The sequence below is a fragment of the Flavobacterium panici genome (genome assembly GCF_903819335.1).
In the GTDB taxonomy this organism is placed as follows: Bacteria; Bacteroidota; Bacteroidia; order Flavobacteriales; family Flavobacteriaceae; genus Flavobacterium; species Flavobacterium panici.
The window spans coordinates 1-57,671 of sequence record NZ_CAIJDE010000034.1; the positions used below are offsets into that span (position 1 = coordinate 1).

Genomic DNA, 57,671 nt, shown 5'->3' on the forward strand with positions numbered 1-57,671 from the left:
AGCCACTTTTAATTTAAAATATTTATAAAAATTTTAATTCTAATAAAAAATATAAATAATAAAAAAAGCGCTTATAAAAAGCGCTTTCAATAGATTCTAATTATTTTTATTTTTTTACCATTTCAGATAAAATTTCAATTTCTCGCTCCGATGCATTTTTTGGAGGATTTGAATATAATTTTAAAATTTCATCATCAAATTGATTTTTGAAACTTTCACTTTCAATATCTCTTAAATTTAAAAGTGCTTTTGATCGAACATAAGTTGACTCACTTTTTAAAGACATTGAATATAATTTCTTAACATCTTCTTCTTCAAAATCTGTAGATTTCCAAGTTGAATATTTCAAAATAAATTGAGAAAACAACAGCGAAGCTTTATTATTGTTGATATTCTTTTTTAATGAATTTTGTAAAAGTGAAAAACTAGAAACATTTTTGATGTTCTCCCCTATTGCACTTTCAATTGCAATACGTTCTGGTTTAGTTTCAACTTTAAAATATTTGTTGATTTCTTTTAAAGAATTGTTGATGCTGTTCTCTTCTTTTTTACCTTTTTCTTCCCAGGCATCTTTCAATCCAACAGTTTTGTTAAATACTAATTTTGAAGTAGTTGAGTCTTTATCAACAGTAAAATAACCTAAACGTTGAAACTGAAATTTATCTTCATTTTGAACTGTTGCTAAACTTGGTTCAACAAATCCGGTTACAATTTCTAATGAATTTGGATTCACAAAATCTAAGAAATTTTTGTCTTTATAACTGTCCGGAGCTTCATCTGTAAACAAACGATCGTACAAACGAACTTCTGCTTCAAGAGCATGCTGAATTGAAACCCAATGTAAAGTTCCAGATACTTTTCTTTGGCTTGCTTCAGTGCCGCTTCCGCTTAAAGAATCGGTGTCATATGTTACATGAATTTCTGTAATATTTCCTTCAGCATCTTTTATAACAGATTCACCTTTAATAATATATGCATTTTTAAGACGAACTTCTTTTCCTAAAGTCAAACGGAAAAATTTAGCTGGAGCTTCTTCTAAAAAATCTTCTCTTTCTATGTATAATTCACGAGAAAAAGGCACTTTTCTGAAACCTGCATTTTCATCTTCCTGATTATTTTCGGCTTCAAGCCACTCTTCTTTTCCCTCTGGATAATTTGTAATTACCAATTTTACCGGATCCAAAACAGCCATTACACGAGGTGCAATTTTGTTCAAATCTTCACGAATACAAAATTCTAAAACCGATACATTTATTAAATTATCACGCTTTGCAATACCAATTGTATTAGCAAAATTACGCAAAGATGCAGCTGTATATCCTCTTCTTCTTAACCCGGAAATTGTTGACATTCTAGGATCATCCCAACCGTTAACATGCTTTTCTTTAACTAGTTGCTGTAATTTTCTTTTACTAACAACGGTATGTGATAAGTTACGTCTTGCAAATTCTCTTTGCTTTGGACGCAGTTTATTTTCATCTAAAATTTGATCTAAAAACCAATCGTATAATTCACGGTGAGGCAAGAATTCAAGTGTACAAAATGAGTGTGAGATTTCTTCTAAATAATCACTTTGTCCGTGTGCCCAATCGTACATTGGATAAATTTTCCAGCTGTCTCCCGTTCTATGGTGATATTTGTGTAAAATTCTGTACATGATAGGATCACGCATTAACATGTTTGTTGATTTCATGTCAATTTTAGCACGAAGAATATGTGTACCAGCCTCAAATTCACCGTTTTTCATTCTTTCGAATAAATCTAAATTTTCTTCAACAGAACGATTTCTAAATGGAGAATCTGTTCCAGTTGTTGATGGAGTTCCTTTTTGAATAGCCATATCTTCAGAAGATTGGCTATCAACATAAGCTTTATCTTTCTTAATTAATAAAACTGCCCAATCATACAATTGCTGAAAATAATCAGAAGCATAACGTTCTTCTGCCCAGGTATAACCCAGCCATTCTACATCTTTTTTAATAGCATCAACAAATTCCTGCTCTTCTTTTTCTGGGTTTGTATCATCAAAACGTAAGTTTACAGGTGATTGATAATCAATACCTAAACCAAAATTTAATGCAATAGAACTTGCATGTCCAATGTGTAAATAACCATTTGGTTCTGGTGGAAAACGAAAATGAAGTTTAGTTTGTGAAAGACCTGATTTTAAATCTTCCTCTATGATTTGTTCAATAAAATTGAGTGATTTCTCTTCTGATGCCATTATTTTATAGTAATTTTAGCAAAGATAAAAAAGTTTACAGTTTTCGGTTTACAGTTTACAGTTTTCTTTAGAAACTTCTCAGTAAACCTGAAACTTAGAACTTGAAACTAAATTAAAATGGGAGTTATTAAACTAAAAAACATTCGTACTTTTTCTTACCACGGATGTTTAATTGAAGAAGGAAAAATCGGATCTGATTACACAGTCGATCTAAAAGTGAAAACTAATTTAGAGAAATCAGCCGATACAGATCATCTTTTAGATACTGTTGATTATGTTCATTTGAATAAAATTGTTACTGAAGAAATGGCAATTCGTTCGCATTTATTAGAACATGTAGCCAAAAGAATCAATAATCGTGTACTTGCAGAGATAGAAACTGTAGAAAAAACAACAGTTTGGGTTTCTAAAATAAATCCTCCTATTGGCGGTGATGTTGAATCAGTTACCATAAAAATGACGGAAATTAGAAAGTAATTATTTTATTTAAAATCGTATTTTTTCAAAATAGTTCATATGAAACTTTTGAATTTTAAAGATTTTAGTTACTTTTGCCATCCGTTCAAGCAATGGCGTCGTGGCCGAGCGGCTAGGCTGGGCTCTGCAAAAGCTCCTACTCCGGTTCGAATCCGGACGATGCCTCTAAAACCTTCAAAGCAATTTGAAGGTTTTTTTTATGTTTAATTTTTAGAAAAAATTAGATAAATATATTGGTTCGAATCCAGACGATGATTTAAAACCTTCAAAGCAATTTGAAAGTTTTTTATGTCTAAACTTTCCACAATCTTGTCATTTTGACCGAAGGGAGAAATCGCACAAGTAATTCCGTAACTATGATCGCCAATCTTTATCGATATGCTAGTGCGATTTCTCCCTTCGGTCAAAATGACAAACTTTGTGTATACTTCGTGAGATTGCTTCGTTCCTCGGAATGACTATAAAAACAAAAAAACCTCTGAAATTCAGAGGTTTAATTTTATATTTTTGAGTTATTAACAACTACTTATTTTCTATTTTTTCGAAAGCGTTTTTAACCATTTCTTTTTCTTTTGGAAACCAGCCTTGAGTTATTAACACTACTCCAAAAACCATTAAAACTATACTTATTCCTTTTTTGATTTTTAAGATATTAGTTGGTGTCATTTTAGATTTTAATTGTTTGGCTAATAATATTTTAAGACAGTCAACTAACAAATATGTTATGATTACTGAAGTAAAAAAAGTAATCATTCTTGAGTTTTGCATTTCTAATTTTGGTCCAACTGAAATAATTACAGCTAACCAAAAACCTAAAACTCCAATGTTGATAACGTTAAGTAAAAAGCCTTTTATAAATAAACTTCCGTAATTTCTTTTTATAATATCACGGTCAATTTCTTCATCATCAATTTTTTCTTCATTTCTTAATCTTACAAAGGAAATTATACCGTAAGCCAGCATAATTATTCCGCCAAAAATGAAAAGGGCAGGTTTATCTTTTAAACTCTGAATTAATCTATAACTTCCTAAATAGGCAATTGCTATAAAAAAAATATCACCTAGAACTACACCTAGATCAAATACCAATGCGGCTCTGAATCCTTTTGTAATACTGGTTTCTAATAGTATAAAAAATACCGGACCTACCATAAAGCTTAGAAAAAGTCCCCATGGCAGTCCAGCCAGAATATCATTTATCATCAAATTACTAGTTGTTATTTTACTTCTTCGATTTTACCTCCAAATACTGTTTTTTGATTTATTTGCTTTGGTTTACCATAAATGTAAATAGAGCCTCCTGCGCTTACCCTTGCGTCAACAAGGGTTGATGCATTAACATCGGCTTTTCCGCCCGCAGAAACGCTTACTTTAGTCTGAGATGTGGCTAATTTACTTCCTAAGAAATATCCGCCGGCTCCTAAACTTGCATCAAGGTTGTCTGCTTTACCAGTTGCAGTAATTTCTCCACCGGAAACTGAACTTACTTTTAGTTTATCAACATTCAAATCTACATTAATTTTTCCACCTTCCTGCGCACTTACTTTAAATGAAGTTGCTTTTATAGCATCTTTACTGATTACTTCTGCACCTTCATTAACATCAATCAGTTCAATATGTTTATAATACAAAGTAACTTCAAGATCATTTCCTGACAGCAATTTAGGAAAAGGCATTCTTAATTTTAATACACCATTTTTGTTAACAGCTTCCAGCTCTGCTTCTCTTGCTCCTTTTACAACAACTTTATTTTCAGATGATGGAACTAATTTTACACTTAATTTATCGTAAACTTTTACGGTATCAAAATCACCTAACTCTTTAGTAACCTGACTAAAAGACATTTGTACAAATAAAATTGCTGCTCCAATAAATAACTTTTTCATACTTTTATTTTTATAATTAAACTTTTATTCTGCTCTTCTTAAAAAATGAAAATCCAGTTGTTTCTTCACTAAATCGGCATTTTTTACTTTCACATAAATTTCGTCCCCTAATTGCAAAATGCTGTTTGAGGTTGCTCCAACCAATGCATATTGTTTTTCATCGAAAGTATAATAATCATCTTTTATTTCTCTGATTCTTACCATTCCTTCGCATTTATTAGAAACGATTTCAACATAAATTCCCCATTCTGTAACACCAGAAATAACACCAAGAAATTCTTCATCCTGATGATCCTGCATGTATTTAACCTGCATGTATTTAATACTATCTCGTTCAGCATTAGTCGCTAAACTTTCCATATTAGAACAATGTAAACTTTTTGTTTCATATGTTTCTTCGTCTACAGAAGCTCCTCCATCCAGATAATACTGTAACAAACGGTGTACCATAACGTCTGGATAGCGACGAATTGGCGATGTAAAATGGCTGTAATAATCAAAAGCTAAACCATAATGACCAATATTATCTGTCGAATATTTGGCTTTACTCATACTTCTAATCGCAAGAGTATCAATTAAGTTTTGCTCTTTTTTACCATTTACTTCTTCCATCAAAGAGTTCAATGATTTTGCAATATCGCCTTTATTTCTAAAATCAATTTTATAACCAAATTTAGCAATTACGGTTTGCATCGCAATCAATTTATCTTCGTTTGGTTCGTCGTGAATCCTGTAAACAAAGGTTTTCTTTTGTTTACCAATGTATTCCGCCACTTTTCTATTGGCAAGAAGCATGAATTCTTCAATTAAATGATTAGCATCTTTTGAGATTTTAAAGTAAACCCCTTCTGGTTCTCCTTCTTCATTCAAATTAAATTTTACTTCAACTTTATCAAAAGAAATAGCACCATTCTGCATTCTTTTCTTTCTTAAAATCTTCGCTAATTCATCTAGTTTTAAAGTTGCTTCTACAATTTCATCTGAAACCACATAAGATTCTCCGGTAATTGAAATATCAACCGGAATTGTATTGTCTTTTGTTTCAATGATATATTGTGCTTCTTCATAAGCAAAACGCTGATCTGAATAAATTACTGTTCTTCCAAACCATTGGTTAATAACCTGCGAAGTTGGAGAAACTTCAAATACGGCAGAGAATGTATATTTCTCTTCATTCGGGCGAAGTGAACAGGCAAAATTAGACAATACTTCAGGAAGCATTGGCACTACTCTATCTACTAAATAAACTGAAGTTGCACGTTGATAAGCTTCATCATCCAGAATTGTTCCTTCTTCTAAATAATAAGAAACATCGGCAATATGAATTCCGATTTCGAAATTTCCGTTCTCTAACTTTTTGAAAGATAATGCATCATCAAAATCTTTTGCATCTTTTGGATCTATCGTAAACGTAAGCGTATCACGCATATCACGACGTTTTGCAATTTCAGATTCCTGAATCGAAGTATCTAATTTTTGTGCAAAAACTTCTACTTCTACCGGGAAATCAGATGGCAATCCATATTCGGCTAAAATAGCATGAATCTCTGTATTGTGTTCTCCGGGTTTTCCTAAAACTCTAATTACAGATCCAAACGGACTATCGGCTCTTTTTGGCCAGTCATCAATTTTTACAAGAACAACATCTCCATTTTCTGCTTCACCTATTTTATCCTTTGGAATAAAAATATCGGTATACATTTTAGGATTTGCAGTTGAAACAAAAGCAAAATTTGCCTGAATATCAATTACTCCAACAAACTCTGTTTTATCTCTTTCTATAACTTCAATTACTTCACCTTCAGGTCTTTTACCTTTTCTACGGTTATAAACGTAAACTTTTACTTTGTCTTTATCTAAAGCACGATTCAAATTATTAGTCGGAATAAAAACATCTTCTTCAAATTCGTCACAAATAAAATATGCCGTTTTTCTGCTCGTCATATCTATCGTTCCTTCGTAATAATCCTGACTAATTGCTTTGACTAAATATTTTCCAGGTTCTGTTTCTACAATTTTCTTTTGAGCAGCCAGAATTTTTAAATCTTTTATAATCTGGTTTCTGCTATTTGTATCGTCAAGTTCTAACTTTGCTCCTATCTGTTTATAATTAAATGGCTTATTGGCATTTTGCGATAAAATCTTAAGGATCTTCCCAGAGAAATCTTTCTCTTTTTTTATCGGCTTTCTAATTTTCTTACTCATATATCTTTTCTTATAAGGTTTAAAATTACAAATAAGAAATCAGATAATTCTTTTTAACAAATAGAATTATTAAAAATATAACTTTTCGTACATTTACAAAAAGACCTAATATGGAAAGCTTTAAGACGATCGCCGTATTCAATTATCTGCACGAAACAGTGGTTCTCAAACACTTACTTGAACAAGAAGAAATTCCATATTTTTTCGAAAACGAAGTGACGCTTTCTGTTATGCCGCTTTACTCAAATGCGCTCGGCGGAATCAAACTCAAAGTTCATCCAAACGATTTCGAAGAAGTGCAGCAAATTCTGGACAATCTGAACAATCCTCTTAAAATCGTTTAAATTCTTTCTTTTTTCAAACTCAAAAAATTTTTTTTTCCTTTTCAACTTTTTTAGTTTTCAACATATATTAAATACAACAAAAAAGAAATTTTAAATTTAATTAATTTTTGATGGTTATTATAGCTTGTTAATATGTCGAATAAATTTATTTTTAAAAGTATTGAAATGAAGTTTCTCTTAGTTATTGGGAGTTATCAACATAGTTATATTGAGCTAAAAGATTAATTTATAAGACTTTTTGTATTTTAATTAACAACGGTTGACAACCAAAAATGGATTCATTTTGTAGATAAGTTCATATGTTGATATTTGTTGAAAATGGCATTTTTGATATTGATAACTTTTCCAAAAATTCCTCAAACTTTATTAGGATTTTTAATTCCAGTTTTGGATTAGGTTTTTTTTTGACACAACCAAAAAAAACTTCTAATTTTCTATCTCAACTTATTAACAAATAATGTTAACTTAAAGTTAATTGAATATCAACGAATTACGATTTGGTATTAACATTCTAAAATTTTAACAAATTTTTTGTTTATTCTTAATTGATTATGAGGTAGTTATGGAGTTGTTGAAATTGTTGATAAGTGTTAAGTTTTTGATATGATGTGAGTTATAAATAATCCAGTATTTAGTGGATTTAACGTAAAGCACATAAAGTTTTTACTCAAAGTTGATAAATTGAAATTTGCATAATCTTTGACTAAATTGTTGCTGCAAAAGAACACAAAGTTTAGTTTTAAAGTATTAAATTTTTGTAAACAAATTCAATTTTGATTTTTTAAAACACAGTAAAATGTTAGTAAGCAAAAAATTAGTGAAAATTAGTGAAATTCGTGGCAAACATTTATTAATTGAGTAAATTTGTACTACACAACTTAATAGTATAGAAAAATGAAAATTTCGATAGGAAACGACCACGCAGGACCAGAATATAAAAAAGCAATTGTGGCAATGCTTGAAGCAAAAGGATATGAAGTAACAAATTATGGAACAGATACTGATGCTTCTGTTGATTATCCTGATTTTGGACATCCGGTTGCAAATGATGTATCTGAAGGAAAAGCTGATTTTGGAATCGTTATCTGCGGAAGCGGAAACGGAATTGCAATGACGGTTAATAAACACCCAAAAGTGAGAGCCGGATTATGCTGGACTAAAGAAATTGCTTATTTGACCCGTTTACATAATGATGCAAATATTGTGAGTATTCCGGCGCGTTTTACTTCTATCCCGCAAGCGGTTGAAATCGTTGAGACTTTTTTAACGACTGCATTTGAAGGCGGTAGACACCAAAATCGAGTTAATAAGATCGCTTGTTAATAAGAGTCAAAAAAAAAATCGGGTGCTTCGCACCAAATAAATAGAAACACACCGGGCGGATTTTTAAAATCCATCCGGTTTTTTATTTAATTATTTAGAATACAGTTGATTAAGTTAAAGGTAATCATCAAAAATTTAGGTTATTAACAATGTTAATATCTATCTTTTGTTAGTGAAGTAGAAGTAAACCAAAACAGCCTGAATTAAAAAAATCAACGAGAATTTGACAATAAATGAAGTTTTACTCGTTTTATGTTTGTAGAAAAACATCGCTGTTAATAAACCTGGTGTTCCTCCAATCGCTTCAAGAAAAAACAAAGTATTTTCGGGGATTCTTCGTTTATTTTTTCGGGCCAGATATTTATCATAACCGGCAAGAATAAAAAGGATGATATTTATAAATAAAAAATAGAGTAAAAAAATTTCCATTGGCATAATATTCAAAACAAAGATATTATTTTAGCCGAATCATTGATTAATTTCTGAATTAATTTTAACAAGTAAATTATATCAATTTATAATTAAGAATTTATTTCATTAAAGTATGACTAATATTCAATTCATTGCCAAGTCTGTTCAGGCGCCTGCAGTTAGTATTCAAAACACTGTAAAATTACTAGAGGAAGATTGTACGATTCCGTTTATTTCGCGTTACCGAAAAGACTCGACCGGAAATCTTGATGAAACTGTAATCGAGCTGATTGCAAAATTGCAAAAAGATTATGATACACTGGTAAAACGTAAAGAAGCTGTTCTAAAATCAATTGAAGAACAAAAAGCGCTTACGCCAGATTTGAAGAAAAAAATTGAAGAAAGTTTTGATTTACAGGAAATAGAAGATTTTTACCTTCCTTACAAAAAGAAGAAAAAAACAAAAGCAGATGTTGCCCGCGAATTTGGTTTAGAACCTTTGGCAAAATTGATTATATCTGAAAGTGATGTTGATATTGATTTCCTTTCTACACAATATATTAATGAAAATGTTATTAACGAAGAAGCGGCCATTCAGGGCGCAAGAGATATTGTAGCGGAATGGATTAACGAAAATATTTACGTTCGTAAACAGCTTCGTAGATTGTTCCAGAGAAAAGCAACTATTGGAACTAAAGTCGTAAAAAAGAAAGCAGAGGAAGAAGGCGCTCAAAAATTCAGTCAATATTTTGATTGGGAAGAATCTTTAACAAAAGCGCCAGCGCACCGATTATTAGCAATGCTTCGTGCTGAAAATGAAGGTTATATCAAAATGAAAATTGATGTTGATATCGATGATGCTTACGATGTAATTGACGAAATCATTATTAAAAAACAAAATAATACAACGGCTCATTTACAATTAGCAATTGAGGATAGTTACAAACGTTTATTGAATCCGGCAATTGGAAATGAAACCTTGCAGGAAGCAAAGGCAAAAGCAGATGCCAATTCAATTCAGGTTTTTGCTAACAATTTAGGACAATTATTATTGGCTCCGCCTTTAGGAGAAAAACGAATTTTGGCAATCGATCCAGGATTTAGAAGCGGATGTAAAGTAGTGTGTCTGGACGAAAAAGGCGATTTATTATACAACGAAACGATTTATCCGCACGCACCTCAAAACGAGGAATCGATGGCGATAAAAAAAATCCGTTCGATGGTCAATGCGTATCAAATTGACGCGATTTCTATCGGTAACGGAACTGCTTCAAGAGAAACGGAATTTTTCATAAAAAAAATCGCGTTTGACAAACCAATGCAGGTTTTTATTGTTTCAGAAGCTGGAGCGTCGGTTTATTCAGCATCAAAAATTGCGAGAGAAGAATTTCCAAATTATGATGTAACGGTTCGTGGTTCGGTTTCTATTGGGCGACGTCTTTCAGATCCATTGGCCGAATTGGTAAAAATCGATCCAAAAGCAATTGGAGTTGGACAATATCAACATGATGTTGACCAAACTAAATTAAAAGAAGAATTAGACAGTACAGTAATTCGCTGCGTAAACTCGGTTGGAATTAATATTAACACGGCAAGTAAACATTTACTAAGTTATGTGAGTGGAATAGGAGAGAAGCTTGCTGAAAATATTGTGCAATACCGTTCTGAAAACGGACCTTTTGAAGACAGAAAACAGTTGAAAAAAGTACCGCGTTTAGGCGATAAAGCCTATCAGCAGGGAGCAGCGTTTATTAGAATTACAAATGCTAAAAATCCGCTGGATAATTCGGCGGTGCATCCGGAGGCTTATCCGGTTGTTGAAAAGATGGCAAAGGATTTGAATCTTTCGTTAAATGATTTAATTGCAAATAAAGAGAAAACAGCGCTTATTAAGCCTGAAAAATATGTAACACCTGAAATTGGTTTACTTACACTAAAAGACATCATAAAAGAGCTTGAAAAGCCTGGATTAGACCCAAGAAAGTCGGCGAAGGTTTTTGAATTTGATGCAAATGTAAAATCGATCAAAGATTTGAGAACCGGAATGATTCTTCCGGGGATTGTTAATAACATTACCAACTTTGGCTGTTTTGTTGATATCGGAATCAAAGAAAGTGGATTGGTTCACATTTCGCAATTAAAAGCCGGTTTTGTAAGCGACGTAAACGAAGTAGTAAAATTACATCAGCATGTTGATGTGAAGGTTACTGAGGTTGATGAGGATAGAAAGAGAATTCAGTTGACGATGGTGCTTTAAAATTTTCAAAAAAGAAATTCCAAATCCCAAAAGGATATAAAACAAAAAATCCCAGACTACAATTTGTAATCTGGGATTTTTAATAAGTTGAAGGTTATTATTTTGTTTCTTCCTCTTGTTTTTTTGCAGGAGCAGGTTGATCGTCTTTAGCAGCGTTTTTAAATTCCTTAATTCCACTTCCTAAACCTTTCATTAATTCTGGAATTTTTTTACCTCCAAAAAGTAATATCACAATACCTACGATAACAAGGATTTCTGTAAGACCTAATCTTCCCATGACTATTATATTTAATGCCGAAGCAAATTGATTTTTTATTTTCACCGCAAAGGTATATAGAATATACGAACAAGAATGGTTTTTGGATTAAAAAATTTCTTTTTTAGTGCGTTAAATATTTTATAAAATCATTATATTACTGCAAATGCTCATTTTTTGCAAGCATTAACAATGCGATTAATTACTATATTTGCTCATATAAATAACCAAAATGGCTAAGAAAAAAAGGAACTTAAGGAAAAAATTATTCATCAAAAACCGATTGGTAATTTTGAATGAAGATACTTTTGAAGAAATTTTTTCTTTCAGACTTACATTAATGAATGTGTTTGTAATGTTTACTTTAGGCGGAATATTTCTTATTCTGGTTACTACTTTCATTATCGCATTTACTCCTTTAAGAGAATTTATTCCGGGTTATTCTTCTTCTCAATTAAAAAGAAATGCTACGGAATTGGCCATAAAATCGGATTCATTAGAAACAGCGCTTAAAAAAAATGAAGCTTATATAAAAGGAGTTCAAAAAGTTTTGAGTGGTCAGCTGGAATACGCAAAATTTAATAAAGACTCTATTATAGGTGAAGCCGATGAACCTTCAGATTTAAATATGAAAGCCTCAGAAGAAGAAATTAAACTAAGGGAAGAAGTGGCGAAATTAGAGCAGGAGACAAGCCAGAAAAAAGGCAAGAAAAACAAAAGTGACAAAAAATAATACCACAAAAAATGTCAATTAAATCGATAGCAGCAAAAATATTTGCCCGCAAAATATACAACCAAACTCTTTCCTGGGCCAATAAACCAATTGAAACTCAAATAGAAGTTTTTAAAAGCCTGATCGAAAATGCGAAAGAAACAGAATTTGGAAAAGATCATAATTTTGCCTCAATAAAAACATTTGAAGATTTTCAAAAAAACGTTCCTATTCGCGATTACGAAGATTTAAAAAATTATATCGAAAAGGTTAAGGCTGGAGAAGAAAACATTCTGTGGAAAGGAAAACCTCTTTATTTTGCCAAAACATCAGGAACAACTTCTGGCGCCAAATATATTCCGCTTACAAAAGAATCAATGCCTACGCATGTCAATGCTGCGCGTAATGCAATTCTACATTATATTAACGAAACCGGAAACGCTGATTTTGTTGATGGCAAAATGATATTTTTACAAGGAAGCCCAATTTTGACCGAAAAACACGGAATTAAATTTGGAAGACTTTCTGGTATTGTAGCGCATTTTGTTCCGAAATATTTACAAAAAAACCGAATGCCATCGTGGGAAACCAATTGCATTGAGGATTGGGAAACGAAAGTAAATACAATTGTAGGCGAAACGATTAATGAAAATATGTCTGTGATTTCCGGAATTCCGTCTTGGGTACAAATGTATTTTGAGCGTTTACAGGAAAGAAGCGGCGGAAAAAAGATAAGCGAAATCTTTAAGAACTTTAATTTGTTTATTTACGGAGGTGTTAATTACGAACCTTATCGTGCCAAGTTTGAGCAAATGATTGGTAAAAAAGTAGACAGCATTGAGCTGTTTCCTGCTTCTGAAGGATTTTTTGCCTATCAGGATTCTCAAAAAGAAAAAGGAATGCTTTTATTGTTGAATTCGGGTATTTTCTACGAATTCATTAAAGCCGATGAATTCTTTACCGAAAACCCAAAACGTTATACAATTGGCGAAGTAGAACTAGGCGTAAATTATGCTTTAATAGTTTCTACGAATGCCGGACTTTGGGGTTATAATATTGGCGATACCATTCAGTTCACCTCTTTGGCTCCGTATCGTGTCATAGTTTCAGGACGTATTAAACATTACATTTCTGCTTTTGGAGAACACGTAATTGCAAACGAAGTAGAGAATGCAATGAAAGAAGCAACAGCCGGAACTAACATTGTCATAAACGAATTTACCGTTGCGCCGCAAATCACGCCAGCAAACGGATTGCCATATCATGAATGGTTAATAGAGTTTGAAAAAGAGCCGGAAAATATAGAAATTTTTGCGGAAGCAATTGATGATTCGATGCGAAAACAAAATATTTATTATGACGATTTAATTACCGGAAACGTTTTAAGAAAAGTCGTTATCAGTAAAGTTTCAAAAAACGGATTTCAGGAATACATGAAATCGCAGGGCAAATTAGGCGGACAAAATAAAATTCCGAGATTGTCGAATGACAGAAAGATTGCGGATAATTTGAAATAGAATCATCGATTTTATTAATCTCTTCTAACAATTTGTTAAATACCATTTTACTGAAATTACATATATAATTCCTACTTTCGCTTGTCAAAAGTTAGAATGATCTTCACTATTTCGAAGATTTTAAAATAAAATAAAATGAAAGAAACCAAACATATATCAAGATCAAGAGCTCAGGAATCATCTGCAGCGATAGAAAAAATGTACATTACAATGCGCCATTTATTCAACCGTGGTTTTTACAAACCAATGGGAGTTTCTGGTGACAGCTTACGCGAATCATTATTAGCATTACGTCCGGAAATCTACGGAAATATTGCCGAAGAAAAAGTAGAATTAAACGGGCTTTTATACGTTATAGAGCGTCTTCCGATAGGAATTGAACAATGCCGATTCATTAACTTAACTTCAGACGAAGGATATTCTAAATCACATTTTCAGCCAATTGTTCCTCCAAAAAGAAGAAGAAATTGCTACAGAATCGACGAAGAACAAATGAATGTTGAAATCACGCGCGGACGTTCAGATATTTATGATATCCTGACGCATTTGACTTTTATTTTCATCGAATCTCATAAAATTAAAAATAGAGTTTTAATTGACGACGGCGGAGAAGTGTCGCGCGACTGGCTAAAATTAGAGCAAGCCGTTACGCAGACAAAAAAGCTTTCGCAGATTGAAAAAGAAAAAGCTATTTCGCATGTTGCTAATATTTTGGCTAGAACTTTTGAAGAAGTTTTGGATATCTACGATGCATTTGGTTCAGAAAATGCTCCAGATCGTTTCCTGCATGTTATCTATTGGTTAGGAAAATTAGCGATCGAGGAAATTGTAGAAAACAATAAACGAACGATAACTTTTAGTCCGGTTTTACGTGAACGTCTTGGACATCATATTCACGGAGAAATCTGGGCAACAAACATCAAGGAAGTTCTAAAAGCAAACGATCTTTTAAAACGTCCAATTCACGTAATAAGTGCCAATATGCACAGCGTGATGAACTCGATTTTTGCAACACCTTTATTAACATCAAAATACAAAGGCAAAACAGATTTCTTTATTTATGAAGAATTAAGCAGTTCGGGTTCAAAAGAAATAAGAACCCAGGTTGAAGAACTAGCGTTGAAAAACGGGATGATTTCTTTACCAGATACTTCAGGAACAAATATCGACGTTCAAATTTTTGATACTGCCAAAATTGACTGGTCAAAAACGTCATTTTCATACGCCAATATCGACGAAGAGAAACCGGTAATTATTGTAATGGATTATGCTTTTGGAGAACAGGCCTATGAAACAATCGATGAGCTTTTAAAACCATTTAAAAAAGAAACGTTGCTAAACGTAAAATCAGTTTCTATTATGGGTAAGGCCGGAATTCTGGAAGGAGGAAAAGGCGATATCATGATTCCTTCGGCACATATAAATGAAGGAACGGCGGATAACTATTTCTTCGAAAATGAATTAACAGGCGCAATGTTCGAAGGAAACGACATCGACGTTTATGAAGGTGCAATGGTTACCGTTTTAGGAACTTCATTACAAAACAGAGATTTATTGAAATTTTTCCACGAATCGACTTGGGGCGTAATTGGTCTTGAAATGGAAGGTTCTTATTATCAAAAAGCAATTCAGTCAGCATCAAAAATTAGAAAAAGCGTGCCACACGATATAAAAGTTCGTTACGCATATTATGCTTCAGATAACCCATTAGAAACAGGAAGTACATTAGCTTCGGGCGGATTGGGAACAACGGGGGTAAAACCAACTTATTTGATCACAATTAAGATTTTAGAGCAGATTTTCAACATCAAATAAAAACCAAAAATGAGTACAAAAGTACCACAAAATAATACTGATCATGAGATTGATCTATTTCTAATTTCAAAAAGTATAGGTAGATTTTTTGATAGAATAAATACTGCTATTTTTAGATCGATTCAATTTTTAATTCGAAATTGGATCATTGTTGTAACATTACTTTTATTTGGATTTGGATTGGGTTGGTATTTTGACTCAAGTAAAAAATCATTTCAAAATCAGATTGTTGTATCACCAAATTTTGGAAGCGTTGATTATTTGTATTCAAAAATTGATTTAATTGATTCAAAAATTAATGCCGGTGATACCATTTTTCTAAAAAATGTGGTTGGAATTTCTCATCCTAAAGCAATTAAAAAAATTGAAATTAAACCTATTTCTGATGCTTTTAAATTTGTAGAAGATAGAGAACCAAACTTTGAACTTATTAAGTTAATGGCTGATGAGGGTGACATTAATAAAATTTTAATTGATAATGTTGTAAGTAAAAATTATACTTATCATACAATTTCTTTTATTTCAACTGAATTAGTTAATGAAAAAGATTTTATTGAACCATTATTAAAATATTTAAATTCTTCAGAATATTTTGACTCTGCTCAAAAAATAGGTTATAATAGTATGAAACAGCAAATTGCTCAAAATGATACTATTATTGCTCAAATAGATAATGTTTTAAGTGGTTTTTCAAATACAGTGAAAAACACGAATAAAAATGATAAATTGGTTTATTACAATGAAAATACCCAATTGAACGACCTTATTAAAACGAAACAATATTTAGTTGTTGAGCAAGGTAGAAACAGATTAAAATTATTAAGTTTTGATAAAACGATTAAGGAAATCAATTCTACTTTAAATATAAAAAATACAAAATCACTTAATGGGAAATTAAAATTTATATTCCCTGTTTTGTTTCTTTTTTTGTTTCTTTTCTTAAATTTTCTTTTTAAATTTTATAAAAAACAGTTATTAAAGGAGAAATTGATTGAACCATAAAATAAGTTAGTTTAATAATTTATTTATGAATAAGTTGAACTGATAAGAAAAAGAATGGACTCTATTATTGGTTATTAATTGTATTTATAGACCAATTGCTAATAATGAAAAAGAATACAATAATAGATTATCTAACGTATGGTTCAGGGCAGTTAATAAACTTAATTGCACCGTTATTAGTGGTCCCAAAAGTCATTTCTATATGTGGCATTGAAAATTGGGGAAAGATTGGCGTTGCACTATCTGTTTTTACATTATTGGGATTGTTTATTGATTTTGGGTCTAATATTCTGGGAGTTAAAGAAGTCAGTGTTCATAAAGAAAATTTTCGCATAATTCAGGAATATTTAAACACTTCGTTTGCGATTAAACTCATCAACTTTTTTATACTTTTTCTAGGTATCATCTTAACAAGTTTGATTTTTAATGATATTGATAAAAAGCTTTATTTATTAGCAATAACACTTTTATCTGGGCAGTTTTTTAATATTTCATGGATTTATCAGGGACTGGAAAAATTTGGTAGTATAAATAGACTTATATTCTTTTCAAAAATAATTTACGTCTTAGTAGTTTATCTTTTAATACGAGAGAAAGAAGACTATTTCTTAGTTTTATTTATACTAGGAACATCAAATACCTTAGTTTATTCGTTTTTTTTTATAAAAATATGGAAATCATATCAGCTGTCTCTTTTTAATGTTAAAATAGATTCAGTTATAAAACAGTTTAAAAATGAATATTCTATACTGATATCTAATTTTTCTATTGCAGCATATGTACAAAGCCCCATTTTAATAATTCAATGTTTACTTGGTGATTATTACGCCGGAATTTATAAAATTGGCGATATGATTCTCAACATTTTCCGAAGCTATTTATCTGTTTTTTTTAATGTTAGTTTTCCTAAATTTTGTGAGAGCTACAGTAAAAGCAAGAATGAAGGCATTTTATTCTTAAAAAAAATAAACGGCATTAATATTTCACTATTAATTTTTGGAATTGCAGTTATTATAACTGGCGGAGCTATTTTTATAAATTACTATACGATAGATAGTAAAATTTATAACCTTCTGGGTTTTTATTCAGGTTTTATAATAGTGCCAATTATTACGGCTTTAAATATTCCTTTTTATCAATATTTAATTTACAAAAATGAGCAGAAGTTATTATCTAAAATTTTATCTTTCGGCTCTGTAATGATGTTGATTTTAGGTTATTTTTTGACCTTATTTTTTAAATTACAGGGAAGTTTGACTGCCGTTTTTTTAATAGAAGCATTGATCACAACTTTGATAATACTATTTTGTATCCAGAAATACAAAATTAAGGACATTTAAATCAGTGGGTAAGCAATATGCAAGAATCTTATTTAGATAAAGAAAAAGGATATTTTTCAAATATTAGAAAAGATATTATTTCTTTTATAGGTACATCAAAAGATCAAACAATATTAGAAATAGGTGCCGGCACCGGCGCGACTTTATTAGAATTAAAAAATAAAGGTGCTGCAAAAATAATAATGGGATTTGATATTGTTGATGTTAATCAGAATAAAGAAAAATTTGATTCTTTTATTATTGGAAATATCGAGCAAGATAATGTTCCTTTCGAATTAGATTTTTTTGATAGTATACTATTGCCGGATGTTTTAGAACATTTAGTAGAACCGCAAAAAACAATTCAAAAACTAATTCCACATTTAAAAAAAGACGGTAATTTTTACATTAGTTTACCTAATATAAGAAATTTTGAAGTTTTTTATAAAATCTTTATCAAAGGAAGTTTTGAATATGCAGATGAAGGAATTTTTGACAAAACACATATTCGTTTTTTTTGTAAAAAAGATATGCTAAACCTAATCAATTTATTTCCTGAGTTAGAAGTACAAAAAATAGAATCAAATTTGAAACACCTTTCTTCAATGAAATCAACTTTAAACAAAATAACGTTTGGTGTTTTTGAACAATTTTTAAGTACACAATATTTTCTAAAAGTTAGACGAAATTAAAAACATATAACGCTGTTAATGAATAAGAAGGTATATATTGTTCTTTTAAATTATAATAATTCTGAGGATTCTATTGAATGCTTAGAAAGTATTTTAAAGTTACATTATACCAATTATCAAATTATTATTATTGATAATAGCGAAACATTGCAATATTTTGGAGAGCTGCAATTGTGGGCAGAAGGACAATCTTCATCGTTTCTAAATATTGATGAAAAGGATTTTTTATTAGAAAGTAAAAAAGAAAAAATACTTTTTGTAAAAGCTAAGGAGAATAAAGGTTTTGCTGCAGGAAATAATTTGGCGTTAAAATATATTTTAAATCAAAAAGAACGGGATTCCTATATTTGGCTCTTAAACAATGATACGGTTTTAGAAAAAAACAGCCTTACAGATATTATTTCTGAAATTGATAAGCAACACATTTCAAACTCAAAAGTTATTTACGGAACGGCTTTGTTAGAATATGATAATCCAGAGAAAGTTCAATCTTTAGGAGGTTTGTATCATTCAAAAACAGGATTAACATCACATTTGGGAGAAGGAATTTCGATTAATGAAGCAATTTTAAATTTTGACACAATAGTAGATAAAGCAAATTATCCTATTGGGGCTTCTATGATAATTAAATATCATGATCTGGAATCAATAGGATTATTATCAGAAGATTACTTTTTATTTTATGAAGAACTTGACTGGGTTTTTCGAGCAAAACAAAAAGGAGGAAGTTTAAAAATATTGCCGGTTTTTGGAATTTATCATAAACAAGGAAATAGCACAAAGTCAAAAATTAACGAACAAAAATCTAAGTTTATAGACTTGGTTACGATGAATAGCCGAATTACTTTTGCTAAAAAGTATAACCGAAAAAATCTCGGATTTATTTATCTATCGATTTTAACTTTAACGATTGGGAATAGAATTTGGCAGAGAAATTTTAAAGTGATTCCAAAGATTTTAAAAATGGTTTTTAGTAAAGCAAAAAATTAAAGCAATCAAATGAAAATTGATATTAGAAAAGTTTTTTTAGTGTTTCTGCCTTTTACTCAGGCACTAACATTGAATATTTTTTTTCCACTCAAAATATCTGAAATTGCACTTGTAATTTTACTGCTGTTCTATATCAATAAAAAAACGATCTCAAGAGACACGCTTTGGTTTTTTAACAATAATCTTATAATTCTATTAGTAGCGATTTTGGTGACGTTATCGTTTATCGTAAATATATATTGGAATTATCCTTATCCGCCAAAAGGATTTCCGTTTCGAATCAATAGGGTTGGAGATAGTTTTATTAGACTCTGTTATTTTTATTTGTGTCTGGCAGCTTATTTTATATCCTATAGATTATTTACAAAAGATATAAAAATTTTAGAAATATGGATTTTTGGAGCCATAATAGCAGCGGTCTATGGATGGTATTTATTTTTATCATCAAAATTAAACATACCATATTTTAAGCTTCCGGGAATTGAGGAGCCGCAAATGTTAGAAGGGTTTATTAGATCTAGTACTTTCAAAGAAGGTAATTATTTTGGATTGTTTTTATTACTATCGGCATCCGTTTCATTTTATTTAAAAAAAATGGTTCATGGCTGGTTTTTACTTTTTAGTGTTATTGTATCAATGTCTACAATTTCAATACTTTCGGTATTTATTTTTATTTTCTTTTTTTATAAAAAAAAGCTTCTGCAATTAAGTTTTCTTCTTAAAGTAATTCCAGTTGTAATTATAGGTATATTAATACTTATTCAAACTGAATTCTATCAAAAGTATGTATATGGAAAACTGTTTGATCCGACAAAAACGCTCACTCAAAATAATTTTTCAAAAGCAGACAGGATTATTACCGGAAATGTTGCTTTTTATTCTGGAATTGAGAATCCTTTTTTTGGAGTAGGACCTGCAAATTATGGACTTCATTACGATCATTATAATAAGTATAAAAAAATTGTCGTGAATAGAAATGCATATTTTGACCATTTTGCACAACGAAAAAATGAACGAGCCATTCCTAACAATGTATATTTAGAGGTTTTCTCAGAATATGGTGTAATAGCTTCAGTATTATTTATACTGTTTCTGTTTTTAATTTTAACGAAAGCTTATTATTTAAAAGAAGATTCGATTACAGCAGGTATAATTTGCATCATTTTATCTTTTAATGCATTTCCGTCCTTTATTATGCTTTTTATTTGGGTTTTTCTGGCAATACCTTTTGCTATTCATAGAAATAAATTAAACGAACAGAAGCTAATAACAAATTAATTTGGTCACTCAAAAAATATACTATTATGATTCAAGATATCTTTAAGAAATTTAAAATAGAATTAGCTTGTTTATTTTTCATAGCATTCTCATTTGTGTTTAAAATATCTTTGGCTACACCGGCTATTTTGCTATTGTTGCTTTTGAATGTTTCAAAAGTAAAAAACCAGAACAATAATTTAACCGTTAAATTATTAAGCCTGTTGTTTGGATCAATTTATGTTTTATACATTTTATCTTTCCTTTTTAATTATGATTCTTCCACGAAATTAATTGTCAGATCGCTCGGTTTTATATTTATTCCGGGAATGTTTTTAGTAAAAAAATTCAGTTTTGAGGAAATTAAATTTTTTATTTTTTCCTTTTTGCTTTTGCAGTTAATACATTTATTATACGTTGATTTTATTGTATTACAATATCAATTTTTTTCAGACTCTAAAAGCTTTGAAAACTTTACAGCTTTAGTAGAAAACAAGTTTATTCTGGAAAGACCTTATTTTTCTCTAAATTGTTTACTATCCATTTTTTGTATTAAATTTTTGCTGGATAATACAACAATTAAAAAGGTAATTCTTTATTTATTTATTGGTTTAATAATATTCACTTTGTTTATCATTGCAGCAAGACTTGCAATGGGAGTTTCTGTTTTGCTTTGCTTTTTTATCTTTTTAAAACAACGAAAAACGGTATACTTTGTAGGACTTGTGGGCGTTTTATTTGTTATGGTTTTTACTAATCAATATATAATCCAAAGATTAACTGTTGAAAAAGGAGAACCAAGAATTGTAATTTGGAAATGCGCAAAAGGAATAGTCGATGAAAAAACGTTTAATTATTTTACCGGAACATTTAGCAGTGAACAGGTTGATGCAAAATTAATAGATTGTTATAATTCAAAAGAAGTATTGAGCGGTCCATATTGGTGGATTGGAAAAAAGAATTTTAAATACAATACCCACAATCAATACATTTGGTACTTTGTTACGTATGGTTTCTTGGGACTTACTTTATTTTTAGGAATTTTTGGTGTTCAATTTTGGAACTTTATAAAAAATAAAAATGGGTATTCATTTTTTTTCATTTTCATTTTTTCATCCCAAAGTTTATTTGAAAACCTCTTAAGCAGACAACTCGGGATATATTTGTTCTTATGGTTTTGTTATCTCTTTGTAATTCGAACTGAAAATACTATTCAAGATGCATAATAAAATAGTTGTCAATGGTCGTTTTTTAACTCAAAAAGTTACGGGAGTTCAGCGAGTAGCTACAGAAATAGGTAAAAATCTGCAGCAGTATTATAATGAAGAAATAGTTTTTCTTTGCCCAAACAAACCCTTCTTAAACCCTGTTTCAGAATCATTAAATTGTAGAAAAATAGGTTACTTTTCAGGTTATTTTTGGGAACAAGTTGAATTACCCCTTTTTTTATTTCGGAATAAAGTTTCCCTATTAATTAATTTTTGTAATACAGCTCCAATTCTATTTAAAAAGAATGTGATAGTGGTTCATGACATGGCTGTAAAAGAGAACAAAAATTGGTTTAACTGGAAATTTGCTTTTGTTTACAACATATTATTTTATTTCAATTTAAAAAAAGCTTTAAAAATAATTACCGTCAGTAATTTTTCTAAAAATGAAATTTTAAAATTTTATCCAAATGTTGAGTCTTCAAAAATAGACGTTGTTTATTTGGCAAGTTTTTTTAGCTTTAATGAAGAAGTAAATCAAAAAGGCGATTATTTTATTGCCGTAAATTCATTAAATCCCAGAAAAAATATTAAGGTAATTTTAGAAGCTTTTAAAGCATTAGATCTAGATCAATGTAAATTAAAAATTATTGGCGATTCTTTTAATACTATATTTAAAAATGATCTTTTAGAATCTGATAGTTTGAATGTTGAATTTTTAAATGACGTTTCAGATATTGAATTAAAAAAACAAATGGAAGGAGCAAAGGCACTTATTAACGGTTCTTTTTACGAAGGATTTGGGCTTTCTGCACTTGAAGCAATGAGTGTTTCAACGCCATGTATTTTGTCAAATATTCATGTATATAAAGAATTATATAATGAAACAGCATTGTTTTTTGATCCAGGCAAACCTTTAGAATTAGCGAAAAAAATAAAAGATTTAATTGATTTAGAAAACTATACTGATCTTTGCAAAAAGTCATTAAAACTATCTCAAAAATTTAATTGGAAAATAACGTCAGATCATTATATTTCCATAATTGAAAATTTGAAAAACAAACAAGAACAACTTTGAAAAAAGCACTAATTAACGATTGGTATTATGTAAATGGAGGTGCCGAAAAAGTAATTCATTCCATTAACTCAATTTGGAATGATTTTGATCATTTTGCACTAATAGATTTTCTGAATGATGAAGATCGAAATTTCATTCTTCATGGAAAAAAAGCCAAAACAAGTTTCATTCAAAAATTACCAACAGCAAAGAAAAACCACCGTAAATTTTTGCAATTATTTCCATTAGCAATAGAACAATTTGATTTAAGCAATTATGATTTAATTATTAGTTCATCATCAGCTGTAGCAAAAGGTGTTGTAACAAAACAAGAACAATTACATATTTGTTACTGTCATTCTCCTATGCGTTATGTGTGGGATTTACAAGAAGAATATTTACAAGATGCCAATTTAAATAAGGGAATAAAAGGGCTTTATGCAAAACATGTTTTAAATAAAATAAAAAAATGGGACGTTGCAAATTCTAAAAATGTTGATTTTTTTATTGCAAATTCAGACCATATTGCCAAAAGAATAAAAAGGATTTATAATCGGGAGTCAATTGTAATTTACCCACCTGTTGATGTTGATTTTTTCCAGTTAGAAGAACAAAAACAAGATTATTATTTTACAGCATCACGTTTAGTTACTTATAAAAAAGTTAGATTAATTGTAGAAGCTTTTAATGAACTGCCTCATTTAAAATTAATCGTTGCAGGAGATGGACCAGAATTTAAAAAACTACAAAAAATAGCGAAAAGCAACATTAAACTTGTTGGTTTTGTTGATTATGAAATGCTTAAAAAATATATGCAAAAGGCAAAAGCATTCGTTTTTGCCGCCCAGGAAGATTTTGGAATAATTCCTGTTGAAGCACAAGCTTGTGGAACTCCAGTTATAGCTTTTGCAAAAGGAGGAGCTTTAGAAACAGTTCTTGAAAACATAACAGGGATTTTCTTCAAAGAACAAACAACTAAAAAAATTAAAGAAGCTATAATTGCTTTCGAAAAAACAGAATTTGATCCTAAAAAAATTCGGGAACATGCCTTGAAATTTTCTAAGCGGCGATTTGAAAATGAAATGAAAGAATTTGTCGAAACAAAGTTTAAAGAACATGGAAGGTTTGAACAAAAAAATATTTTTTAAAGTAAAAAACAGAAAAATATGTTAACAATATTTTCTTAAAGAATAAATTTTAACAGTAAATCAATTATTTTTAAAAACAATTAAAAGCATAAAAATTTAGACATGAAAAAATCATTTTCAATATTAATATTTTTTATTTCTGCAATGTGTTTTTCACAAATTTATGTGCCATATGGTACTGTATATGCTACTACAAATTCCAGTACAACAAGTAATATTGGGATTGCGGTTACTGATCCAAATGAGAAACTAACAATTGATGGAAATATAAATCTTATAAATCCGTAAATGTGTATCGAAAAATTGGATTTACAACAACAGATAGTTTTTCAAATGCTCAAACCAACAATATACCAATAGCAAATTATGGTATGACGATGAGCAAATTTGATAGTTCTAGCCCATCGCCAACAGTTTCATTCTCTGGATGGAATGGAATTAATTTTTATACAAATACTGCAGAAAGAATGAAAATAAGCAGTTCTGGAAAAGTAGGAATTGATGTAACTACTTTTCCGACAAATCCACTTTATGCCAACTATAAACTTTTTGTAAAAGGAGGTGTCTTAACAGATGAAATCCGCGTTAGTTTAAGTTCAAATGGAACTTGGGCAGATTATGTATTTTATGATAAGTATAAATTAATGCCTTTATCTGAAGTAGAAACTTTTATAGCAGCAAATAAACACTTACCAAATGTTCCATCTGCTAAACAAGTGAAAGAAGAAGGAATTAACGTATCAGAGATGTTTAGAATTCAACAAGAAAAAATAGAGGAGTTAACGCTATATATTATAGAACAGAATAAAAAAATAGAAGCACTTGAAACAATAGTAAAATCTAAGAAATAGTATAAAAATCATTCTTCTTTTTAAGAATCATTTGATTTAAAAATAGCATTTATATAATAAATAACTGCCTAATTAATTTTAGGCAGTTTTGTTTTTTATAATAGTTCTATAATTTTCAAAACACTTACATTTGCGTTGTATAAATAATCATTATGAAAAGAATACTTATTACCGGAGCAGCGGGTTTTTTAGGATCACATTTGTGCGATCGATTTATCAAGGAAGGTTATTTTGTTATCGGAATGGATAATTTGATTACCGGAGATCTTAAAAACATTGAGCATTTATTCAAATTAGAGCATTTTGAATTTTACCATCACGATATTACAAAATTTGTCCACATACCGGGTGATTTAGATTATATTTTACATTTTGCTTCACCGGCAAGTCCTATTGATTACTTAAAAATTCCAATTCAGACTTTAAAAGTTGGTTCATTAGGAACCCACAATTTGCTTGGTTTGGCGAGAGTTAAAAAAGCAAGAATTCTCATCGCTTCGACTTCTGAAGTATATGGAGATCCGTTAGTACATCCGCAAACTGAAGAATACTACGGAAACGTAAATACAATTGGACCAAGAGGTGTTTATGATGAAGCTAAACGTTTTCAGGAATCCATAACAATGGCATATCATACATTTCACGGTGTAGAAACCAGAATCGTGCGTATTTTTAATACATACGGTCCGAGAATGCGTCTGAATGACGGACGTGTTATTCCTGCGTTTATTGGTCAGGCACTTCGCGGAGAAGATTTAACTATTTTTGGAGATGGTATGCAAACCCGTTCGTTTTGTTATGTAGACGATCAGGTTGAAGGTATTTTCAGATTATTACATTCTGATTATGTATATCCGGTAAATATTGGAAATCCGGATGAAATTACAATTAAAGATTTTGCAGAAGAAATTATAAAACTTACTGGAACAAATCAAAAAGTAGTATATCATCCATTGCCTATAAATGATCCATTGCAGCGTCAGCCAGACACTACCAAAGCAAAAGAATTATTAGGTTGGGAAGCAAAAGTAAGCCGTTCTGAAGGAATGAAAATTACATACGATTATTTTAGATCACTTTCTAAAGAAGAACTTTCTAAAGAAGAACATAAGGATTTTTCGAATTACATAAAATAGTATATAGAAAAAACAATTTATGACGGTGGTTCAAACAGGAAGATACTCAAAATATATAAGGCCAATCAGTATTTTAATAGATCTGATAGTAATTGCTATTTTGAGTTTTTTTGTTTTTAAAGAATTAGTTGCAAATACTTTATTATTTGTCTTTTACCAATATTTAGGATGGAGCTTAATTGCTTTTTCTATAAAATTTTACGATGTATATCGATTCACACCACCAGTTGTAATTGCTTCAAAAATATTCCAGCAAACAATTCTGTTTCTTTTAATTGTAATTGCTTTTTTTCCATTTTCCAAGCACGCGATTTTTGAACAAAGAGCCATTGCAATATTTGCATTTTCAATCACAGTATTGATAAGCATTTTTAAGTTTTTGTTATTTTTTTATTTAAAAAAATACAGAATAATAACTGGAAGTAATTACAGAAATGCTATTATTATTGGGTTTACGCCAGAAGCAATTCGGTTAAAAGATCTATTTGAAACAAGAAAAGATTATGGCTATCGTTTTTTGGGATTTTTTTCAGATAAAAAAGAAAATCAAGAAGTTATAGGTAAATTAGAAGATTTAAAACCTTTTGTACTAGCAAATTCTGTTGATGAAATATATTGTTCTTTGCACGAAGTATCAAACAATTATCTGAAAGGACTAATTGATTTTGCTTATGAAAACAATAAAGGCATAAAATTTATTCCAGATACTAAAGAGATTTTCTCAAAAAATCTAAAAATAGATTATTACGATTTATTTCCAGTGCTTTCGCTGAAACAGACAATATTAAACGAGCCCGCAATTAAAATTTTAAAGCGTTTTTTTGATATTTTATTTTCTATTGTAGTTATTGTTTTTTTATTATCATGGATATATCCATTATTAGGAATTTTAATAAAATTAGAATCTAAAGGACCAGTTTTTTTTAAACAAGGAAGACCGGGCATAGATGAAAACGAATTTATTTGTTATAAATTCCGTTCTATGAAAATGAATAAAACAACAGAGAAAGAAGCTTCAAAAGATGATCCGCGCGTTACAGCAATTGGTAAATTCATGAGAAAAACAAGTATTGATGAGCTTCCGCAATTTGTCAATGTTTTATTAGGAGATATGTCAGTTGTTGGACCAAGGCCGCATCTTTGGTCACAAAATAAGGAATACGGAAAGAAGTTAAAAAAATATATAATTCGTCATTCTGTTAAACCCGGAATTACCGGATTAGCGCAAGTAAGCGGTTTTAGAGGAGAAATTACAACAGAAAGAGATATGGTAAACAGAATAAAATTTGATGTTTTTTATATTGAAAACTGGTCTCTTATTCTTGATTTGAAAATAATTTCTCAAACGATAATAAACATTTTCAAAGGCGATAAAAAAGCATATTAATGAACGATTTAGTATCTATTTTAACACCAACCTATAATACTGAAAAGTTCATTAGAGCCACTATAGAATCAGTTCAAAACCAGACGTATCAAAACTGGGAAATGATTTTGGTCGATGACGCATCAACTGATGAAACGGTTTCTATTATTGAAGAATTTGTTCAAAAGGATTTCAGAATTAAATTATTCAAATTATCTAAAAATTCAGGAAATGGTTTCGCAAGAAATGAAGCTTTGGAAAAAGCTACGGGAAAATACATTGCCTATCTTGATGCAGATGATTTGTGGTCTTCAACTAAATTAGAAAAACAGATTCAGTTTTTAAAAACAAATAATCAGCCTTTTACTTTTAGTTATTACGATTCTATTGATGAAGAGGGAAATAATTTAAAAAGAAGAGTAGAATCGCCAAATCCGTTAACGTATAAAGAATTGTTTTTTTGTAATTACGTTGGTAATCTTACGGCTATTTACGACACTGAATATTTTGGAAAAATCAAATTAGAATCTTCAGAAAAAAGGCAGGATTGGAGAATATGGCTTACGATTTTAAAACAATTAAAAGCGGTAGAAGCTGTACCAGAATCTTTAGCTTTTTATAGAATTAGAAAAGATTCTATTTCATCTTCAAAATTTAAATTGATAAAACACAACTTTGGTGTTTATCGAGATTTTCATGGTTTTAATTTTGTGTCTTCTGTTTTATTGATGATACAATTTTTATTTACTCAGCTGTTTATAAAACCAAGATATATAAAGAAAGTTTAAATATTCTCTCTAAGGTCGCAATTTGCGACCTTAGAGAATCACGAATAGAATTGGAGATCACAATTTGTGACTTCCAATTTTCAAATTAAGATATTTTGAGAGTCAATCATCGCAAAACTTGAAGTCACAATTTGCGACTTCAAGTTTTCAAGGTCACAATCTGTGACCTTGAAAATCTCGTTCAGAATTGGAGGACGCAATTTGCGTCCTCCAATTTAAACATAAAATCTTCGCAAAACTTGAGGTCACAAATTGTGATATCAAGTTCTGTCACAATTTGTGACCTTAGAGAATTATTTTTTATACCCAATCTTGATTCTTCCAACTTCATTTTCTTTTTTCTCAGTTAGTTCATCCAAATAGGAAAAAACTAATTCAATATTCTTATCATGATTCTCTAACTTCTTTTGAATCTGCAGAATATCAACTTTAATTTCCGTTGTATCCAAAAGCATTTGTCTCACTTTCGTGAAGATACGCATGATTTGAATATTGGTTTGAATTGCTTTGTCGCTTTTTAATACACTAGAAAGCATTAGTACGCCGTGTTCGGTAAATGCAAAAGGCAAATATTTTTGATGTTCACCTCTTCCTTTCTTTAAGATCACAATTTGTGATCTTAAAGAATTATGCTCAATTTCAGTAAGTTGAAACATAAAATCTGGCGGAAATCGAGATGAATTTCTTTTTACAGCCTGATTTAAAACTCTACTTTCTATTTCATAAAGTAAGGCTAGATCACGATCAAGCATCACTTTTTGACCACGGATAAAATATATTTTATTTGAAATTGTTTCTTCAGAAAGCAGAGATTGATCGTCCATAAGTTTTTATTAGAAAAACAAATGTAAGATTTTATTTATATTTATAAATAACATTTAAACTGTTTTAATTTCCCGCGATTGGATCTTTCTAAAACAGATTTTCTAGTAAAAGTGAAGTTCAAATTTGGTTCTAAATATAAATCGATGGCTTCTTTTATTTTTTGAATTTGTTCTGAAACCAATTCTTTTTCAGCAACATATTCAATTTCAAAAGTATCTAATTGCATTTGTTTGATGATAAATTCTTTTACATTTCCGTCATCCTCAATAATGCTTTTGGTTACATAATAAAATGTCAAACCAGGAGATTTTTTCCCGCTTGGTAAAATGGCAACATCATTTGTTCTGCCAATTAATTTTTTTAAGATTGGCTTTTGAGGGGTACTTTTTTCATCGAGAATTCCAATGTCGCCAATATCATATCTGATAAAAGGATTTGCTTTGTTGAATAAAGATGTAATTACAATTTTTCCTTCCGTTCCATGTGGAACAACATTATTGTTTTCATCTAAAATCTCTACAAAAAGAGTTTCAGCATTTATCTGCCATTCGCCTTGAGGATTTTCAAAAGCAATTAAATCCAGTTCAGAAGCACCATATTCACTAATAATCGGAATGCCGAATTGTTTTTCCAGTAGTTTTTTATCCGTTTCAAAAAGCATTTCGGAAGTCACAAAACAAGCTTTTAAAGTTGGACAGATTTCATTTAATATGATATTTTTGTGTTCTAAAAATTTGGCAAATAAAACAATTGAACTCGTATAACCATTGACATAATCGAATTTTTTCGATTTGAATTTCTGCAGAAATTTTTCTAAAATATCATCAGATAAATCAAAAACCGGAAAACGAAAACGATGCGTCAGGAAATCTTTCAAACGTTCTTTTTGATAACCAATAAAATCCATCGGAATACCATAAAAACGTGCCTGATACGAATGATTAAAATCAATGCCAAACCAGCCAAAACGCATAATGTTTGAAGCCCAAGTTAAAGCGTGCGAATATTTATCTTTAGCAAAAACAAAAGGTGTTCCGCTGGATCCGGACGTTTTGTTGAGGTAAATATTGCTTTTTGAATAACCGTTTGAAAGTCTTTCTTCAAGTGGTTTTTGTAAATTTTGTTTGTTCAAAATGGGTAAATCCTCCCAATTTTCGGCAGTAGTATTTCCAACTAATTCTCTATAAAAAGAGTTATTCTTTAAATGAAAATCAACAATTTCTTTCTTTTTACTTTCGAGAAACGAAACATATTCTTCTTCAGAAAAATGAACAATTTTATCCAATTCGGCTTTAGCTTTCTTTATAGGAAAACCATTTAATTGAAGGGAAAGATCAAAAAGGTGAACCATTAAACAGCTTCTTTTAAATCGTAACGTTTAATTGATTTCAATTCCTGACGTTTATTTGATTCTTCTTCTTCAATATCAAAATCGTCCTGAAGTCCCAGCCAAAATTTAGCAGAATTTCCAAAATAATGACTTAATCGCAGAGCAGTATCAGCAGTAATTCTTCTATTACCTTTAATGATTTCAGAAATCCTTGTTTGCGGAATTTTCAAATCTTTAGATAAACGATAAGGTGTAATATTTAGAGGAATTAAAAATTCTTCCGATAAAATCTCTCCTGGATGTATATTTTTTAATTTTTCCATTTTAATTCTTTTTTAATGATAATCGATAATTTCAACATTTGAAGCATTTCCATTTTCCCAAACAAAAATTATGCGCCATTGATTGTTAATTCGGATGCTGTAAAAATCCTTTAAATTACCGCTTAATTTTTCAAGACGGTTAGAAGGTGGAATTCTTAAATCGGTTAAATTTTGAGAGTTATGAAGCATTCTAAGTTTTCTTCTACCAATTTGCTGTATTTCAATTGAAGGTTTTTTGACAACAACACCATTCCAAATTTTTTCAGTTTCTTTCGATCCAAATGAGATTATCATACCTTTCGCATTACTAACGTCAAAAGTAAGTAAAAAAAATTATTATATACGGTTAAAAGCAACTATTTTTGCACCACAACATAAATACAACTATACCATGACAATTTTATTATTGGGATCAGGCGGAAGAGAGCATGCTTTTGCGTGGAAAATGATTCAGAGCCCGCTTTGCGAAAAACTTTTTGTTGCACCAGGAAATGCAGGAACAGCTGCAATTGCTGAAAATGTGGCAATTGCTCCAACTGATTTTGAAGCAATAAAAGCATTAGTGCTTAAAGAAAATATAAGCTTAGTAGTCGTAGGGCCAGAAGATCCGTTGGTAAAAGGTATTTATGATTATTTTAAAAACGACGAAAGTTTAAAAAATATCCCGGTAATTGGTCCATCAAAATTAGGGGCTCAATTAGAAGGAAGTAAAGAATTTGCAAAAGAATTCTTGATGAAACACAATATCCCAACTGCAGCTTACGATAGTTTTACTGCCAAAACGGTTGAAGAAGGATGTAAATTTTTAGAAACATTACAACCGCCATTCGTTTTAAAAGCAGATGGTTTAGCAGCAGGAAAAGGAGTTTTGATTGTTCAGGATCTTGAAGAAGCAAAAACAGAACTTAGAAATATGCTGGTTCACGAGAAATTTGGAGCAGCAAGTTCAAAAGTTGTTATTGAAGAATTTTTGGACGGAATTGAATTAAGCTGTTTCGTTTTAACTGACGGAAAAAGCTATAAAATTCTTCCAACAGCAAAAGATTACAAAAGAATTGGTGAAGGCGATACAGGATTAAATACAGGCGGAATGGGAGCAGTTTCTCCAGTTCCTTATGTTGATGCTGTTTTGATGGAAAAAATCGAAACTCGTATTGTAAAACCAACAATCGAAGGTTTCCAAAAAGACGGAATCGAATATAAAGGATTTGTATTTATTGGTTTGATTAATGTAAAAAATGAGCCAATAGTTATTGAATACAACGTAAGAATGGGAGACCCTGAAACTGAAGTTGTGGTTCCTAGATTAGAATCTGATTTAGTTGAATTGTTCCTTTCGGTTGCAAATCAAAAATTAGATGAATTCGAATTAAAAGTTGATCCAAGAAGTGCGACTACAATTATGGTAGTTTCTGGCGGATATCCTGAAGATTTCGAAAAAGGAAAAGTTATTACAGGTTTAGAAAATATTACTGATTCGATAGTTTTTCACGCCGGAACAAAATTAGATGGGGAAAATGTCGTTAGTAATGGAGGACGTGTTTTGACTGTGACATCATACGGAGATGATTTCCAACAGGCCATAAAAAAATCTTACCAAAACATAGATAAACTAAATTTTGATAAGATGTATTTTAGAAAGGATATCGGCTTCGACTTACTTTAAGAAAGAGTGAGCCGTTGTATCTTGGTTTTCAGTTCCTGCAGCATCAAAAATACGTAATTGTTTAATCCAATATACGATTGCTGCAGAACAGATAATCATAAAAATCCAGTTGATAGTGTTTGCACCAAACCATGTTTTTAATTCTAAATGACGTAAAAAGTCAAGCGGAGCAAATAAAATGTTAACGAATAAGTATTGTATTCCTTCAAAAAAAGCTTTCATAATTTATAAAATTATATGTTATTATTGTTTTAACGCCTTGAAGCAAAATTCAAACTGAGAATCTTTTTTCAACTTGTTGGTTTTCCTTTTTAAACAAGTATTATATTTACAGTCACAAAAGTATAAAATATCCTTATGATAACAAGTGTTTTTAAAAAATCTACACCATTAAATTATTCGTTGGTTGTAATTTTGATACTGGTTTTCTTCTTTATGTTTCAAATTCGAGAAACGTCTTGGATAAATTCTTATTTTACGATATTTCAAAAAGTAAGTTTACTGTGTTTTATTTTTGCTTCATTTTTCATGGTCAATTTTATTGTCAAGAAAAACGGGCTCAGTAAAGACAACGGTTACGCGATATTTTTCTACTTATTATTCATATTGTTTTTCCCCACAATATTCAACCATCCAAATGTTGTTTATGCCAATTTCTTTATATTATTGGCACTTCGCAGATTGATTTCCCTTCAGTCTTTAAAAGCATCAAAAGAAAAAATATTCGATGCTTCTTTTTGGATTTTTGTAGCTTGTTTATTTCAATTTTGGAGTATCCTCTTTGTAATTTTAGTTTTTATATCGATAATTTTTCACGTTTCGAGAGATTACAGAAACTGGGTTTTGCCATTTATTGCACTTTTGGCTGTGTCAATCGTCTTTTATATGGTTTCATTAATGTTCCATATTGATGCTGTTAAGTTTGTTCAGGAACGTGCAGTAGTCGATTTTAGAATAGATTATTTTAAAAATAATTACGAAAATGGAGCGCTTTCGATATATGCAGCGGTTGTCGTGTTTTTTGTGTTTTCAATGTTAACAACCTTGTCAAACAGACCGCAAATTGTACATACATCGTATAAAAAAGTGGTAGCCTGTTTTTTTATTGCCGTTCTTGTTTTCCTTATTTCGCCAGATAAAACAAACGATTTATTATTGTTCAGCATTGCACCATTATCAATGATGGCGGCAAGTCACGTAGAATATATGCAGCAAAAACTCAACAACGAAATTGTATTTTATGTTTTGATTTTGTGCAGTTTATTTACTTTTTTCTCTCAGTTATAATTTACTTCCGTACGCAAGATCGCCGGCATCACCAAGTCCGGGAACAATGTAATTTTTCTCATTCAGTTTTTCGTCTAAAGAAGCAACCCATAAATGACAATTTTCGGGAAGGTTTTTTTCAAGATGCGCAATTCCTTCCGGAGCAGCGATAACCACCACAATATGAAATTCTGTTGGCGCAGCATTTTCAATCAGTTTTTTGTGAACCGCTACAATAGATTGTCCCGTTGCCAGCATTGGGTCAAGAAGCAAAACTGTTTTATTGTTTAAATTTGAAATAGCCTGATATTCAACTAAAATTTCAAAATCATCACCACCATTTGGATGAAATCTACAGGCAGAAACAAAGCTGTTTTCGGCGTGGTCAAAATAATTTAAAAAGCCATTATGAAGCGGTAATCCAGCTCTCAAAATTGGACACAAAACCAAATCAGTTTCAATTTCAGTAGTTTTTTTGATGCCTAGCGGAGTTTGAATTTCAACACTTTTATACGGTAAAGTTTTGCTTAATTCATAAGCCATAATTTCGCCAATGCGTTCAATATTTCTTCTAAAACGCATGCTGTCGTTCTGCACATTTACATTTCTAATTTGTCCCAAAAAATGATTTAGAACACTATTGTTTTCAGATATATAATGAATTTTCATGATGATTTTTTAATTTATTAACGAACAATTATATAAAAACAAAAAATAATTTCTTTTTTTCGCAGCATAAAAGTATAAAAAGTATCTTTGTATCTATAAAAAATAAAGACATGTTTTCAAAATTAGCATATTCTGTTTTCGAACAAAGCATTAAGGATTATCATCAATTTGATAATGTTGACCAGCCTATAAACAATCCATTTCCAAAAGATAAATTCGAACATTTATTATATTTAAAAAACTGGATTGATACTGTTCAATGGCATTTTGAAGATATTATTCGTGATCCGCAAATTGATCCTGTAGCCGCTTTGACTTTAAAAAGACGAATCGACGCTTCAAATCAAGAGCGTACTGATATGGTTGAATATATCGACAGTTACTTTTTGCAAAAATACAGCCATGTAAAAGCAAAAGACGGAGCAAAAATCAACTCTGAAAGTCCGGCTTGGGCATTTGACAGATTGTCTATTTTGGCTTTAAAAATTTATCACATGAACGAAGAAGCGACTCGTGCAGAGGCGACTCAGGAACACAGAGATAAATGTCAGGAAAAATTAAACATTCTTTTAGAGCAAAGAACAGATTTATCTACAGCAATTGAAGAATTATTGACTGATATCGAAAGTGGAGAAAAATTCATGAAAGTGTACAAACAAATGAAAATGTACAACGACGATGATTTGAACCCGGTTTTATACCAAAACAAAAAATAATTTGGCAGAGTTGTCTAACAGCCAAATTAAACATATAGCCGTCATGAGACTTTCCGCAATGGGAGATGTCGCCATGACGGTTCCTGTTTTACGCGCTTTTGTAAAGCAATATCCAACGGTGAAACTAACCGTTATTTCCCGCCCTTTTTTTAAACCTTTTTTTGACGGAATCCCGAATCTTGAGTTTTTTGCTTTTGATGAAAAAGAAAGACACAAAGGATTTCCGGGACTTTTACGTTTATATAAAGACGTGCAACAACTCAAAATAGATGCTTTTGCAGATCTTCATAATGTTTTACGATCTAAAGTGGTGAGTTTGCTTTTCGCTTTAAGCGGAAAAAAAAGAGCAACTGTAGATAAAGGCCGAGAAGGAAAAAAAGAATTGACAAGAGCAGAAAACAAAATTTTCAAGCAATTGCCAACGATGTTCGAAAGACATGCAAAAGTGTTTGAACAACTTGGTTTTCCTGTAGATTTATCCAATCCTGACTTTCCTAAAAAGGCAATTTTTGGTGGAGAAATCACAGATTTGGTTGAAGAAAATTATGAAAGACTAATTGGAATTGCTCCTTTTGCCCAATACGATTCTAAAGTTTATCCTTTAGATTTAATGAAGGAAGTAATAACAAAACTGGCAGAAAATAAAGATTATACTATTTTACTTTTTGGAGGAGGAAATAAAGAAATTGAAATTTTAAATTCACTTTCAGAACCTTTTAAAAATGTAATAAATGTTGCCGGAAAAATTAAGTTTCAGCAGGAATTAAAATTAATAAGCAATCTTGATGTAATGCTTTCTATGGATTCTGGAAATGCACATATTGCTGCAATGCTTGGGGTAAAAGTAATTACACTTTGGGGCGCAACACATCCTTATGCGGGATTTTTGCCTTTCAACCAAAATTTAGAAAATGCTTTAACTTCAGACAGAAATCAATATCCAAAACTACCAACTTCTGTTTATGGAAATAAAATGGTAGAAGGTTACGAAGATGCAATGAGAACAATTTCTCCAGATGACGTTGTTTCTAAAATTAAAAATCAAATATAACATATTATTGTCAGGCTGAGCGAAGTCGAAGTCTTCTCAGCATATAAGCCCTTCGACTTCGCTCAGGGTGACAAAAGCAATAAAATGTCAATAAAAAAAATTCCAAATTCCAACGTTACAATTGGAATTTGGAATTTTTTTTATTGGAATTTTTATAAATCCAAAAGAAGATATCCTATCGCTTTCTTTTTGTTTTTATCAACTACAACTTTAACAAAATGATTTTCTTTTTCTGTAGCCAATAAAATGTGTTCAAAATCATTGGTTGAATTTCTGTACACTTTATGTACCAATTCAGATTCTTTAATTTTTTTCGATAGAATTTTAGCCGCTTTCAATTCACTTACATAAGGCCAAATATTAAAAAAGCTATCATTAGAGATTGATATTTCGGTCATTCCCTCATTCTTTGAGCAATCATACTTTTCTTTTGAAAGTAGTTTAGGAGCTTTTCTGTTTCTTCTTTTTTTGATTACGAAGTAGAGACAAAAAAGAGAAGTTATTACAAAAAGTAATATAAAAGTTAGACGGAGGTAGTGATGCATTGCCATAATATTGAATGTTTTAAAAACGTTTTGACAAGTCTTAAGTGCACTACTAATATACTAAAATTCTAGTATGTTTTTTAAAAATAACCCAATTATTTGAATGCTTTTTTGTGTATTTCTTAAATTTGAAAAGTATACTTTCCAAATTTTAAACGGGATAAACGAAATACCTCACAAAAAAAATTCCAAATCCCAAGTGTAAAATCGGAATTTGGAATTTATATTCTAAAATTTAGAAGATTAAACGTCGTCGTAATCTACATAAATAGTATCTGAAGTTGGGTGCGCCTGACAAGTTAAAATTAAACCTTCGGCAATTTCACCATCTGTTAAAATAGAATTTTTTGTCATTTCAGCAGTTCCGGCAGTAACTCTTCCTAAACAGCTGCTGCAAATTCCGCCCTGACAAGAGTAAGGAGCATCAACACCATGTTTTAAAGCTGCATCAAGAATAGTTTGTTTTTTAGACATTTCAAAAGTAACTTCTTCATCGTCAACTAAAACAGTAATTTTAGTATGTCCTTCCTGAGAACCCTGGATTACGTGTTCTTCAGAAGAACTAGTAAAAAGTTCAAATTTAATAGCAGATTCTTTTACGTTTTTCTCTTTCAAAACATTCGAAACTGTATTGATCATTTCTTCAGGTCCGCACAAATAAAATTTATCAAATTCTAATTCTTTGTGTTTGTTGTTCAATACAAAATTTACGGTCGATTTTTCGATTCTTCCAAACAATGCATTTTCAACTTTCGCCTGACTGTAAACATAATGCACGAAAAAACGGCCAACATACTGTAATTGTAAGTCGTGTAATTCCTGATGAAAAATAGTTGCTTCAGGAGTTCTGTTTCCGTAAACCAATACAAATGAACTTTTTGGTTCATTCTTTAAAACTGATTTTAAAATAGAAAGTACCGGCGTGATTCCGCTTCCGGCAGCAAACGCAACATAATTTTTTTGTCTCTCAGCATCAGGTTCAAAAGTGAATTTTCCTTCCGGCTGACCTACTTCAAGAACATCTCCTGCTTTTAGTATTGTATTCGCAAATTGCGAAAACAAACCGCTTTTTACAGCCTTAACCGCAATTCGCAGTTCACCGCTTTCTGGTGCAGAGCAAATAGAATAAGCACGACGAATTTCTTGATTATCAAGCGTTAATTTTAAATTTATGTATTGTCCGGCTATAAATTTATAGTCTTGTTTAAGTTCTTCAGGAACATTAAAAAGTACAGAAACCGCATCGGCAGTTTCACGTTTTACCTCTTTAATTATAAGTTTTAAGAATGAAGGCATGATTTAATTTTTTTGCAAAAGTAGCAAACCATAAGTAATTGACACTTACTAAAATATTTTTTTTAACTTTTTTTGTAACGTTTTCCTACATTTGATCTCTTACTACAAAAATCAAAACCAATTAACCATGATTAAAAATTTTATTTATCTCGAATGGAAAGCCTTTATCAGGTCGGCATCATTTGGTAAAAACCTGGCAATGAAAATTATACTTGGGTTTTTAATGATCTATTTTTCATTAATTTTTATAGGAATGGGTGTTGGAGCATTTTACATTCTTAAAGAAATGCATCTGGAACCATTTGTAACCGTAAACCGATTTTTGATTTATTACTTTCTTCTTGATTTAGTAATTCGTTTGCTGCTGCAATCAATTCCCGTTTTAAATATCAAACCGTTATTGGTTTTGCCTTTTAAGAAACCCGTAATTGTTCATTTTTCATTGGGCAAAACTGTTTTGTCTTTTTTTAATTGGGTTCATGCCTTATTCTTTGTTCCGTTTTCAGTTGTTTTAGCAATCGAAGGATATGATATAACAGCAATTATTTTCTGGAATTTGGCAATGCTTTCTTTTATATACATCAACAATTTTTTGAATATAATTTTAAGCAATATCGACAAATTATTTGTTGTCTTTCTTGGATTAATTCTTGTTTTGGGCGGTGCGCAATATTACAAATTGTTTGATGTCACAATTTTCACAACTCCCTTTTTTCAAGGACTTTATAATATAAAAGGATTATTTTTAATTCCCGTTTTAGTATTAGCAGGTTTGTATATTTTTAGTTTTAAATTCCTCAAAAAAAATCTTTATCTCGACGCAGGCCTTTCTGTAAAAGAAGATGTTGCTCAAACAGAAAATCTTTCGTGGCTGAATCAATTTGGAACTTTGGGAACGTTTCTGAAAAACGATATTAAACTTATCAAAAGAAACAAAAGGTCGAAAACGACTATTTTTATGAGCATTTTATTTTTGTTCTACGGATTTTTGTTTTTCTCCGGAGGAATTGAAACCTACGACAAACCAGTAATGCACCTTTTAGCAGGGATTTTTGTTTCGGGCGGATTTTTATTTGTCTTTGGACAATTTGTTCCAAGCTGGGATAGTGCGTATTATCAATTAATGATGACACAAAATATTCCGTATCGCGGTTATATTATGGCAAAATGGTGGCTGATTGTTATTGCTACAATTATTTCTACAATTCTGGCTTCGTTTTATATTTATTTTGGATGGCAGATTTATTTAACGATTGTTGTTGCAGCAATTTATAACATTGGAGTCAATTCGCATTTAGTTTTATTGGGAGGTGCTTTTACTAAAACTCCAATCGATTTAAGTAATGCAGGCGGTGCTTTTGGAGATAAAAAAGCGTTTAATGTAAGTGCGATGTTATTAACGCTTCCAAAAATTTTACTGCCTTTGGGACTATATGGAACAGGAATTTATTTTGACAATAAAAACCTCGGACTAGCATTAGTTGCCGGCGCAGGTGTTTTAGGTTTTATCTTTAAAGAAAAGGTTTTTTCTTTAATCGAAAAAAGATATAAAATCGAAAAGTATAGTACAATAAATGCTTATAAACAAAAGAGTTAATTAGAGAATTAGAAAATGAGTCAATTTGATAATTAATCTAAAATCAACAATCTAAAATCTAAAATTACAATGATACAAGTAAATCAACTTTCAAAAAAATATAACGGTACTACAGTTTTAAACATTAATAATCTTGAAATTCCAAAAGGACAGAGTTTTGGTTTGGTTGGCAACAACGGAGCAGGAAAAACTACTTTTTTTAGTTTGCTTTTAGATTTAATCCAGCCTTCAACAGGAAATATAACAAGCAATGATATTCAGGTAAATACGAGTGAAAATTGGAAATCTTTTACAGGTTCTTTTTTAGATGAAAGCTTCCTGATTGGCTATTTAACTCCCGAAGAATATTTTTATTTTATTGGAGATTTACGTCATCAAAATAAAGCCGATATTGATGCATTGTTAGCCAAACATGAAGAATTTTTTAACGGAGAAATTTTAAACAACAAAAAATACCTTCGAGATTTATCAAAAGGGAATCAAAAGAAAGTGGGAATTATTGCAACACTTATAGGAAACCCTGAAGTCGTAATTTTAGATGAACCTTTTGCAAATTTAGACCCGACAACAGTAAGCCGATTAAAGAAAATTATTAAAGAATTAGCTGAAAATCCAAACGTTACTGTTTTGGTTTCGAGCCATGATTTACAACACACCGTTGAGGTTTGCGACCGAATTGTTGCACTCAATAAAGGTGAAATTGTAAAGGATATTCAAACCTCAGAAGAAACCTTACAAGAATTAGAATTGTTTTTTGCTGTATAAGTCTCTAAAGTTTCAAAAAAGAAGTGTATTTTTACAAGTCATTATACTAAAAATGCTTTTTAGAAGTTAATGCTTTAAAATCAGTTCTATTGAAAAAGAATACTCTTAAATATAGTTTTTTTCTCACGTTTTTTCTCCTTTTGATAGCATGTTCTACCAAGAATAATACTTTTGTGAACAGAAATTCCCATGCATTAAGTACAAAATATAACATTTTGTATAATGGTGGAATTGGTCTTGACAAAGGGCTGCTGGCTATTCAGGCAAACAATCAGGATAATTTTTGGAAAAGGCTTCCTATAGAAAAAATGCAGTTTGATGAAAATTTTTCGGAAGGATCAAAAACAAAAAATCCTGACTTCGAAAAAGCAGAAACTAAAGCAACAAAAGCAATTCAAAAACACTCCATGAATATTGGAGGAAGAGAAAGAAACTATCAAATTGACGAAGCATACTTAATGCTTGGAAAAGCCAGATATTATGATCAGCGTTTTATTCCGGCCTTAGATGCTTTCAATTACATTCTCTACAAATATCCAAACAGCAGTAATATTTATACAGCAAAAATCTGGCGCGAAAAAACCAATATGCGTTTAGGAAATGATGCGATTGTAGTTAAAAACATCAATCAATTATTAAAGAAAACAGATTTAAATAAACAAACATTTTCTGATGCCAATGCTTTATTGGCCGAAGCTTTCCTGAATTTAGAAGAAAGAGACAGTGCCGTTGCAAAACTTAGAATTGCAGAAGAATTTTCAAGAATAAATGAAGATCGTGCCCGTTATAAATTCATCCTGGGACAAATGTATCAGGAAGTTGGAAATAAAGACAGCGCCACTTATTATTATGATGGCGTAATCGATATGAATCGTAAAGCCAACAGGAAATACATGATGCACGCTTACGCAAAAAAAGCGCAGATGTACGATTATGAGAAAGGCAACGATACTATATTTTTAAAAATCTATAATAAGCTAGTTGCAGATCGTGAAAACCGACCTTATTATGATGTCCTTTTTTATGAAATGGGAGTTTTCTATGATAAAAAGAAAGACAAAGAAAATGCATTAAAATTCTACAATAAATCTCTAGGCAGAAAATCTACAGATCCTTATTTAATGGCATCGGCTTACCGAAACATTGGAAACATGTATTTTAAAAATACAGATTATACAATGGCTGCTAAATATTATGACAGTACATTGACCAAGTTAGATCCAAAAACAAGGGAATTTGTTTTAATAGAGAAAAACAGAAAAAATCTTGACAACGTAATTAAATACGAAGGAATTGCAAAACGAAATGACAGTATTATTAAAGTTTACGGATTGCCTGATGCTGACAGAAAAATTTATTTTGAAAATTATATTGCCGAGCTGAAAAAGAAAGACGAAGCAAAACGAATTTTAGAAGAGAAAGAAAAAGAGAAGCTAGCAAATATTGACCGAAACACAAATGCTTCGAGTGCACCAACATCAGTAAATCCGAATTCATTAGGAAAACCTGTAGATCCTGATGACGGGATAAGACCTCCATCTGGAAATGATGCCGCCGCCAGTACTTTTTATTTTTACAACCCAACAACAGTTGCATACGGAAAACTTCAGTTTAAAAAAATGTGGGGTAACAGAACGCTTGGTGGCAACTGGAGACTGGCCACAATAAAATCTGCAAATGATGCAGCAATGCTCAATGACAGTATAAATGAAGCGGATGCGGAGAAGTTGAAAGATACCATTGTTATTGAAAAGTATACAACTGCTTTTTACGAAAAACAACTTCCGAAAACACAAACAGCAATGGACAGTATTGGTAAAGAACGCAACTTTGCCTATTATCAATTAGGTCTTATATATAAGGAGAAATTTAAGGAATATAAACTGGCAAGTGATAAACTGGAGCAATTACTTAAAAATAATCCAGAAGAAAAATTGGTGCTTCCATCGAAGTATAATTTGTATAAAATATATCAAATTACAGATCCGGAAAAAGCAGCAAGAATTAAATCAGACATAACAACAAATTATCCAACTTCGAGATATGCTCAGATTTTAAATAATACAAATGCTGATGATATTGCTTCGCCTGAAAAAGAATACCAAAAATGGTATAAACTATTTCAGGAAGAGAATTTTGATGTTGTCTTAGATAATATTGATAATTTGATCAATCAATATTCTGGAGAAGAGATTGTTTCTAAGTTTGAATTACTAAAGGCAAACACTTTAGGAAAAGTCAACGGACTGGATGCTTATAAAAAAGGTTTAGAAAACGTGGCAGATAATTATCCAAATAGTGAAGAAGGCAAAAAGGCAAGAGAAATTTTGGAGAAAGATGTGCCAACTTTAGAAAGACTTAATTTTACGACTGTAGATAATAAAAACTGGAAAATTGTATATCTGGTTTCTAATACGGATACTAAAACAGTTAAAAAAATTGAAGAAGCAATTAGAGTATTTTTATTAGTCGAAAATTTTGAGAGACTAACAACGTCTTTTGATAAATACAACAGAACCCAAAGTTTTGTGTCAATTCATGGTTTAAAATCTGAAGCTTATGCCAGAGATGTGGCAGGAGTTTTGAGAGAAGATGATAAATATAAAATTGCATATCCGTCAATTATTATATCAGCAGATAATTACAAAGTGGTTCAAATTAAAAAGAACCTAGACGCCTACCTTGCCCCAAAAACCCCATAATATAATGTTTGACAAAGTAAAAAAAAACGGAACTGAACTTTTAGGAAAAACAAACCGAATTGTTGAAGGAACTTCTATTGTAGGAGATATTGTTTCAAAAGCCGATTTTAGATTAGACGGCGAATTGATTGGAAATTTCACCTCACAGGGAAAATTAGTGATAGGCGCAACAGGCGCAGTAAAAGGAGAAATCATTTGTAATAATGCCGATATTGAGGGAGAATTTCACGGAAAAATTAAAGTTCTTGAAATCCTTAATATCAAAGCTGCGGCAAAAATTCACGGCGAAGTTGCCGTTGGAAAACTGTCTATAGAACCAGGAGCAGAGTTTACAGCAACTTGTACCATGCTGGCACATTCAAATCCAGTAATTATGTTAGAAGATGGAAAAGGACCCGAATAAAAAACAAAATAATAAATGGATAGCCCTCATAAATATTCCTATTCAAATGGGGGTTATTATTTTTTTGTTTTCTTATTTAGGAACCTGGTTAGATGAAAACCATCCAAGCGAAAAAATATACTATAATAAAGTATTAGTTATGGTTGGAGTTGCAATTGCATTATATAATGTAATTCGTCAGGTAAACGAAATCAACAAAACAAAGTAAATTAAGTTTTAAAAACGGCTTGAATAAATATTGCATCTTTGCAAAAAAATGTTCGGGATGTTTTTAAAAAACTACAAACTTATTCTTCATCTGCATATTCTTGCATTTGCTTCCTATATAATACATAAGGGAGTTTTTTATATTTTTAAAATTAATGATCAAAACTTTCATTACAATATAGAAGTATTGTATTTGATCTTTTTATTTTTTTCTGCCTTACTATTAACACTAACAGTAAAATTCAAAAAAGATAAGTTCGACAGCATCGGAATGTTTTTTATGCTTGGAACTTTTATTCAAATGTTTGTGTATTATTTTGTTTTGCGGCCGATTTTATCCGACAAGATTCACAACATCCGTGTTGAAAAAATCAATTTTTTTGTAACATTTATTCTCTTTTTGTTATTTCAAACGATTTTAACTGTCCGATTATTAAATGAAAAGCGTTAAAATGCGGATTCTTTAAAACAAGGTTCAAAAATAATTTTTCATATCCTTTTGAATATTAATAAAAAATGTACCTTTGCACCAAATTTTAGAAACATAAAAAATAAGAATTTCCACAGATATGGTGATTTCAAACAAACCACTCAGATTTATTCTTGCAGCTTTTGTAGCTTGTCTTCCACTAATGAGCTTTTCTAATTCAGAAAAAGACTCGGCGCATGTTCAAACTGAAACAGCTCACGAAGCAGCTTCTGAAGGGCACCATGCAGAACCAACTGATGTAAAATCTAAAATTAAGGCTTTCATTGGCCACCACGTTTTGGACTCTCATGATTTTACTTTAACACAAGATGATGAGACTGGTAAATATTATGGTTTTCCATTACCGGTAATTATTTTGGATAATGGTCTTCAAATTTTTTCTTCTTCAAAATTTAACCACGGTCATGCAGTAGCAGAATCAAATGGAAATTATTACGTGATTAATCATCATGATGGTAAAATCTATAAAACAGATGCTGCCGGAACAATTACTGAAGATGAAAAAACAGGTCATCCAACAAATGTTCGTCCGTTAGACTTTTCAATTACAAAAACGGTACTTTCTATTTTTGTAGCAGCATTATTAATGTTCTGGTTATTTACAAGCTTAGCAAAATCTTACGCTAAAAACGGAGGAATCGCTTCTGGAGCAGGAAGATTCTTTGAACCGCTTGTAGTTTTCATTCGTGACGAAGTTGCTATTCCTAATATTGGAGAAAAGCACCATAAAAAATACATGAGTTATTTATTGACAATATTTTTCTTTGTATTGTTTTTAAATATCTTCGGATTAACTCCACTAGGAATTAATGCTACAGGAAATTTAACAATTACATTCTCTTTAGCAATCCTTACTTTCTTAATTACAAACCTTACTGCAAATAAAAACTACTGGGGTCACATTTTCTGGATGCCGGGAGTGCCAAAACCAATGAGAATTATTTTGGCTCCAATTGAATTGCTAGGAGTTTTCATCAAACCATTTTCATTAATGATTCGTTTGTATGCAAATATCTTCGCAGGTCACATTGTATTAATGAGTATCATCGGATTAATGTTTATCTTTAAGAGCTGGATTGGAAGCAGTCTTTCTTTCGGATTATCATTTGCACTTTCTATACTAGAGATTTTAGTTGCATTTTTACAAGCCTATATTTTTACAATGCTGTCTGCACTTTATTTTGGTTCAGCAGTAGAAGAGCACCACCACGAAGAGGAGGGGCACCACTAAAATTTAGATTTCAGAGTTTAGATTTCAGATTTATTATAATAATCTAAAATCTAAAGTCAAAAATCTAAAATCAAATAGAATGTTTAATTTTTAATATATACATATATGAACGGTTTAAATTTCATTGGAGCAGGATTAATCGTAATCGGAGCTGCTTTAGGTATTGGTAGAATTGGTGGTTCAGCAATGGACGCTATCGCTCGTCAACCAGAAGCTTCAGGAAAAATCCAAACAGCTATGCTTATCGCTGCTGCACTTATTGAAGGAATTGGTTTCGCTGCGTTATTCGCTGCTTAATTAAAACACAAAAAACAATAGTTGCAACGGTTGGTTGTAACTATTGTTTTAAAATTAAAACATTAAAATTGCCTTGTGCAGTTAAAAAGACATAATTTAAAATTTATAATCATATATAATGGAAAAGTTAATAAATCAGTTTGAGTTCGGTTTGTTCTTTTGGCAGATTCTAATATTTGTTGGATTAATATTTTTATTGAAAAAATTCGCTTGGAAACCAATTCTTGATGCAGTAAATGATAGAGAGCAAGGTATTAAAGATGCATTACTTTCTGCTGAAAATGCTAGACAAGAAATGCAAAACTTACAAGCAGACAATCAAAGAATTTTGAACGAAGCTCGTGCTGAACGTGATGCAATGTTAAAAGAAGCTCGCGAAATGAAAGAGAAAATGATTGCTGATTCTAAAAATGAAGCACAAGCGCAAGGTCAAAAAATGATCGAGCAGGCTAAAGCGGCTATCGAAAGCGAAAAAAATGCTGCAATGGCAGAATTGAAATCTCAGGTTTCAACTTTATCATTAAGTATTGCTGAAAAATTATTGAAAGAAGAATTATCTAACAAAGAATCTCAGGCTAAATTAGTAGAGAAAATGTTAGGTGACGTAAAGTTAAACTAAGATTATGGCAAGTACAAGAGCAGCAATTCGTTATGCAAAAGCAATTCTAGACTTAGCAAACTCTAAAGGTGTTGCCGAAGCTGTCAATAACGATATGAAGTCAATTGCTTTGGCAATTGAGACAAATGCAGAATTGAGTACCTTTATTCAAAACCCAACTACAAAAGTTGAAGTTAAGGAAAGTGCTCTTTTAGAAGTTTTCGCAAATGTAAATGGCGTAACCAAAGGTTTATTTCATTTATTATTTGAAAACAAAAGATTTGAAATTCTAGAAGCAATTGCAGTAGAATACAGCAAATTATTTGATCAAAGTAATGGTATTGAAGTAGCAAAAGTTACAACTGCAATTCCTATGGATGCTGCATTAGAAGCTAAAGTTTTAGCTAAAATTGCAACTTTGTCAGATAAAAAAATTACAATTGAAAATATCGTAGATCCTTCTATCATAGGTGGATTTATTTTAAGAATAGGTGATAATCAATACAATGCATCTGTTGCAAACAGATTACAAGTATTAAAAAGAGAGTTAAGTAATTAGTTTTATTACACATAAAAAGTGTCTAAATTATAAATTAAGATGGCGGAAATCAAACCTGCTGAAATTTCAGCAATATTAAGAAAGCAAGTAGAAGGTTTTGAATCTGGTGCTACGCTAGAGGAAGTAGGAACAGTACTTCAAGTTGGAGACGGTATTGCTCGTATTTACGGGTTATCGAATGTACAATATGGTGAGTTAGTTGAATTTGATAACGGACTTGAAGCTATTGTATTGAACCTTGAAGAAGACAATGTTGGTGTGGTACTTTTAGGACCATCAACAGGAATCAAAGAAGGATCAACAGCAAAAAGAACACAACGTATTGCTTCTCTTAAAGTAGGTGAGCAAATGGTAGGACGTGTAGTTAACACTCTTGGTTTTCCAATTGATGGAAAAGGACCAATTGGTGGGGACTTATACGAAATGCCTTTAGAAAGAAAAGCTCCAGGAGTTATCTTCCGTCAGCCAGTTACTGAGCCATTACAAACAGGAGTAAAAGCAGTTGATGCTATGATCCCGGTTGGACGTGGACAACGTGAGCTTGTTATCGGTGACCGTCAAACAGGTAAATCAACTGTTTGTATCGATACTATCTTAAATCAAAAAGAATTTTACGATGCAGGAAAACCTGTATTCTGTATATATGTTGCAATTGGGCAAAAAGCTTCAACTGTAGCAGGAATTGCAAAAATGTTAGAAGAAAAAGGAGCAATGGCTTATACAGTTATCGTTGCTGCAAATGCTTCTGACCCAGCTCCAATGCAAGTTTATGCTCCTTTCGCAGGTGCTGCAATTGGAGAATATTTTAGAGATTCAGGTCGTCCGGCACTTATCGTGTATGATGATTTATCTAAACAAGCTGTTGCTTACCGTGAGGTTTCTCTTTTATTAAGAAGACCACCGGGACGTGAGGCTTACCCTGGAGACGTTTTCTACTTACACTCTCGTTTATTAGAGCGTGCTTGTAAAGTAATTGCTGATGACGGAATTGCTAAAAACATGAACGATTTACCAGATTCTATCAAGTCTATCGTAAAAGGTGGTGGTTCATTGACTGCTTTACCAATTATCGAAACTCAGGCTGGTGACGTTTCTGCATACATCCCAACAAACGTAATCTCGATTACAGATGGTCAGATTTTCCTTGATGGAGATTTGTTCAACTCTGGAGTTCGTCCTGCTATTAACGTAGGTATCTCTGTATCTCGTGTTGGAGGTAATGCTCAAATTAAATCAATGAAAAAAGTTTCAGGAACTTTAAAATTAGACCAAGCTCAATTCCGTGAATTAGAAGCGTTTGCTAAATTTGGTTCTGACTTAGATTCTGTTACTTTAAACGTAATTGAAAAAGGAAAAAGAAACGTTGAGATCTTGAAACAAGGTTTAAATGATCCTTATACAGTTGAAAACCAAGTAGCAATTATCTACGCTGGTTCTAAAAACTTATTAAGAAACGTTCCTGTAAATAAAGTAAAAGAATTTGAAGCTGATTTCTTAGCTTACTTAAACAGTAAACATAAAGATACGCTTAACGCGTTGAAAGCTGGTAAATTAGATGACAACATTACTGATGTTATCGAAAAAGCAGCAAAAGAAATTTCAGCAAAATATAACTAATTAGATAATTGGTAAATTAGATAATTAGAAAATGACTTATCATTATTCTGATTATCTAATTTTCAAATTGTCACATTTTCTAATTAATAGATGGCAAATTTAAAGGAAATCCGTAATAGAATTACTTCCGTTTCATCGACGATGCAGATTACATCGGCTATGAAAATGGTTTCTGCTGCAAAGCTTAAGAAAGCACAAGATGCAATCACTGCAATGCGCCCTTATGCCGAGAAATTAACGGAGTTACTGCAAAATCTTTCTGCTACACTTGAAGGTGAAGTTGGAGGAGATTACACTACACAACGTGAAGTAAAAAAAGTATTGCTTGTTGCTATAACTTCAAACAGAGGTTTATGTGGTGCATTCAATTCAAATGTTATTAAAGAGATTAAAAATCGTACCGATTTTTATGCAGGAAAACAAGTTGACGTTTTTGCTATTGGTAAAAAAGGAAATGATGCTTTAACTAAAACGCATAAAGTTCACGGTCATCATAATGCAATTTTTGATCATTTAACTTTTGAGAATGTTGCCGGAATTGCTGATAATTTGACTCAAAAATTCTTATCTGGAGAATACGACAGAATCGAATTAATCTACAATCAATTTAAAAATGCTGCGACTCAAATTGTTCAAACAGAGCAGTTTTTGCCTTTAGCACCTATTAAAACTGATGTTGCAGTTTCTGCTGGAGATTATATTTTCGAACCTTCAAAAGAAGAAATTGTTTTGACTTTAATTCCAAAGTCTTTAAAAACACAATTATACAAAGGTATTCGTGATTCATTTGCTTCAGAACACGGAGCACGTATGACAGCTATGCACAAAGCAACTGACAACGCAACAGAATTAAGAAACCAATTGAAATTAACTTACAACAAAGCGCGTCAAGCTGCAATTACAAACGAAATCTTGGAGATCGTAGGTGGAGCAGAAGCTTTGAACGGATAATAAGATATTTTTTTTTAAAATTTAAAAGAGCCAGCATTATTTGCTGGCTCTTTTTTTGTTTACATGAATTGCTGAATAAAATGGAGATGAATTTTAAATATTCTCCCAATAATCAAATTTAAGTTAATTCTTACTTTTTGTTCTTGTTTATGCTGAATTTGATTTTTTATTAGCTATTTTTGGCTTTTGTTTTATACTGTTTTTTTAAAGATAAGCAGAATAATGAAGGAAATTTTTTAAAATTTGATTATAATGAAAAGATCTGATAATAAATTAGTTACATTATATTTTTAAAAAAGTATATATTTATACTTTTAAAATTAGTAACTTTTTAACGCTTTCTGCGTATAACATTTAACAACCAAAAAGGTATTAAAAATAGATCACCTACAAACAATGGCAAAAGAAAGTTTTAATTGGAAGAGTCTTTTCATTAATGATGAGACCGATAATTCAGAGGGCAAAGCTGCAACTCCACCATCAGCTCCCGTTTTACCAACCACAGACAATAAATTTCCGAATCAAGTTACAGAATCATTTCCTGCAAATTCATTGGCAAACCCTTTTTTAAATGAAATTTTTGAAGTTTATGACAAAGGTTTTGATTCATTGAACGAAGAAGGTTTTGATTTTTTTGAACTTTATAAGTCTGTTATGGCTGTTGGAGTAACAAATCCGCAAAGCTATCAGATGGCTTTTGCAATGGGAAAATCAATTAAATCTGATTTGACTAAAGATTTTCTTTTACAAAAAGGAAGTTTTTATATTACAGAAATTGAAAAAGTACATACTAAATATGATACTGTTGGAAAAAATAAGAAAACAGAATTAGACAATACAATTACAAAAGAAAAAAATAATTTATCCAAAAGTATTTCTGATTTAGAAGCCAAAATTCTTGATCTTCAAAAAGAACTAGAAGCGAAGAAAATAGAACTTCAAAAAATTGATCCTGTTAACAGGGAGCAGCTTTCGGAGATTCAATTGAAAATGGAAGCGAATGATTTGGCTAAACAAAAAATATTATCATCAATCAATACTGTAATAACAGGAATAAATCAATATTTACAATAATGGATAAATTCGAACAAGAAAGAAGCACTCTTTTGACGCTGCCAATACTTAAACATTTTGACGAGTCTAAAGGAGAAATTGCTTTGAAATCAGGTGCACTTAAAAAAGGAGAGAAGTCATTGTTTTTGGCTTTGGCATTAGGTTTATTAGGAGTTGGAGGATATTTGGTCTGGACTTATATTATCCCGCCATTATTTACAATGTTAGGTCAGGCAATAGCCTTATCTGCAACAGGAGTATTTTTGGTTTTTTTAGTAATGATGGCTCCTGTTATAATGAAAGGTCTTCGTTTTGCAACAAAAAATCTTCATAAAGCATTAATTCAAAGTAATCCTTTCAATGAATTAGAAGAGCAAAAACAAAAAATGATTAAAAACCGTGAAGTTTTTAAGAATACTAAAGCAAAGCTAAAAGGTCTTAAAAATGAAATGGAAATTGAAGCCAGTAAGTCTGAAAAAGAAGCAAAAGCATTTCAGGAAGATGTGTTGAGCTTACAGCGCCAGTCAGAAAAACTGAAATCGGCGATGGATGAAATGGTGAAACAAAATGGTGTTGCGGCAAAGGATACAGATGAGTATGTAGCTCTGCAAAGTGAATTAGCCAGAAAGTTAAGTGATTCTCAAAGAGTTTCAACTCAATACGAACAAAGCAAAAGTTTTATTCAAAAATATGGTGTTCGTGCTAATGTTTTAGGAAAAATGGATCGTAAACTGACTTTGGCAGGAACAGCTATTGATATTAAAATTGCTGATTTTGATGTTACAGTTAAGATGCTTCAAAAAGAATATGAATTTGCCAGAAATGCTAAAGAAGCAACAGAAAGTGCAAAAAGTGCCATGATGTTTACTAAAGACTGGGAATTAGAATATGCCCTTGAAGTGGTAACGTCTACTATCGCTCAGGATATTGCCAGAACTTCAGAAAACCTGATTGACATCGACGCATTAACATCTAAATATTCTGTTGATAACGACGAGCTTTATTCAAGATTAGATTCATTAGCAGATGAAATTAAAACGGGTGATAACACCATTCCGGATTCAACAAAATATACGAGTCCAAATTATAAAATGACCAAAGAAGATAAATTATCCAGTGGTGGTTTTGGTGATATTTTTTAATACAATTAAATTAAATTTTTAAATAAAAATGGGAAAAATTTTAAGAACTGAAAAGTTAACAACCTTTTCTGAATTACTTATCGTTATTGTTGCAATTGGTGCAATTTTAGGAGGAGTTTATTATGTATCTCCAGGAATTAAGACTGCAGTTTCAAAACAATTAAATGGAATTGATTTGAATCAGACGGATGTTAATAATGTTACCAATGCTGCAAAAATTCCGCTTCCATCGACTGAATTATCTTCAGAAGTTGCAGACAAACCTTTAGTAAGAATTGGTGCTTATGCATGGAACGCTCAGTCTGGAATTATTGTTTCTAATGGTGGTCCAAAAACAACAAAAGGATCATTAATGGAAAAAAACGGAGTTAATCTTGAAATTATTCGTCAGGACTGGCTTTCAGAATTGCGTAACATGCAAATGAAATTTATCGAAGAATTTGATAAAGGAGAAGCTTTTCCATCTTCAGAAAAAAGTGTATTTGCGGTTATTATCATGGGAGATGGTGCGCCATTTTACATTAGTTCTGTTCAAAAATCACTTGACGAAAAATACGGAAAAGACAAATACCATGTTCAGGTAATGGGAGCAGTAGGTATGAGTTATGGAGAAGATAAATTGATTGGGCCTCCAAACTGGAAATCAGATCCTAAATCTATGAAAGGTTCAGTTATATCTGCAGTTCTTGGAGATGGTGACTGGGTTACTACTGTAAACTATTGTTTTGCAAACGGATTAAAAGTAAACCCTGATCCAACAACATATGATGCAGAAGCAGTAAATATTTATCCATCAGAAAATGACGATTATATTAAATCGGCAGAAGAATTAATCAAATCTCAAACAACAGGATGGACTGTTACTTTGAAAGAAGTAGTAGACGGAAAATTAACTGGAAAATCTGTTAACAGAAAAATTGATGGTTGTGCTACATGGACTCCTGGAGATAAAACAGTATTTGATAAATTGACTGGTTTTGTTGATATCGTTTCTACAAAAGAATTCAACAACCAAATGCCAACTACAATTATTGGTGTGAAAGAATGGGCTGTAAAAAATCCTGATATTGTTTCTAATATTTTGAAATCGGCATTGACGGCTTCAAACCAAATGAAAAATTACGAAGATTGGAAAGTAAGAGCTTCTGAGGCTGTTGCTGCAACTTATAAAATTGAAACTCCGGAATATTGGTACAAAATGTTCAAAGGACAACAAGGAACAAAAGCCGGATTGACTTATAATATGGGAGGTTCAAAAGTATTTAATTATGCAGATGCAATGCAATATTATGGTTTATCTGATGGTGTAAACAGATACAAATCAGTTTACAATCAAGTTGCAGGATATTTGACAGAATTGAATCCATTTGGATTTAATGAAAATGTTGGAGCTGTTGTTCCTTACGATCAGGCAGTAAACTTATTTTTCCTGAAAAACATCAATGATATCGAATCTACTTCTGCAGATAAAGCAGATTATAGTGGTGAGGCAAAAGAAGTGGTAGCTTCTGGTGAATGGAAAATTAATTTCAATACAGGAAGTTCTGAAATTTCAAGTTCATCTAGTAAAGAAGTAGAAAAAATTTACAATCTTTTAGTACAAGCTGAAAACACAAAATTAACAGTTGTGGGTCACACTGACAATGTTGGAAATGCTGATGCTAATTTAGCTTTATCAAAAAGCAGAGCACAAGCGGTTGTAGAATATCTAAAACAAAAAGGCATTCCTGCAAATCGTTTCCAACTTGTTGATGGAAAAGGCCAAAGTAATCCAATAGGAGATAATAATACTGCTTCTGGAAAAGCATTAAACAGACGTGTTGTTATTACTTTCTTAAAATAAAAATAATTAAAGGCTATCTTAATAGATAGCCTTTTTTACAATGAGTATGATAAAAATTTTAACTCCCTTTGAAAAAATATCAAAATTAAACAAAACACTTATTTTGATAGGCTGGTTAGTTCTTTTGATTATTATTTGGTTTGCAACAACATCTGGCGAAAAGCATCTATTTCCATCTCCGTCTCAGGTTTTAACCGGTTTTTCAGATTTGTATAGAGAAGGTTTGGTAGTACATATTTTCAATTCGTTGAAATTGTGTTTTATCTCGATTTTTTTAGCCACAATTATTTCCTTGTTTTTTGCTTATGCATGGCCAATTCCGCTATTAAAATCGGTTTCTGAATTCATCACAAAATTTAGATTTTTACCTTTTACCGGACTTTCATTTTATATTACAATGGTAATTCATGAAGCACGAATGATGCAGGTTTGGATCTTGGTAATTTTCCTGACTACATTTTTAACAACATCCTTAATTGCAGTTATCAAAGATATTCCGCAAGAAGAATTTGATCATGCAAAAATGTTGAAATGTAACCGTTGGGAAGTACTTGTGCAAGTCATTATTTTAGGAAGAATAGATTATGTAATTGATGTAATCAGACAAAACCTTGCCATTACCTGGATGATGCTTGTAACTGTAGAATCGATTGTGGTAGCTTCTGGAGGATTAGGGTTTTTAATAAAAAACTCTGATAAATTTATGAATACAGGAAGGATCATTGCACTTCAAATTATCATTTTATTAATAGGTCTTGGCTTAGATGCAGGAATAAATTATTTAAGAAAAGCACTATTTAGATATTCAAAAATATAATCATGAAACACGAATATAAAGAGACGCTTTTATATGTAGAAAATCTTAGCGTTGCTTATGATGATAACGTTATTATAAAAGATATAAACCTTATCGAAAAAGACGTAGTTCGAGAAGGAGTAGATTGTACAGGACAGGTAGTTGCTTTTGTGGGAAGATCTGGTAGAGGAAAATCAACTTTTTTTAAAGCTTTGACAGGTTTAACTCCGTTACATTCCGGAAAAATATTAATTAGAGATTTCGAAAATAAAGAACCTAATGCAGCTAAGGCAGTATGCGAAGGAGACATTGGTTTTGTAGATCAAAAATATACTTTGTTCAGACATAAAACAGTTACTCAGGCTTTGAAATTTTCGCTAAGAAAAACAACGCTTTCGAATACTGAAAAAGATGAAAAAATAAAGCAATATCTAAAAGAATGGGGATTAGAAAACTGTAAAGACAAATATCCTAACGAACTTTCGGGAGGACAAAGACAAAGAACAGCTATTATAGAACAATTGTTTTCGTCTGATCAATTTATTGTTTTGGATGAACCTTTTTCAGGATTAGATGTTGGAAATATTGAAGAAGTAAAAAAATCATTTGAACTATTAGGAAAATCTTCGGAGTCTAATACGGTTATTTTTTCGACACATGATATTGAGCTGGCAATTGAATTAGCGCAAACTATTTACGTTATTGGACATCCAACTATTAATGGAAAGAAAGAAAACTATGGAACTATTGTAGCAAAATATGATCTAAGAGACATGGGACTTTCCTGGAAAGATTATTGTGACGACCACTTAAAATTATCAAAAGAAATTATTCATCAAATGATGATTTCTTAAATAAATATATGGCAAAGAAGAACAATCCAATATCGATTATTGAAGACTCATTTTTGTCTCTAAAAAAATATTTAGAAACAAATATATCTACTAATGAAGCCGTTTTTACGGCTTCATTTATTATAGCGCTTGAAAAAGAAACAAAGCAGATTCTGGAAATATGCAATATATTAAATCAGGACGCAGATTTTATTCAAAAGTTAAATGAAACAGTAAATCCAGATTTCTCTAAAGGTTTATTGTTTAAAGCAGAACATTTTTTTCTTTCGGATATTATTGATCTTTATGAAAGAGAATCCGGAGCGAAAAATGAAAAACAAGAATTTGTTCTGGCGTATTATTATGATGCTTTACGCAACAATCATTTTGCGGACCAAAACTCTGTAAACGAATTGAATCAGTTGATTTTTACAGAGAATTTCAAAAATCTTCTCGTAAAAATAAAAAAAGAGAATAAAATAATAACTTCAAATGTGCAGCAAAATCAGTACTTACTGCCAGAATTATTATCCATAACAAAGCATAGCAGATTAGAAGAAATTCTAGTTAAATATCAAAACTTCATTTATTTTACATTTGGTAAAAAAGTTGAAAATACAACAGCTTTCAGCAGCTATTTGGGTTTAAATGCAAACACATCACAAACAGATAAAAAAGAAATAGATAATCTTCCTGAAGGAGATACGCTGGAAAAAGTACTGAAAGAATTAAACGAATTAGTTGGTTTAGCAGAAGTAAAAAAAGATGTTTCGGAATTAATCAATTTGTTAGAAATACAAAAAAAGCGTTCAGAACAAGGATTAAAAAATGTTGAAATTACTTTGCATACCGTTTTTCTGGGCCCGCCCGGAACCGGGAAAACTTCTGTAGCGAGGCTTTTAAGTAGAATTTTTAAACATTTGGGTTTTTTATCTAAAGGTCAAATGTTTGAAACAGACAGAGAAGGTTTAGTTGCTGGTTATGTGGGGCAAACAGCAGCAAAAGTCAATAACGCGGTAGAATCAAGTCTTGGCGGAGTATTATTTATTGATGAAGCCTATGCATTAACTCAAAACTCGTTTGGAAACGATTATGGTGCAGAAGCAGTAAATACACTTTTGAAAAGAATGGAAGATCACCGAAAAGATCTGGCTGTTGTGGTTGCAGGTTACACAGAACCAATGAAAATTTTTATAGAATCGAATCCCGGATTACGATCCCGTTTTAATAGATATTTTTATTTTAATGATTTTACACCGAATCAATTGTATGAAATTTTTGAATCGTTTTGTGTAAAATCAGATTTTATAATTTCTACAGATGCTAAAGAAAAACTAACAGACACTTTTGAATTATTATATAGAGATAAAACCGAAAGTTTTGGAAATGCCAGATTAGTACGAAACATTTTTGAAAAATGTGTGCAAAATCAAGCCAATAGAATTATAGCTTTGAAAAAATTAAGCAGTAAGACTTTAAAAACATTAACAGATGATGATATTCCGGAATTAAAAGAAATTGAATATAATTTTGGTTCCTGATAAAAAAATAGCCAGCAAATGTTTGCTGGCTATTTTTTTTGGAAGTTTTTCTTTTTTAAGAATATCTATAAACAAGAAAATTTATAAAATGGTGATTCTCAATTTACCCATAAATTGAGAATCCATACCATTTTATAAAATTATTGACACAGATTTTATCACTCTGTAGCTTTGTCTTTCATGGGAACAAACTAGCTTTATTAATCCCAATGCTCTGTTTTTTTAAGGGTTACATTTCAGCAGAATCAATCCCTGTGCTTTGTCTTTTATGGGAACAAACTAGCTTTATTAGTCCCAATGCTCTGTTTTTTTAGGGTTACAATACAGCAGAATCAATCCCTTATGCTTTGTCTTTTATGGGAACAAACAAGCTTTATCAGTCCCAGTGCTTCCTTTTTTATAAGGGTTGTATTTAGCTTTCTCAATCCCTGTGAAGCAAATTTAGGAAAATACGCTTTAAAAAAAGTTACATAATTTTCTGCCTTAATTTACATATTTCACATGTTAGTGTCTTGTTAATTATATAACTTAGTTAGAAAAAATAATTAATTTTGAATTCTATTTCTATACAATGGCTTTACAAATACGCGAATTTACTACGATTGACGAAATGGTGGCTCAAATTGACACCATCAGATTTCTATATCCCAATATAACTTTAGAAAAATACCAATCATTTCTTTCTGAGATGGTTCCGCACAATTATATTCAGATTGGAGTATTTGAAAATAACATTTGTTTGGGTATTACAGGATGCTGGTCGGCAACAAAATTATGGACAGGAAAATATCTCGAAATTGACAATTTTGTAGTAAATCCGGAATATCGTTCTAAAGGAATTGGAAAAATGCTTACAGATTATATTGAACAAAAAGCATTGGATTTAGGCTGCAGCAGCATTGTTCTGGATGCTTTTTCGGGAAATTTTGGTGCGCACAGATTTTATTACAATCAGGGATATGGCCCAAAAGGTTTTCATTTTGTGAAAGTTTTAGACGAAAATAAATTAACACATTAAAATTGTCGCTAAGTTTTTTTATTGAACCGTCAAAAGGACTAATAAAACCAAAGAATTGGTTATTTTTGTTTTTTGAACTTTATTACTAATTATTTTGGGA

General features: G+C 31.1%; 57 protein-coding genes and 1 tRNA gene (1 of these 58 running past the window's edge). 44 read left to right on the top strand and 14 right to left on the bottom strand.

Going from position 1 to position 57,671, the window contains the following annotated elements; genetic code table 11:
• Positions 1-106 precede the first annotated feature (106 nt).
• Positions 107-2,224 carry a glutamine--tRNA ligase/YqeY domain fusion protein gene (locus FLAPXU55_RS06190; protein WP_180856996.1) on the bottom strand — a complete coding sequence of 706 codons (2,118 nt, stop codon included), beginning with the start codon at positions 2,222-2,224 and terminating at the stop codon, positions 107-109.
• Positions 2,225-2,341: 117 nt separating this feature from the next.
• Here FLAPXU55_RS06190 and folB point away from each other — a divergent pair, with 117 nt between their 5' ends.
• A complete protein-coding gene (gene folB, locus FLAPXU55_RS06195) occupies positions 2,342-2,701 on the top strand; it encodes a dihydroneopterin aldolase (protein ID WP_180856997.1) in 360 nt (119 codons plus the stop codon).
• Between the two features lie 94 nt (positions 2,702-2,795).
• Positions 2,796-2,866, top strand: a tRNA-Cys gene (locus FLAPXU55_RS06200).
• A 357-nt stretch (positions 2,867-3,223) separates the two neighbouring features.
• On the opposite strand, the gene FLAPXU55_RS06205 is transcribed toward FLAPXU55_RS06200, so the two are convergent.
• The 3 genes from FLAPXU55_RS06205 to rnr are packed head-to-tail and all read right to left on the bottom strand — an operon-like array spanning position 3,224 to position 6,792.
• Positions 3,224-3,904, bottom strand: a complete 681-nt coding sequence (locus FLAPXU55_RS06205; RefSeq protein WP_053473025.1) for a LysE family translocator — start codon at positions 3,902-3,904, stop codon at positions 3,224-3,226.
• A 14-nt stretch (positions 3,905-3,918) separates the two neighbouring features.
• A complete protein-coding gene (locus tag FLAPXU55_RS06210) occupies positions 3,919-4,587 on the bottom strand; it encodes a head GIN domain-containing protein (protein ID WP_180856998.1) in 669 nt (222 codons plus the stop codon).
• Positions 4,588-4,611: 24 nt separating this feature from the next.
• Positions 4,612-6,792, bottom strand: coding sequence for a ribonuclease R (gene rnr, locus FLAPXU55_RS06215; protein ID WP_053473023.1), 2,181 nt, complete (start codon positions 6,790-6,792; stop codon positions 4,612-4,614).
• Between the two features lie 110 nt (positions 6,793-6,902).
• Between rnr and FLAPXU55_RS06220 the strand changes: the two genes are divergently transcribed.
• Positions 6,903-7,136 carry a putative signal transducing protein gene (locus tag FLAPXU55_RS06220; protein WP_053473022.1) on the top strand — a complete coding sequence of 78 codons (234 nt, stop codon included), beginning with the start codon at positions 6,903-6,905 and terminating at the stop codon, positions 7,134-7,136.
• Between the two features lie 894 nt (positions 7,137-8,030).
• Positions 8,031-8,459, top strand: a complete 429-nt coding sequence (rpiB, locus tag FLAPXU55_RS06225; RefSeq protein WP_073484123.1) for a ribose 5-phosphate isomerase B — start codon at positions 8,031-8,033, stop codon at positions 8,457-8,459.
• Between the two features lie 159 nt (positions 8,460-8,618).
• Here the strand turns inward: rpiB and FLAPXU55_RS06230 are convergent, their stop codons facing one another.
• A complete protein-coding gene (locus FLAPXU55_RS06230; RefSeq protein WP_180856999.1) occupies positions 8,619-8,888 on the bottom strand; it encodes a DUF1294 domain-containing protein in 270 nt (89 codons plus the stop codon).
• Positions 8,889-9,003: 115 nt separating this feature from the next.
• Between FLAPXU55_RS06230 and FLAPXU55_RS06235 the strand changes: the two genes are divergently transcribed.
• Positions 9,004-11,127 (top strand): Tex family protein, encoded by a 2,124-nt coding sequence (locus tag FLAPXU55_RS06235; RefSeq protein ID WP_180857000.1) that lies wholly within the window; start codon positions 9,004-9,006, stop codon positions 11,125-11,127.
• A gap of 97 nt (positions 11,128-11,224) precedes the next feature.
• Here FLAPXU55_RS06235 and FLAPXU55_RS06240 read toward each other — a convergent pair whose 3' ends face one another.
• Complete coding sequence (locus tag FLAPXU55_RS06240; protein ID WP_042564899.1) at positions 11,225-11,404, bottom strand: Sec-independent protein translocase subunit TatA/TatB; 180 nt, start codon at positions 11,402-11,404, stop codon at positions 11,225-11,227.
• Between the two features lie 211 nt (positions 11,405-11,615).
• On the opposite strand from FLAPXU55_RS06240, the gene FLAPXU55_RS06245 reads away from it, so the two are divergent.
• The 16 genes from FLAPXU55_RS06245 to FLAPXU55_RS06320 all read left to right on the top strand — a co-directional run bounded on the left by FLAPXU55_RS06245 (position 11,616) and on the right by FLAPXU55_RS06320 (position 28,241).
• Positions 11,616-12,116 (top strand): peptidase, encoded by a 501-nt coding sequence (locus tag FLAPXU55_RS06245; RefSeq protein ID WP_180857001.1) that lies wholly within the window; start codon positions 11,616-11,618, stop codon positions 12,114-12,116.
• A gap of 11 nt (positions 12,117-12,127) precedes the next feature.
• Positions 12,128-13,612 (top strand): GH3 auxin-responsive promoter family protein, encoded by a 1,485-nt coding sequence (locus FLAPXU55_RS06250; RefSeq protein ID WP_180857002.1) that lies wholly within the window; start codon positions 12,128-12,130, stop codon positions 13,610-13,612.
• 135 nt (positions 13,613-13,747) lie between these two features.
• The gene (locus FLAPXU55_RS06255; protein ID WP_053473017.1) at positions 13,748-15,427 is read left to right on the top strand and encodes a DUF6909 family protein; all 1,680 of its coding nucleotides are present in this window, start codon (positions 13,748-13,750) and stop codon (positions 15,425-15,427) included.
• A gap of 9 nt (positions 15,428-15,436) precedes the next feature.
• Complete coding sequence (locus FLAPXU55_RS06260; RefSeq protein WP_180857003.1) at positions 15,437-16,429, top strand: hypothetical protein; 993 nt, start codon at positions 15,437-15,439, stop codon at positions 16,427-16,429.
• Positions 16,430-16,533: 104 nt separating this feature from the next.
• Positions 16,534-17,769 (top strand): lipopolysaccharide biosynthesis protein, encoded by a 1,236-nt coding sequence (locus tag FLAPXU55_RS06265; protein WP_180857004.1) that lies wholly within the window; start codon positions 16,534-16,536, stop codon positions 17,767-17,769.
• A 17-nt stretch (positions 17,770-17,786) separates the two neighbouring features.
• Positions 17,787-18,440: a class I SAM-dependent methyltransferase gene (locus tag FLAPXU55_RS06270; RefSeq protein ID WP_053473014.1), complete on the top strand. Its 654-nt coding sequence runs from the start codon at positions 17,787-17,789 to the stop codon at positions 18,438-18,440.
• Positions 18,441-18,458: 18 nt separating this feature from the next.
• Positions 18,459-19,430, top strand: a complete 972-nt coding sequence (locus FLAPXU55_RS06275; protein WP_180857005.1) for a glycosyltransferase family 2 protein — start codon at positions 18,459-18,461, stop codon at positions 19,428-19,430.
• A gap of 9 nt (positions 19,431-19,439) precedes the next feature.
• Positions 19,440-20,708: an O-antigen ligase family protein gene (locus FLAPXU55_RS06280; protein WP_180857006.1), complete on the top strand. Its 1,269-nt coding sequence runs from the start codon at positions 19,440-19,442 to the stop codon at positions 20,706-20,708.
• Between the two features lie 605 nt (positions 20,709-21,313).
• On the top strand, positions 21,314-21,913 hold the full coding sequence (locus FLAPXU55_RS06285; protein WP_180857007.1) for an O-antigen ligase family protein: 600 nt from the start codon (positions 21,314-21,316) through the stop codon (positions 21,911-21,913).
• Positions 21,906-22,973, top strand: coding sequence for a glycosyltransferase family 4 protein (locus FLAPXU55_RS06290; RefSeq protein ID WP_180857008.1), 1,068 nt, complete (start codon positions 21,906-21,908; stop codon positions 22,971-22,973). Before FLAPXU55_RS06285 ends, FLAPXU55_RS06290 begins: the two co-directional genes overlap by 8 nt.
• Complete coding sequence (locus FLAPXU55_RS06295) at positions 22,970-24,100, top strand: glycosyltransferase (RefSeq protein WP_180857009.1); 1,131 nt, start codon at positions 22,970-22,972, stop codon at positions 24,098-24,100. Before FLAPXU55_RS06290 ends, FLAPXU55_RS06295 begins: the two co-directional genes overlap by 4 nt.
• Before the next feature lie 102 nt (positions 24,101-24,202).
• Positions 24,203-24,388 (top strand): hypothetical protein, encoded by a 186-nt coding sequence (locus FLAPXU55_RS06300; protein WP_180857010.1) that lies wholly within the window; start codon positions 24,203-24,205, stop codon positions 24,386-24,388.
• A gap of 2 nt (positions 24,389-24,390) precedes the next feature.
• On the top strand, positions 24,391-24,951 hold the full coding sequence (locus tag FLAPXU55_RS06305; RefSeq protein WP_180857011.1) for a hypothetical protein: 561 nt from the start codon (positions 24,391-24,393) through the stop codon (positions 24,949-24,951).
• A 152-nt stretch (positions 24,952-25,103) separates the two neighbouring features.
• Positions 25,104-26,087 (top strand): UDP-glucuronic acid decarboxylase family protein, encoded by a 984-nt coding sequence (locus FLAPXU55_RS06310; RefSeq protein ID WP_053473007.1) that lies wholly within the window; start codon positions 25,104-25,106, stop codon positions 26,085-26,087.
• A 19-nt stretch (positions 26,088-26,106) separates the two neighbouring features.
• Positions 26,107-27,474, top strand: coding sequence for an undecaprenyl-phosphate glucose phosphotransferase (locus tag FLAPXU55_RS06315; protein ID WP_180857012.1), 1,368 nt, complete (start codon positions 26,107-26,109; stop codon positions 27,472-27,474).
• The gene (locus tag FLAPXU55_RS06320; RefSeq protein ID WP_180857013.1) at positions 27,474-28,241 is read left to right on the top strand and encodes a glycosyltransferase family 2 protein; all 768 of its coding nucleotides are present in this window, start codon (positions 27,474-27,476) and stop codon (positions 28,239-28,241) included. The genes FLAPXU55_RS06315 and FLAPXU55_RS06320 overlap by 1 nt, the downstream gene beginning before the upstream one ends.
• 293 nt (positions 28,242-28,534) lie before the next feature.
• Here the strand turns inward: FLAPXU55_RS06320 and FLAPXU55_RS06325 are convergent, their stop codons facing one another.
• The 4 genes from FLAPXU55_RS06325 to FLAPXU55_RS06340 are packed head-to-tail and all read right to left on the bottom strand — an operon-like array spanning position 28,535 to position 31,013.
• A complete protein-coding gene (locus FLAPXU55_RS06325; protein ID WP_180857014.1) occupies positions 28,535-29,065 on the bottom strand; it encodes an ORF6N domain-containing protein in 531 nt (176 codons plus the stop codon).
• Between the two features lie 41 nt (positions 29,066-29,106).
• Positions 29,107-30,417 (bottom strand): phenylacetate--CoA ligase family protein, encoded by a 1,311-nt coding sequence (locus tag FLAPXU55_RS06330; protein WP_180857015.1) that lies wholly within the window; start codon positions 30,415-30,417, stop codon positions 29,107-29,109.
• Entirely contained in the window at positions 30,417-30,719 is a 303-nt protein-coding gene (locus tag FLAPXU55_RS06335) for a HigA family addiction module antitoxin (RefSeq protein WP_053473002.1), read from the bottom strand. Before FLAPXU55_RS06335 ends, FLAPXU55_RS06330 begins: the two co-directional genes overlap by 1 nt.
• Before the next feature lie 12 nt (positions 30,720-30,731).
• A complete protein-coding gene (locus FLAPXU55_RS06340; protein ID WP_053473001.1) occupies positions 30,732-31,013 on the bottom strand; it encodes a type II toxin-antitoxin system RelE/ParE family toxin in 282 nt (93 codons plus the stop codon).
• Between the two features lie 97 nt (positions 31,014-31,110).
• Between FLAPXU55_RS06340 and purD the strand changes: the two genes are divergently transcribed.
• The gene (gene purD, locus FLAPXU55_RS06345; RefSeq protein ID WP_180857016.1) at positions 31,111-32,385 is read left to right on the top strand and encodes a phosphoribosylamine--glycine ligase; all 1,275 of its coding nucleotides are present in this window, start codon (positions 31,111-31,113) and stop codon (positions 32,383-32,385) included.
• On the opposite strand, the gene FLAPXU55_RS06350 is transcribed toward purD, so the two are convergent.
• Complete coding sequence (locus FLAPXU55_RS06350; RefSeq protein WP_053472999.1) at positions 32,377-32,607, bottom strand: DUF6341 family protein; 231 nt, start codon at positions 32,605-32,607, stop codon at positions 32,377-32,379. The genes purD and FLAPXU55_RS06350 overlap by 9 nt on opposite strands.
• A 135-nt stretch (positions 32,608-32,742) precedes the next feature.
• Between FLAPXU55_RS06350 and FLAPXU55_RS06355 the strand changes: the two genes are divergently transcribed.
• On the top strand, positions 32,743-33,672 hold the full coding sequence (locus tag FLAPXU55_RS06355; RefSeq protein WP_180857017.1) for a DUF6427 family protein: 930 nt from the start codon (positions 32,743-32,745) through the stop codon (positions 33,670-33,672).
• Here FLAPXU55_RS06355 and upp read toward each other — a convergent pair.
• The gene (gene upp / locus FLAPXU55_RS06360) at positions 33,667-34,320 is read right to left on the bottom strand and encodes a uracil phosphoribosyltransferase (protein WP_180857018.1); all 654 of its coding nucleotides are present in this window, start codon (positions 34,318-34,320) and stop codon (positions 33,667-33,669) included. The genes FLAPXU55_RS06355 and upp overlap by 6 nt on opposite strands.
• A gap of 110 nt (positions 34,321-34,430) precedes the next feature.
• On the opposite strand from upp, the gene FLAPXU55_RS06365 reads away from it, so the two are divergent.
• Entirely contained in the window at positions 34,431-35,036 is a 606-nt protein-coding gene (locus tag FLAPXU55_RS06365; RefSeq protein WP_053472996.1) for a DUF4254 domain-containing protein, read from the top strand.
• 43 nt (positions 35,037-35,079) lie between these two features.
• On the top strand, positions 35,080-36,087 hold the full coding sequence (locus tag FLAPXU55_RS06370; protein ID WP_180857019.1) for a glycosyltransferase family 9 protein: 1,008 nt from the start codon (positions 35,080-35,082) through the stop codon (positions 36,085-36,087).
• Between the two features lie 152 nt (positions 36,088-36,239).
• Here the strand turns inward: FLAPXU55_RS06370 and FLAPXU55_RS24075 are convergent, their stop codons facing one another.
• The gene (locus tag FLAPXU55_RS24075) at positions 36,240-36,485 is read right to left on the bottom strand and encodes a hypothetical protein (protein ID WP_235991996.1); all 246 of its coding nucleotides are present in this window, start codon (positions 36,483-36,485) and stop codon (positions 36,240-36,242) included.
• Between the two features lie 390 nt (positions 36,486-36,875).
• Positions 36,876-37,928: a ferredoxin--NADP reductase gene (locus tag FLAPXU55_RS06380; RefSeq protein ID WP_053472994.1), complete on the bottom strand. Its 1,053-nt coding sequence runs from the start codon at positions 37,926-37,928 to the stop codon at positions 36,876-36,878.
• Between the two features lie 127 nt (positions 37,929-38,055).
• Between FLAPXU55_RS06380 and FLAPXU55_RS06385 the strand changes: the two genes are divergently transcribed.
• The 19 genes from FLAPXU55_RS06385 to FLAPXU55_RS06475 all read left to right on the top strand — a co-directional run.
• Positions 38,056-39,525: a DUF5687 family protein gene (locus FLAPXU55_RS06385; protein ID WP_180857021.1), complete on the top strand. Its 1,470-nt coding sequence runs from the start codon at positions 38,056-38,058 to the stop codon at positions 39,523-39,525.
• A gap of 69 nt (positions 39,526-39,594) precedes the next feature.
• Complete coding sequence (locus tag FLAPXU55_RS06390; protein ID WP_180857022.1) at positions 39,595-40,290, top strand: ABC transporter ATP-binding protein; 696 nt, start codon at positions 39,595-39,597, stop codon at positions 40,288-40,290.
• 89 nt (positions 40,291-40,379) lie between these two features.
• Positions 40,380-42,992, top strand: a complete 2,613-nt coding sequence (gene porW, locus FLAPXU55_RS06395; RefSeq protein ID WP_180857023.1) for a type IX secretion system periplasmic lipoprotein PorW/SprE — start codon at positions 40,380-40,382, stop codon at positions 42,990-42,992.
• A gap of 4 nt (positions 42,993-42,996) precedes the next feature.
• Positions 42,997-43,395 (top strand): bactofilin family protein, encoded by a 399-nt coding sequence (locus FLAPXU55_RS06400; RefSeq protein WP_053472990.1) that lies wholly within the window; start codon positions 42,997-42,999, stop codon positions 43,393-43,395.
• Positions 43,376-43,603 carry an AtpZ/AtpI family protein gene (locus FLAPXU55_RS06405; RefSeq protein WP_053472989.1) on the top strand — a complete coding sequence of 76 codons (228 nt, stop codon included), beginning with the start codon at positions 43,376-43,378 and terminating at the stop codon, positions 43,601-43,603. The genes FLAPXU55_RS06400 and FLAPXU55_RS06405 overlap by 20 nt, the downstream gene beginning before the upstream one ends.
• Positions 43,604-44,171: 568 nt before the next feature.
• Entirely contained in the window at positions 44,172-45,323 is a 1,152-nt protein-coding gene (gene atpB, locus FLAPXU55_RS06410; protein WP_053472987.1) for a F0F1 ATP synthase subunit A, read from the top strand.
• Positions 45,324-45,428: 105 nt separating this feature from the next.
• Positions 45,429-45,620 carry an ATP synthase F0 subunit C gene (atpE, locus tag FLAPXU55_RS06415; RefSeq protein WP_053472986.1) on the top strand — a complete coding sequence of 64 codons (192 nt, stop codon included), beginning with the start codon at positions 45,429-45,431 and terminating at the stop codon, positions 45,618-45,620.
• A 118-nt stretch (positions 45,621-45,738) separates the two neighbouring features.
• Positions 45,739-46,239 (top strand): F0F1 ATP synthase subunit B, encoded by a 501-nt coding sequence (locus FLAPXU55_RS06420; RefSeq protein WP_053472985.1) that lies wholly within the window; start codon positions 45,739-45,741, stop codon positions 46,237-46,239.
• A gap of 4 nt (positions 46,240-46,243) precedes the next feature.
• Entirely contained in the window at positions 46,244-46,777 is a 534-nt protein-coding gene (gene atpH / locus FLAPXU55_RS06425) for an ATP synthase F1 subunit delta (RefSeq protein ID WP_180857024.1), read from the top strand.
• Positions 46,778-46,816: 39 nt separating this feature from the next.
• Positions 46,817-48,394, top strand: a complete 1,578-nt coding sequence (gene atpA / locus FLAPXU55_RS06430) for a F0F1 ATP synthase subunit alpha (RefSeq protein ID WP_053472983.1) — start codon at positions 46,817-46,819, stop codon at positions 48,392-48,394.
• 90 nt (positions 48,395-48,484) lie between these two features.
• Positions 48,485-49,345: an ATP synthase F1 subunit gamma gene (atpG, locus tag FLAPXU55_RS06435; protein WP_053472982.1), complete on the top strand. Its 861-nt coding sequence runs from the start codon at positions 48,485-48,487 to the stop codon at positions 49,343-49,345.
• A gap of 396 nt (positions 49,346-49,741) precedes the next feature.
• On the top strand, positions 49,742-50,419 hold the full coding sequence (locus FLAPXU55_RS06440) for a hypothetical protein (RefSeq protein WP_053472981.1): 678 nt from the start codon (positions 49,742-49,744) through the stop codon (positions 50,417-50,419).
• Positions 50,419-51,540, top strand: a complete 1,122-nt coding sequence (locus FLAPXU55_RS06445; RefSeq protein ID WP_053472980.1) for a hypothetical protein — start codon at positions 50,419-50,421, stop codon at positions 51,538-51,540. The genes FLAPXU55_RS06440 and FLAPXU55_RS06445 overlap by 1 nt, the downstream gene beginning before the upstream one ends.
• A 28-nt stretch (positions 51,541-51,568) precedes the next feature.
• A complete protein-coding gene (locus FLAPXU55_RS06450) occupies positions 51,569-53,383 on the top strand; it encodes an OmpA family protein (protein WP_180857025.1) in 1,815 nt (604 codons plus the stop codon).
• Between the two features lie 40 nt (positions 53,384-53,423).
• A complete protein-coding gene (locus tag FLAPXU55_RS06455; protein ID WP_219637247.1) occupies positions 53,424-54,200 on the top strand; it encodes an ABC transporter permease in 777 nt (258 codons plus the stop codon).
• A 2-nt stretch (positions 54,201-54,202) separates the two neighbouring features.
• Positions 54,203-55,033 carry an ATP-binding cassette domain-containing protein gene (locus FLAPXU55_RS06460; protein ID WP_053472977.1) on the top strand — a complete coding sequence of 277 codons (831 nt, stop codon included), beginning with the start codon at positions 54,203-54,205 and terminating at the stop codon, positions 55,031-55,033.
• Between the two features lie 8 nt (positions 55,034-55,041).
• Positions 55,042-56,553: an AAA family ATPase gene (locus FLAPXU55_RS06465; RefSeq protein WP_180857027.1), complete on the top strand. Its 1,512-nt coding sequence runs from the start codon at positions 55,042-55,044 to the stop codon at positions 56,551-56,553.
• Positions 56,554-57,124: 571 nt separating this feature from the next.
• The gene (locus FLAPXU55_RS06470; protein ID WP_180857028.1) at positions 57,125-57,571 is read left to right on the top strand and encodes a GNAT family N-acetyltransferase; all 447 of its coding nucleotides are present in this window, start codon (positions 57,125-57,127) and stop codon (positions 57,569-57,571) included.
• 94 nt (positions 57,572-57,665) lie between these two features.
• Positions 57,666-57,671, top strand: partial view of a lipopolysaccharide biosynthesis protein gene (locus tag FLAPXU55_RS06475; RefSeq protein WP_180857029.1) — the start only. 1,455 nt of this gene lie beyond the right edge of the window; only the first 6 of its 1,461 coding nucleotides appear in the window; it begins with the start codon at positions 57,666-57,668; the stop codon falls past the right edge of the window.

Coding starts and splice junctions, on each gene's coding strand:
- FLAPXU55_RS06275 (WP_180857005.1), top strand. CDS start 18,459: ATGAATAAGAAGGTATATATTGTTCTTTTAAATTATAATAATTCTGAG.
- FLAPXU55_RS06280 (WP_180857006.1), top strand. CDS start 19,440: ATGAAAATTGATATTAGAAAAGTTTTTTTAGTGTTTCTGCCTTTTACT.
- FLAPXU55_RS06315 (WP_180857012.1), top strand. CDS start 26,107: ATGACGGTGGTTCAAACAGGAAGATACTCAAAATATATAAGGCCAATC.
- FLAPXU55_RS06260 (WP_180857003.1), top strand. CDS start 15,437: ATGAGTACAAAAGTACCACAAAATAATACTGATCATGAGATTGATCTA.
- atpB (WP_053472987.1), top strand. CDS start 44,172: ATGGTGATTTCAAACAAACCACTCAGATTTATTCTTGCAGCTTTTGTA.
- FLAPXU55_RS06230 (WP_180856999.1), bottom strand. CDS start 8,888: ATGGAAATTTTTTTACTCTATTTTTTATTTATAAATATCATCCTTTTT.
- FLAPXU55_RS06335 (WP_053473002.1), bottom strand. CDS start 30,719: ATGGAAAAATTAAAAAATATACATCCAGGAGAGATTTTATCGGAAGAA.
- FLAPXU55_RS06400 (WP_053472990.1), top strand. CDS start 42,997: ATGTTTGACAAAGTAAAAAAAAACGGAACTGAACTTTTAGGAAAAACA.
- FLAPXU55_RS06325 (WP_180857014.1), bottom strand. CDS start 29,065: ATGGACGATCAATCTCTGCTTTCTGAAGAAACAATTTCAAATAAAATA.
- FLAPXU55_RS06350 (WP_053472999.1), bottom strand. CDS start 32,607: ATGAAAGCTTTTTTTGAAGGAATACAATACTTATTCGTTAACATTTTA.
- FLAPXU55_RS06270 (WP_053473014.1), top strand. CDS start 17,787: ATGCAAGAATCTTATTTAGATAAAGAAAAAGGATATTTTTCAAATATT.
- FLAPXU55_RS06385 (WP_180857021.1), top strand. CDS start 38,056: ATGATTAAAAATTTTATTTATCTCGAATGGAAAGCCTTTATCAGGTCG.
- atpG (WP_053472982.1), top strand. CDS start 48,485: ATGGCAAATTTAAAGGAAATCCGTAATAGAATTACTTCCGTTTCATCG.
- FLAPXU55_RS06205 (WP_053473025.1), bottom strand. CDS start 3,904: ATGATAAATGATATTCTGGCTGGACTGCCATGGGGACTTTTTCTAAGC.
- FLAPXU55_RS06220 (WP_053473022.1), top strand. CDS start 6,903: ATGGAAAGCTTTAAGACGATCGCCGTATTCAATTATCTGCACGAAACA.
- FLAPXU55_RS06320 (WP_180857013.1), top strand. CDS start 27,474: ATGAACGATTTAGTATCTATTTTAACACCAACCTATAATACTGAAAAG.
- atpA (WP_053472983.1), top strand. CDS start 46,817: ATGGCGGAAATCAAACCTGCTGAAATTTCAGCAATATTAAGAAAGCAA.
- FLAPXU55_RS06460 (WP_053472977.1), top strand. CDS start 54,203: ATGAAACACGAATATAAAGAGACGCTTTTATATGTAGAAAATCTTAGC.
- FLAPXU55_RS06235 (WP_180857000.1), top strand. CDS start 9,004: ATGACTAATATTCAATTCATTGCCAAGTCTGTTCAGGCGCCTGCAGTT.
- folB (WP_180856997.1), top strand. CDS start 2,342: ATGGGAGTTATTAAACTAAAAAACATTCGTACTTTTTCTTACCACGGA.
- FLAPXU55_RS06210 (WP_180856998.1), bottom strand. CDS start 4,587: ATGAAAAAGTTATTTATTGGAGCAGCAATTTTATTTGTACAAATGTCT.
- FLAPXU55_RS06470 (WP_180857028.1), top strand. CDS start 57,125: ATGGCTTTACAAATACGCGAATTTACTACGATTGACGAAATGGTGGCT.
- FLAPXU55_RS06390 (WP_180857022.1), top strand. CDS start 39,595: ATGATACAAGTAAATCAACTTTCAAAAAAATATAACGGTACTACAGTT.
- FLAPXU55_RS06255 (WP_053473017.1), top strand. CDS start 13,748: ATGAAAGAAACCAAACATATATCAAGATCAAGAGCTCAGGAATCATCT.
- FLAPXU55_RS06240 (WP_042564899.1), bottom strand. CDS start 11,404: ATGGGAAGATTAGGTCTTACAGAAATCCTTGTTATCGTAGGTATTGTG.
- FLAPXU55_RS06440 (WP_053472981.1), top strand. CDS start 49,742: ATGGCAAAAGAAAGTTTTAATTGGAAGAGTCTTTTCATTAATGATGAG.
- FLAPXU55_RS06445 (WP_053472980.1), top strand. CDS start 50,419: ATGGATAAATTCGAACAAGAAAGAAGCACTCTTTTGACGCTGCCAATA.
- FLAPXU55_RS06310 (WP_053473007.1), top strand. CDS start 25,104: ATGAAAAGAATACTTATTACCGGAGCAGCGGGTTTTTTAGGATCACAT.
- FLAPXU55_RS06380 (WP_053472994.1), bottom strand. CDS start 37,928: ATGCCTTCATTCTTAAAACTTATAATTAAAGAGGTAAAACGTGAAACT.
- upp (WP_180857018.1), bottom strand. CDS start 34,320: ATGAAAATTCATTATATATCTGAAAACAATAGTGTTCTAAATCATTTT.
- atpE (WP_053472986.1), top strand. CDS start 45,429: ATGAACGGTTTAAATTTCATTGGAGCAGGATTAATCGTAATCGGAGCT.
- FLAPXU55_RS06405 (WP_053472989.1), top strand. CDS start 43,376: ATGGAAAAGGACCCGAATAAAAAACAAAATAATAAATGGATAGCCCTC.
- FLAPXU55_RS06250 (WP_180857002.1), top strand. CDS start 12,128: ATGTCAATTAAATCGATAGCAGCAAAAATATTTGCCCGCAAAATATAC.
- atpH (WP_180857024.1), top strand. CDS start 46,244: ATGGCAAGTACAAGAGCAGCAATTCGTTATGCAAAAGCAATTCTAGAC.
- FLAPXU55_RS06450 (WP_180857025.1), top strand. CDS start 51,569: ATGGGAAAAATTTTAAGAACTGAAAAGTTAACAACCTTTTCTGAATTA.
- FLAPXU55_RS06340 (WP_053473001.1), bottom strand. CDS start 31,013: ATGATAATCTCATTTGGATCGAAAGAAACTGAAAAAATTTGGAATGGT.
- FLAPXU55_RS06300 (WP_180857010.1), top strand. CDS start 24,203: ATGAAAAAATCATTTTCAATATTAATATTTTTTATTTCTGCAATGTGT.
- FLAPXU55_RS06190 (WP_180856996.1), bottom strand. CDS start 2,224: ATGGCATCAGAAGAGAAATCACTCAATTTTATTGAACAAATCATAGAG.
- FLAPXU55_RS06245 (WP_180857001.1), top strand. CDS start 11,616: ATGGCTAAGAAAAAAAGGAACTTAAGGAAAAAATTATTCATCAAAAAC.
- rnr (WP_053473023.1), bottom strand. CDS start 6,792: ATGAGTAAGAAAATTAGAAAGCCGATAAAAAAAGAGAAAGATTTCTCT.
- FLAPXU55_RS06420 (WP_053472985.1), top strand. CDS start 45,739: ATGGAAAAGTTAATAAATCAGTTTGAGTTCGGTTTGTTCTTTTGGCAG.
- FLAPXU55_RS06355 (WP_180857017.1), top strand. CDS start 32,743: ATGATAACAAGTGTTTTTAAAAAATCTACACCATTAAATTATTCGTTG.
- FLAPXU55_RS06365 (WP_053472996.1), top strand. CDS start 34,431: ATGTTTTCAAAATTAGCATATTCTGTTTTCGAACAAAGCATTAAGGAT.
- FLAPXU55_RS06330 (WP_180857015.1), bottom strand. CDS start 30,417: ATGGTTCACCTTTTTGATCTTTCCCTTCAATTAAATGGTTTTCCTATA.
- FLAPXU55_RS06370 (WP_180857019.1), top strand. CDS start 35,080: ATGAGACTTTCCGCAATGGGAGATGTCGCCATGACGGTTCCTGTTTTA.
- FLAPXU55_RS24075 (WP_235991996.1), bottom strand. CDS start 36,485: ATGACCGAAATATCAATCTCTAATGATAGCTTTTTTAATATTTGGCCT.
- FLAPXU55_RS06465 (WP_180857027.1), top strand. CDS start 55,042: ATGGCAAAGAAGAACAATCCAATATCGATTATTGAAGACTCATTTTTG.
- FLAPXU55_RS06290 (WP_180857008.1), top strand. CDS start 21,906: ATGCATAATAAAATAGTTGTCAATGGTCGTTTTTTAACTCAAAAAGTT.
- FLAPXU55_RS06455 (WP_219637247.1), top strand. CDS start 53,424: ATGAGTATGATAAAAATTTTAACTCCCTTTGAAAAAATATCAAAATTA.
- rpiB (WP_073484123.1), top strand. CDS start 8,031: ATGAAAATTTCGATAGGAAACGACCACGCAGGACCAGAATATAAAAAA.
- purD (WP_180857016.1), top strand. CDS start 31,111: ATGACAATTTTATTATTGGGATCAGGCGGAAGAGAGCATGCTTTTGCG.
- FLAPXU55_RS06265 (WP_180857004.1), top strand. CDS start 16,534: ATGAAAAAGAATACAATAATAGATTATCTAACGTATGGTTCAGGGCAG.